Below are 57,671 nucleotides of genomic sequence, written 5' to 3'. Positions count from 1 at the left end.
GCCATCAGCGTTTCTTCGCCATAGCGCCATTTATCCATTTCGGCATCAACGGCCTGCATCTGCTCAGTTGTCATATGAACGACCTTATTGTTTAAACAAAAGTGTTCAAACGCCCCTTGAGGCATTACTAACTCAACAAACAGACTTGGGTCACCGATGGCAAAATCAAACTCCACAAATCGAGCACCTTCAGCGCTGCGAACACGAACATACTTCACCAACTGTTCAAACGAAGCGTTGCTCTGTTGACTGTTCACATCTAGCTCTGCTTTTTTCATTTTGTTTCAATCACCTTTTGGGCCATAGTCGAACAGCTATCAGCAAAGGCTGTGCCACAATCGGAAACAAAAAACAGAAAAAGAAAAAGAAAACCAATATAACCACTTGATATATAAATATTTTTTAGGATTAAAACGCCACAAAATCAAGCAGGCAAAGACTTATTTTGCGACGAATTATTTATACGATCCCCTCTATCTAAAGGGTGACGAAATGGTTAGGCTAGTATGAAATAGTGATGAAATGATGAGACATATAAACAACCCTTGGGGGCTAAAAGAGGTAAACACTGCTTTGCAGATTGTGCATGCTTCTTGCTTAACAACCGCCCAGTAAGATGCTTTATAAATAAAAGCTCTTATTATTTTTTACCACTTAGCGATGCCATCTAGGTGTCTAATGTATTAGGGGACAAACTACAAGAATTAGTATTCATTATTTAAAGTCACCCTAAATATAGCTAGCAGCATATAAAAAAAATAAATATAGCGAGTCCTTGAATGAGCGAACAACCGGCATTGCAGTTTCCTACGCCTGAAGATCTTATTTCTCAAATACAGTTTGACCACGAAAACGGGAAAATCTGGTTAGATGAGCAGAGAATGCTCCTTATTCATTCTGCTGTTATGGGCTCTTTACGCACAGAATTAGTCGCCTCCCTAGGCATAGAACGCGCCAGAGGTTTTTTGATGCGTTTTGGCTATAACAGCGGAATGAAAGATGCTGAACTAGCACATAAGGTTCGCCCAGAAATCACTAAATCCGAAGCGTTCCTTGTCGGCCCTCAGCTTCATGGCATAAAAGGTATGGTACGCGTCGAACCTGTCGCACTCGAATTTGACCTTCCCGACAAACAGTTCTACGCCGAATTTAATTGGTATGACTCCTACGAAGCAGATGTGCATATCAATGAGTTTGGTATATCTGAAGATCCAATCTGCTGGACCTTACTGGGCTATGCCAGTGGTTTCTCTACATACTATATGGGCCACAAGATTATCTTTAAAGAAACCCAGTGTGCAGGTACAGGCGCGGATCACTGCAAAATTGTCGGCAAGCCCGCCACTGAATGGGAAGATCAAGAGGAGCTAGAACGTTGCCTACTACCCGACCCTATCGCCGATGAGCTTTTTGCCCTACGTTATGAGGTCAGCACATTAAAAGAAAACTTCGAGGCCCACCGCTGTCCTTCAGATGAAATATTATTCAACTCAGTAGGACAGTCAGAGGCATTTAAACATGTCTGCCACCTGATTCAACGCGCCTCAGATAGTACTGTCACAGTTCTCCTCCAAGGTGAAACCGGCGTAGGCAAGGAGGTAGTCGCCCGAGCACTACATCAAAGTAGTCAACGCTCTAACAACCCCTTTATTGCAATCAATTGTGCGTGCATTCCGCCAGATCTTATTGAAGCTGAACTTTTTGGTGTTAGGAAAGGCGCTTATACCGGTGCAACCGAGTCTCGAGAAGGTAAATTTGAAAGAGCAAATACTGGCACAATTTTTCTTGATGAAGTGGCTGAATTAAGCCCTAGAGCACAAGCCACCCTATTGCGCGTACTCCAAGAAGGAGAGCTGGAACGTGTAGGCGATAATCAATTACGTAAAATTGATGTTCGTATTGTTGCTGCGACAAATGAGAATCTAACTGATGCTGTGAAAGCAGGTAAGTTTCGTGAAGATTTATACTACCGTCTGAATGTTTACCCTGTCTTAATCCCCCCACTAAGAGAGCGATCCGAGGATATCTCCCTTTTAGTCGATCACTTTCTTGAAAAGTATCACGCTAAATACAACAAACAGACACTCGGTGTATCAGAGAAAGCATTACAAGCACTGATGCACTACAAATGGCCTGGCAATATTCGTGAACTAGAAAACATGATTGAGCGCGGTATTATTCTTACCGATAATAATCGTAGTATCGATATGAGTTCATTTTTCCCCTCTCTTTCAGAGCCAACTCACCCTCTGAATATTATTAGCAAAACAGGGGAATTGAGCTGCTTAGAAAGTGACGATGCATCTAAAGATACAGTGATCGATCAACTCCTTAATCATAATTTTGATCTAGCTCACTTTGAACAACAGGTACTTGAGCGTGCTATGGAAAAAGCCGATGGAAATATCACCCAAGCTGCTCGCATTCTAGGTATAACCCGCCCGCAAATGGCCTATCGACTCAAAAAATAATAGCAAAATCAGCTTTAGACAAACGTCTCTCCGTCCAGAACCCATCATCCCTAATATAGGCCTATATAACGGGTTCGACGGAGCCCCTATCCGACGCTTGTGTGATTATGAACTATAGCGTTAGCGCTAACCTCTAAAAAGTAATAAACCGGCATATCTGCAGTAATTTCCGCGGTCATTAAATCTACAGTTCCATTTAATCAACTCGTCACACACCGAGTCATCATTTAATCATTTGATAATCTTAGCCCTTACCCAAGTATACCTTTTTGATCAGAGCCTTTATAAAAAATTAACAAATTTTTCCTTATTTTTCATAATTTTAAAATAAAAGAATCAAAAAAATATCCACAATGGCATATCGATTGCTTGGTAGTGTCTGCACGTATGAAACTGTAATGCAGTAGTAGTTAGAGACTGATACATGAGTCAAACAATAACTAAACATAAGATTCAGGTAATTAACCAAGGGCAAGAGTTTCTATGCCCTAGCGAGATCAGCTTATTGATTGGTATGGAAACAATTAATTCACACTGTATCAATGTGGGCTGCCGTGGCGGAGGCTGCGGGGTCTGCAAAATAAGAGTTGTGAATGGCTCTTTCTCAAGTAAAAAAATGAGCAAAGCGCATATAACGGATAAAGAGTTACAGGATGGATTTGTCCTTGCCTGTCGTATTTTTCCAACCAGCGATCTTGAGATAGAGGTTATTCACTCACCCGATCCGAAACAAATAATCGTTTAAAAATAATAATTGAGGATAGTTTCATGAAAAAAGGTGTTATGCGTCCAGGGCATGTTCAAATACGCGTACTCGATATGGAAGAGGCACTTACCCATTACCGAGATCTGGTAGGTCTTATAGAGATGGATCGCGATGATCAGGGGCGCGTCTATTTAAAAGCCTGGTCTGAAATAGATAAATTTTCAGTTGTCCTACGTGAAGCAGATGAGCCCGGTTTAGACTTCTTTGCCTTTAAATGTATCGACGAAGCCACCGTCGATAGCCTACGATCAGAGCTTATTAAGTATGGCTGTAATGTTGAAGATATTCCGGCAGGAGACCTAAAAGACTGTGGTCGTCGCGTGCAGTTTGATACCCCGACAGGTCACACATTTGAGCTGTACGCAAGCAAAGAGCAAACCGGTAAATGGGGTATTAATCCTGTAAACCCAGAAGCCTGGCCTGAAGGTCTAAAAGGCATGAAGGCGGTACGTTTTGATCATGCCCTCCTTTATGGACCCAATATAGACGGAAGCACAGAGATCTTCACTGATATTCTGGGCTTTGATCTTGCTGAACAAGTACTAACCGCCGATGGAACAAGAATAGCCAGCTTCTTAACCTGCAGCTCTAAAGCCCATGACGTCGCATTTATTGAATGCCCAGAACTGGGTAAATTCCACCATGCCTCCTTCCTGCTAGAAACTTGGGATGATGTTTTACGTGCAGCGGATCTCATCTCAATGCGAGATGTATCTATCGATATTGGACCGACACGGCATGGCCTAACGCACGGCAAAACCATCTATTTCTTTGATCCTAGCGGAAATCGCACTGAAGTTTTTTGTGGTGGTGATTACCACTACCCAGATCACCCCACGATTACATGGCAAGAGGAACAATTAGGTAAAGCGATTTTCTACCATGATCGTGTCCTCAATGAGCGATTCCTAACTGTTTTAACGTAAGCATAAGGTGCAGCTTTTAATGTCTCAATTAGAAGCTGCCATTACTCAATCAGTATCAACCACTGAATCCTTTTACTTAGCTTGAGAAAAAGAATGAAAGAATTTAAGAATTTTATAAATGGTCAATTTGTTACTTCAAGCAGCGGTAAAACGTTCGAGAACCGCTGTCCTGTAGACAACAGTGTTATTGGTACTGTCCATGAGGCAGGCCTACAAGAAGTTGACATGGCCGTTAGCGCAGCCAAATCTGCGATGAAAGGACCTTGGGGGGAAATGACCCAAGCTCAACGTACCGCCTTACTTAACAAAGTTGCCGACCGTATTAACGAACGCTTTGATGAGTTCCTCGAAGCTGAATGTTTAGATACAGGTAAGCCTCATAAAATTGCTTCCCACATTGATATTCCCCGGGGTGCTGCGAATTTCAAAGCCTTTTCTGAAACCGTTGCAAATCATCCGACTGAAGCTTTCCACATGGATACACCGGATGGCTTAGGTGCACTGAACTACGGACATCGCACGCCTAAAGGTGTTATTGCCGTTGTCAGCCCTTGGAACCTTCCGTTGTTATTAATGACATGGAAAGTAGGCCCGGCCTTAGCTTGTGGCAATACCGTAGTGGTCAAACCTTCTGAAGAAACACCAGCAACCGCCACACTGCTTGGTGAAGTGATGAATGAATGCGGTGTACCTGAAGGGGTTTACAACGTGGTTCATGGTTTTGGTCCAGACTCTGCTGGTGCTTTTTTAACCGAACATAAAGATGTAGATGCGATTACATTTACTGGAGAAACCCGCACCGGTGAAATAATCATGCGTGCTGCCTCTGTCGGTTTACGTAATATTTCTATGGAGTGTGGTGGTAAAAACCCTGGGATTGTTTTCGCAGATTGTGATCTTGATAAAGCAGTTGAAGGTACCCTACGTTCAGCTTTTGTGAACTGCGGTCAAGTTTGCCTAGGTACCGAACGAGTTTATGTTGAACGTCCTCTGTTTGATGAATTTGTTCAACGCTTAAAAGATGGCGTAGAGAAATTAAAAATGGGCCGTCCTGAAGATCCAAGTGTAGATTTTGGCCCACTGGTTAGCCAAGAACACAAAGATAAAGTTCTCTCCTACTACAAATTAGCCGTAGAAGAAGGTGCAACCGTCGTTACGGGTGGTGGTGTCCCAGAGATGGGCGATGCGCTAAATGCTGGAGCTTGGGTAGAACCTACTATTTGGACAGACCTTCCTGATGACGCTCGCCTCATTAAAGAAGAGGTATTTGGGCCCTGCTGTCATATTCGCCCTTTTGATTCAGAAGATGAAGTTGTCCATTTAGCAAACAATACCAACTACGGTTTATCCGCAGCGGTATGGACTGAAAACTCAGCCAAAGCATCCCGTATAGCTGAACAGCTAGAAGTAGGACTGGTATGGATTAATAGCTGGTTCCTACGCGACCTTCGCACCGCATTTGGTGGCGCAAAAGAATCAGGGATTGGTCGTGAAGGCGGTGTTCATGGCCTTGAGTTCTACACCGAAACTAAAAACATCTGCATTAAATTCTAAGATACGAGCTGAACCATGAATACAGCCGCTACAAACAATAACCCTGAGATCGGTTTACTCATCGATATAAAAGGCGTTATGACAAATGTACATGATCAGGGAAAAGGGTCCCCTGTTGTACTTCTTCATGGCTCAGGTCCAGGGGTAACAGCATGGGCTAATTGGCGTCTTAGCATTCCGGCATTATCGAAAGAGCGTCGTGTTATCGCCCCCGACCTAATGGGCTTTGGTTACACACAAGGGTCGCCCAACAACCACTACACCATGGATCTATGGGTTCAGCACCTAATCGATACTCTAGATTACTTAGAGATTGATCAAACCGATTTAATAGGTAACTCCTTTGGAGGAGCGCTTGCACTGGCGATAGCCATTAAATATCCCCATCGCATACGACGCCTAGTCTTGATGGGAAGTGTCGGTGTCCCCTTCACATTAACTCCGGGACTGGATCGAGTTTGGGGCTATCAGCCCTCACTCGAATCAATGAAGACAATGTTAGATATTTTTGCCTTTGACCGAAGCCTTGTGACCGATGAACTCGCAGAGCTTCGTTATCAAGCAAGCATACGTGAAGGTGTACAGGCCTCATATTCTGCAATGTTTCCAGCCCCTAGGCAGCGTTGGATTGAAGCCATGACAAGTGACGAACAACAGATTCGTGCACTCAGGCATGAAACTCTCATTATCCATGGCCGAGATGATCAAGTTATTCCGCTTGAGAATAGTTTCACATTAAACCGCTGGATCAGTCGATCTCAACTTCATGTTTTTGGTGAATGCGGTCATTGGACTCAAATTGAACACAAAGAGCGGTTTAATCAGTTAATTGCCACCTTTTTAAAAGAAGGTGATCAACTTGCATACGAGAAATAAAATGAACCTAAAACAGATAGAGAAATGCGGTGATGAACTCTATGAGGCGCTCACCGAACACAAAACATTAAAGCCATTTACTGAACGCTTTGACGATATAACCATTGAAGATGCTTATCATATTTCGTTACGTATGGTGGACCGTCGAGTAGAAGCCGGCGCTAAAATTATCGGCAAAAAAATTGGTGTGACCTCAAAAGCTGTTCAAAACATGCTGAATGTACACCAACCAGACTTTGGCTATTTAACTGATGATATGGCGTTTAGCCAAGGTGAGGAGATGCCTATCTCCGAACGCTTGATTCAACCCAAAGCAGAAGGTGAAATTGCTTTTATTCTTAAAAAAGATCTTGTTGGCCCAGGCATCACAAATGCAGATGTATTAGCGGCAACCGATTATGTAATGCCCTGCTTTGAGATTGTCGATTCACGCATTGAAGATTGGAAAATAAAAATCGAAGACACTGTCGCTGACAATGCATCTTGCGGCCTTTTTGTGTTGGGCGACCGTGCAGTAAAACCAAGTGAAGTAGATCTAGCAACTTGCGGCATGGTAGTTGAAAAAAACGGCAAGATTATCTCCACCGGAGCGGGCGCTGCCGCACTAGGAAGCCCCGTTAATTGCGTGACTTGGCTGGCCAATACCTTAGGTGAATTCGGTATATCACTCAAAGCAGGAGAAGTCATACTCTCCGGCTCATTAGTACCACTTGAACCCGTTCAAGCAGGCGATTTCATGACAGTCAGTATTGGTGGTATTGGATCTGCATCTGTTCGTTTCACCTAACTCGACCACTCTGACTTTGAGGATATAAATATGAGCAAGAAACTAAAAGCAGTCATTATCGGTCCGGGTAACATTGGTACCGATTTACTGATGAAAATGCAGCGTTCTGAGTGGGTTGAACCTGTATGGATGGTGGGTATAGACCCTGAATCAGAAGGTCTTAAGCGTGCAAAAGAGATGGGCATGAAAATCTCTAGCACAGGTATCGACGGTATGTTGGATCAAGTAATAAAAGACGATATTCGTGTCGCCTTTGATGCAACGTCTGCTTACGTACACGCAGAAAACAGCCGGAAATTAAATGAGCTTGGCGTGATTATGGTGGATCTAACGCCAGCAGCTATCGGCCCATTCTGCGTCCCGCCGGTAAATTTAAAGAAGCACGCTTCTCAATTAGAGATGAACGTCAATATGGTGACTTGTGGTGGGCAAGCAACCATCCCTATGGTCGCCGCAGTTTCGCAAGTGCAAGACGTTGAATACGGTGAAATTGTTGCGACTGTTTCCTCTCGCTCTATTGGCCCAGGCACCCGTCAGAATATTGATGAATTTACCCGCACTACTGCCGGTGCAGTTGAAGCTGTAGGGGGTGCAGATAAAGGCAAAGCAATCATCATAGTCAATCCAGCTGAGCCCCCTTTGATGATGCGCGATACAGTGCACTGTCTAACTAAAGAGAAACCCGACCAAGCGGCAATCACTACATCTGTCCATAACATGGTCAAAGAGGTTCAAAAGTATGTGCCGGGTTATAAATTAGTAAACGGCCCTATCTTTGATGGTAATAAAGTATCCGTTTTTATGGAAGTTGAAGGGCTAGGTGATTTCCTACCCAAATATGCAGGTAACTTGGACATTATGACTGCCGCAGGGCTTCGCACAGCAGAGATGTTTGCTGAAGAAGCCTATAACGGAACAATCACGCTACCAGAACGAGGCTAAAACAATGGACTTAACAGGTAAAAAAGTAACACTTCACGATATGAGTCTACGTGATGGGATGCATGCTAAACGTCATCAACTTTCATTAGAACAGATGGTTGCTATTTCAACCGGCTTAGATGATGCCGGTATTCCCCTAATCGAGGTGACACATGGTGATGGTTTAGGGGGCTCATCCTTGAATTATGGGTTTCCGGCACATACTGACGAAGAGTACCTAAACGCTGTCATTCCAAAAATGAAAAACGCAAAAGTGTCTGCATTATTACTGCCAGGCATTGGTACCGTCGATCATCTTAAAATGGCCCGTGACTGTGGCGTCAACACAATACGTGTAGCGACTCACTGCACAGAAGCAGATGTATCTGAGCAGCATATAGGCATGGCCGCTAAGATGGATATGGATACAGTGGGCTTTCTTATGATGGCGCATATGGTGTCTGCAGAGAAAATACTAGAACAAGCAAAATTGATGGAAAGCTACGGTGCTAACTGTATCTATTGCACCGATTCAGCGGGTTACATGCTTCCTGATGAAGTATCCGAAAAAATCGGCCTACTACGCTCTGAATTAAACCCAAATACAGAACTCGGTTTCCACGGTCATCACAATATGGGGATGGCCATTGCTAACTCATTAGCTGCAGTTGATGCAGGTGCAAACCGCATAGATGGATCTGTAGCCGGTTTAGGCGCCGGCGCTGGCAATACACCACTCGAAGTGTTTGTCGCTGTGCTTGATCGTATGCACGCTAATCATGGTGTAGATCTCTATAAGATTATGGATGTTGCGGAAGATTTAGTCGTCCCTCTAATGGATCAACCTATACGTGTTGACCGTGATGCATTAACCCTAGGGTATGCGGGCGTTTATAGCTCATTCCTTCTCTTTGCTCAACGTGCAGAAGCCAAATATGGCATCCAAGCACGGGACATTTTAGTTGAACTAGGCCGCCGCGGCACAGTGGGTGGACAAGAAGATATGATTGAAGATTTAGCCCTAACAATGGCTAAAGAAAAAGGATTAATCTAATGGGAAATCTAACAAAAGCACAAATTGAACAACTAGCCGAGCATTGTGAAAACGCCGAGTTAAAAGCATACGAAATCACTAAAATCACAGATGATTTTCCTGATATGACCTACGAAGATGCCTTCGATATTCAATGGGAAATGCGTCGCCGTAAAGAGGCCCGCGGCACTAAAATTGTTGGTATGAAAATGGGGTTAACCTCATGGGCTAAAATGGCTCAAATGGGCGTTGAACACCCTTGCTATGGTTTCCTTGCCGATTATTTCTCTGTTCCTGATGGCGGTGAAATCAAAATTGATGAACTGATCCATCCCAAAATAGAAGCTGAGCTAGCCTTTGTTACTAAAGCCCCCCTAAAGGGCCCAGGTGTACATATTGCGGATGTTCTACGCGCAACTGATTTTGTTATGCCGGCAGTGGAAGTCATTGATTCACGCTACAAAGATTTTAAATTTGATCTTAAAAGCGTTATTGCTGATAACTCCTCGTCAAGCCGCTTTGTGGCGGGTGGCACTATGGCAAAAGCGGAAGACTTAGATCTGAAAAATATTGGCGTGGTGATGGAGATCAACGGTGAAGTCGTTCAAGTAGGTGCCGGTGCAGCCGTACTAGGACACCCAGCATCCTCCGTTGCAATGCTAGCCAATATGTTGGGTGAGCGAGGGGAAGAAATCCCTGCCGGAACCTTTATTATGATCGGTGCAATTACCGCGGCCGTCCAAGTTAATAAAGGCGATAGCTTTACAGTGCGCTATCAAGACTTAGGTACTGTCAGTGGTAAGTTCGTATAATTAATACTTAACAGGAGTAACTAGATGAGTTCAGCAAAAAACACTAAACCGACGGTTTGCCAACCGGGAGATGAAGGCCCCATTACGGTCAGCATCTCACGTAAAGTAAAGTTAGGTTCTGAGGCCGAGTATGAAAACTGGGTTTCAGGTGTGATCAATGCTGCATCTAGTTACCCCGGTCATCTGGGAACAAATGTTTTACGACCGAGCCAAGCAACTAACCATGAATACGTCATTATCTATCGCTTTGATAATTATGCTAATTGTCAGCATTGGGAACAATCTGAAACAAGAAGCGAATGGTTAGCTAAACTTGAAAGTTTAGTTGAAGGGGAAGCGGTAACAAAACGAGGAACAGGGCTTGAGTTTTGGTTTGATCTACCTGAACTCCCCACCCAAAAGCACCCTTCCCCTCACAAAATGGCGCTGATATTAATCATTGTCGTTTATGTTCTTGTTGTCGCAATCAACTTAGCGTTTGCTCCCATTTTAGAGCCAATGTCTTTTTGGTTTAAAACATTAACAATCGTTGTCGCCCAAGTTTTATTGATGACCTATGTCGTTATGCCCAGAGTAACGCGTTTATTAAAATCATGGCTTTATAGCTGAGGGAATATATGCCAATTATACAGATCAACATTATTGAAGGACGTTCTAATGAACAGAAAGAGCGCCTTATCGCCGAAGTAACTGACGCTTGTGTTAGAGCCTTAGATGCATCTAAACCTAGCGTCCGTATTATGATTAATGAGATGCCTAAACAGCATTTCGGTATCGCGGGAGAGTCCGCTAAAAAATTAGGCAAGTAGAGCTAGGCTAAGATTAACATTCACTACTTCATCGTCCTTGTAAACGAGCATTGATCTACACTTTTGCCCTGCGCCTGCAGGGCTTTTTTTGTCAAAAGGTCGGAGACTAAGTCGCGGCCATAACCTTTCGCTCCTCTTCCGTTTTCGCCAAAATAAAGTCAATAAACAATCTAACTTTGGTTGGCAGATATTGGCGATGGGGATAAACCATTTTCACCTCTCGCCCAGCCGGCTCATATTCAGGTAGAAGGGTAATCAAGCGCCCCGTTGTTAATGCCTCGCCAACAATATAATCGGGTAAGCAAGCCACACCAATACCCGCTTCAACAGCCTCAGCGGCACCTTGTAACTCATCAAAGATCAACCGAGCCTCGCCGGTAAACTCAGAAGTATTTCCATATCTATCGGTAAAATTCCAAATAGGAGAGCGACGCGACAAAATTAACGGATAATCTTTTAACTCGGTGATCGAGGTCGGATGACCTAAACGCTCAATTAGACTAGGGCTTGCACATAATGAAAAACGGGAGGTAAACAAAAAACGGGATATCCAATCTGCGATATGTATCTCTCCAATACGGAAAGCTATATCAACCCCCTCCTCTTTTAGCGCTATATTACTGTTCGAAAGTAACAGATCGATATTGATCTTGGGGTAACACTCCATAAACTCAAAAAACCATGCATTTAACAACTCATTAGCTAAACTCACCGGTGCAGTGATTTTTAGGTTTCCTTGGGGGGATGTTAGCTCCCCCTCTAACCCCTGAGTTGCATCACTTAACTCCTCATATAATGGCTGACAGCGTCGGTAAAATAATGCGCCGGCTTCTGTCATAGAGAGTTTACGTGAGCTCCTATACAAAAGCTGATAGCCCAGCTGCTCTTCGAGCTGCTGTATACGGCGACTCAATGTAGAGCTCGGCATATTCAGCTCTTTAGCCGCAGCTATATAGCTACCACGATCAACCACTTTGACGAAAAGATAAAGATTATGAAAATCCATCCACATTGTCCCATTTATAGGATTTAAGTTCTCAATTATACCAGTAAATTTTATATACGAGATATTATAGAATCAAACGAAAAGCCAATTGGGGATCGTATGGATCATTTAAAATTGCCAGTAAATCCACAGCTTTGCCAACAAGTTCGTTTTGATGAACGAGATGGACAGATCTGGTTGGACGAACAACGAGTTCTACTCATGCAATTGATCGCGCTTGCAGAGTTTCGTAAAGAGCAGATAGAAACCCTAGGGCTGGAGCGCGCTAAAGGCTTTTTTATGCGCTTGGGCTATAGTATTGGCAAAAAAGACGCACAGCTTGCCCTTAGACTCAGCCAATCCAAAGAACCTTTAGATCTTATTAGGACTGGTTTTAGCCTTCACTCCCTTAAAGGCTTTGTTCGTGTTGATGAACAACAACTTGAAGTCGATCAAGCCAATGGACATTTTTATGCTGAATACATCATGCATGATTCTTATGAAGCTGAAATGTTCTGCACAGAGTTAGGACAACTTGAAGAACCGGTTTGCTGGAGCCTTATTGGACAGGCCAGTGCCTTCACATCCGCTCTACTTGGTCGAGAGATACTTTTTAAAGAGATCACTTGCCGAGGCTGTGGTGACAACACCTGCTTACTCGTAGGTAAACCCGCTGAAGAATGGGACGATGTAGCCACCTATCGTAAATACTTTAGTCGTTCGCCTATTATCGAAGAGCTGTATGAACTTCAATCTCAGATCTCCGTTTTACGCCATAAAGTTGATAAAAAATCGACCTTAGGTAATTTCCGAGGACAATCCCCCGGCTTTCAGCATGTCTGTAAATTAGCTAACAGAGCAGCCGACGCCAATGTTACTGTACTTCTACTCGGTGAAACCGGTGTAGGTAAAGAGTTAGTTGCACGGGCAATACATGATGCAAGTAACCGAGAAAATAAAAAATTTGTTGCGGTAAACTGCGCAGCCATCCCCCCTGACCTTATAGAATCAGAACTCTTTGGTGTCGAAAAAGGAGCATTCACAGGGGCAAGCAATTCTAGAGAAGGAAAATTTGAACGGGCCCATCAAGGGACTATTTTCTTAGATGAAGTGATTGAGTTATCCCCTCGTGCACAAGCGGCACTCTTAAGAGTTTTACAAGAAGGTGAACTAGAGCGCGTTGGCGACAGTCAAACCCGAAAAGTTGATGTCCGTGTAGTCGCCGCAACCAACGAATCATTAGAGGAAGCGGTTAAAACTGGGCGCTTTAGAGCCGATCTATACTACCGTTTAAATGTTTACCCGATTCATATACCGCCATTAAGAGAGCGTAGCGAAGATCTTATTTTATTGATCGAGCACTTTCTTGAGAAATATCACGCCTACTACAGCAAAAGAACCGCGGGACTTTCAGGACTAGCCATGCAGGCAATGATGAATTATGACTGGCCGGGTAATGTTCGAGAATTAGAAAACCTGATTGAGCGGGCACTTATTCTTACCGACAGCGGTGAAGAGATAAGTGCAACGGCTTTATTCCCAACCCTTAGTTTTAAAGCAAGCCAAACATTATCAGAGGATGGACATTTAATAGATTCATCCGAAAATGATGCAAAACAACACTCCACACTATGGATTCAAGAAGCACTTAATGATTGCGGTTCACTAGAAGATATTGAACAGAAATTTTTAGATTATGCCTTAGACAACGCCCAAGGCAATGTATCAGAAGCCGCACGTATTTTAGGTATTTCTAGACCGACTCTCGCTTACCGCATGAAGAAAATGGAAGAAAAAGGAAGAAAAAGGATAAGAACATGAACCAATTATTAGCCACTACATTAATCACAAAAGCAGAACAAAAAGCAGAGGAACTTGGTGTTAAAGTTTGTATCGCTATTACCGATCAAGGTGGACACCTTAATGCTTTTCGCCGTATGGATAATGCGTTTTTAGGATCAATTGATGTAGCGGCTGGCAAAGCAAAAACCTCAAGCCTCTTCCCTATCCCCTCAGGTGTTTTTGGCAAACTGATTAGAGAGGAAAATCTCTTAGGTATGGAAAATTCTAACGATGGCCTTATCGGTTTTGGCGGAGGGCATCCCATTTTTGTTGATGACGCTCAGATCGGTGCGATCGGTATCTCAGGTGCCACTGAAGCGCAAGATACAGCCATTGCAGAATTTGCAGTAAAGGAAACAGATCTGAATGGCTAATATCAAATTAAGCATTGTCGATCAGTCCCCTGTTCATGATGGGAAAAACCAAGCTGATGCATTAAATGACAGTATAAAATTAGCCAAGTTAGCGGATGAACTAAATTATCACCGCTATTGGATTGCTGAGCACCACTCAACCCCTGCTTATGCCAGCTCAGCCCCAGAAATTGTTATTGGCCAAATTGCCGCCAGCACAGAAAAAATCAAAGTGGGTAGTGGTGGCGTTATGCTTTCTCACTACAGCCCTTACAAAGTAGCAGAAGTCTTTAAAACACTTGCAGCGTTTCATCCGGGACGAATCGATTTGGGTGTTGGGCGAGCACCGGGCGGCTCAGAATCATCGAGTATCGCTTTAGCCTACCCTCACAAACCATCACCGTCTGATCATTATCCACACCAACTAGAAGCGTTAACCGCCTTTATTGACGACTATCAATTTGAAAAGCAACATCCCTTTTCAGACCTAACAACCACCCCTATGGGCGGAAGTTCACCTGAACTTTGGACCTTAGGTTCTAGCGATGGCAGTATAGATTTAGCGGCATCCATGGGATTAGGCTTTGTATTAGCCCTCTTTATTGGCACCCACGAGCGTTCCGCCGACATTATTAAACGGTATCGAAAACTGTATCGACCACGTACAGGAAGCGCCCCCCAATCGGGCTCCGCAATGATCGCAAGTGCCGTCATTGCAGCCGATACAAAAGAGGAAGCCGAGTTTTTAGCAGCCTCTCATACCTACTGGAAAGTCCTCGCTTTTCGTCACGGTGCACGTGAAGAGGTCAAACCTCCTGAAACCTGCCTCGACCTAATGAAAAAACTCTCACCTTCCGATCAAGCTTACTTCCATGAAACAAGAAACAGCATAATTACAGGCACGCCTAGCGAATGTAGGGCTAGATTAGAAGAGCAAGCGAACTACTATGATGTCGATGAAGTGATGGTTGTAGCCGTCACCCACAGCTTTGAAAAACGCTGTGATAGCTACCGCAAATTAGCACGGGTATTCAGCGAATAACCCGCACTGAATTAATGGACTAAAAACATTCAATAAAAAAGCCAACTTAGACATTCACTAAGTCGGCTTTACACTCACTTCACTTACTTATCAGGTAGGCTGAAAACTAAAAGACTGTCACCGGTTGGATAACCTGCAATTTTATTCCCCCCAGCCGCAACGGCAATATATTGCTTCCCTTTGATTGAATAACTAATCGGAGGCGCATTGACTCCGTACGGTTGTTTAAATGACCACAGCTTTTTACCGCTATTTTCATCTAAGGCAAAAAATTCACCATCTCCTTCACCACTAAAAATCAAACCACCCGCTGTCGAGAGAACACCACCTAACATAGGTAACCGCGTTTTATGTTGCCATTGGATTTTACCGTCTGTCAGCGCAATCGCTGTTAACGTACCAAATGCTGGTTCATCACTAAACTCAAAATAGGTATAGGTTTGCCAAGGTAGCTCTTTATTTACATTTAGCGGTTTCCGATAATAAGTCGCCGGCTTATGAATACCGGCAATATACACTTGCTGCTTGGCCTGATTAACAGATACCGGTGACCAATTACTCCCCCCCGCAATACTTGGAGCAATAGTCACCCCTACTGCTGAGGGATCAGCAAATAAGTTTATTTGCGGTACAAAGGCTTCCGATTTATACAGTAGCTCCCCGGTTTCTCGGTTTAACGCATAAAACCAGCCCGTTTTCCCTGCTTGCCCCACGGCTTTAACTCGCTCACCATTAATGACTGTCTCAAAAAGCACAGGAGGACTTGAAACATCATAGCCCCAACGATCATGCGGCACTTGTTGAAAAGCCCATTTAAGCTCTCCACTTGTGCTGTCAATTGCAACAATACTAGATGTATGTAAATTATCCCCGGGGCGAGCAGAATCATCCATATTCGGAGCAGGGTTACCCGTTCCGATAAACAGCCACCCACTCTCTTTATCAACTGCGGGAGTCGTCCAGATGGAGCCACCACCAAATTTCCAGCTTTGACGAAGATGTTCCTGCTTTTCCTTCTCTTGCTCTATATCTCGATTAAGCGAGATACCGTCAACCGTTTTATCACGCCATTGCCCCACCCAATTTTCACCACTGACACTGTACCAACGCCACAACTCCTTGCCTGTTTGGCTATCAAATGCAGCTAAAAACCCTCGTAATCCGGTACGCCCATCACCCAGCCCAACAACTCTCAACCCTGAATCTGTGTCTAGATGAAGACCATACCCTGCTCCGGTGCTACCTATAATGACTTTATCTTCAAAAACTTGGGGAGCCATATTAAAACTATGGCTAGTACCACCAACTATTTTTGCATTTTTGCCTAGATCCACCCCCTGCAACAAACCACCCATGCTCTCCTGTACGGATAAACTAATATCCTTAACTTTTATATCCCAAAGCAGGTCGCCACTCTTCTGATCCAATGCAATTAAATGCCCATCAATCGTCGCCTGAAAAACTTTTCCACGACTCACAGCAACACCGCGGTTAGCAGGACCGCAACAGCTTTTTTTACTCTCAAGGGAATGTTCATAGCGCCATATTTGCTCGCCACTAGCGGCATCAAGCGCCACGACATGATTGAAAGGTGTACTAAAAATAAGCTGATTATTTATTTTAATGGGACTGGTTTGAAAACTCGCTTTAATACCGGTGCTATACGACCAGGCCAATTCAAGCTGGTTAACATTGTCAGCATTAATTTGAGACAGTGGGCTAAAACGCTGATTTGATAGTCCGTTACCATATGTCGACCAATTAGAACCATCTCCATACGCATAACCTCCTGCGCCTAACATACAGACTAAGTAAAGCATGAGCTTCTTCATGTTTAACCTCTTAAAAATTTTTAATATCGACACTCCTTAACTAACCTGTCTCCTTTAAATAGGTTAAAGAGTAGCTCTTACACTTATCATTCAATAAGGTGAAATAAGCTCCCTAGCGCACACATCAAGCTAATTAAGGGAATATGCTTTGCTAGACAGTCTATATCAAAAAACACATAGCACAGCGGGCATTTAGCCCGTTAAACATCGCTTAAGTTGCCTATTAGGCCGAATGAATCCGGTAAATACCCGGTTACAAAAATTACATGACCCATCAGGTAATAAGATAAAACTATATTGGGCTGGTGCCAATCGTCTAAATCTACTCTGGAGTGGTAGAGCGAGGCGAATAATTAAGCGGAATCAAAAATTGTTTTTTTATTTGTGTAGTTACACGAATTTTCGTTACTACTTGTCGGTTACTCAGTCCGCAGGCTCTAGATCTCTGCGCAAATCTTACGTAAAAAATCGGAAGCCGCATTAATGGCTTATAATCGCGAATAAACACGCAACCACTTACATCGCTACACCTTAGTTTTTACACATGCATAGCTAATAGCCGAAATCGAACAAATTGCTGGCCATCGATTAAATAGTTTCCATCTTCGACAAAACCAAATCGAGTGATGGCTTTCGAGTTTGGTCTATCAATAGGCAAGAGCGCTGTTATTGACTCCAGCTTCCAATCAACAAACGCAATATTTTTGACCTTATCAAATACCTTTCTTCCATAGCCCCAAAAGTCAGGGTGGAGTACTAAGGCAAAATCCATTTCCCCGTTTTCGGGTTGCAACCCTCCCCATCCAGCAAAATCGTTATTAACTAATACAACCCAAGGGCCAATACCATGCTCTTCCCAGAGTTGCTTTTTCGATCTTAAAAATTCTCGGCAATTCTCCTCCGAAAAAGCGCCCTCCAGTAATGGCAGGTGCTTGCCTACTAAAGGGTTATTCATTAAATCAATGAGCTGTTTTTCGTACATTTCACTGAGATGAACAAATGTAATTTCTCCCACAAATTAGCTCCTTTCGTAACTTCTTCTCTCACTCACTTTTACATTTCGAAAGACTGCTGACAGGAGGTGACAGTAGTGCTCTGTTAATCTTTCGGCACGTTTATTTATCATCCAAACCCTAACTTAAGGATATCTTTATGTATACACTTTATGGCTTTCCATTCTCACAGCACAGTCGACGTGTGGTTTCTCTATTAGAAGAGACTGGCTTAGAATACGAATTTAAAAACGTCGACATGATGAGTGGTGAGCATATGTCTCCAACATATCTGGAGACCAATCCAAATCATCAGGTTCCCACGTTAATTGCCGATAATGTTAAGATTCACGAGTCAAATGCTATTTTACGCTATCTTTGTAACAAGCATAACTTGGAAGCTTGGTACCCTCAGGATGCTGATACGCGAGCGGCTGTAGATCAGTGGCTGGACTGGATTCAATGCCGTTTATCTCCCGCTGTTCTCGGTATTGTGCTTAACAAAGTATTTATGGGAGAGGACGCTGATCAAGATGCCATCAAGCAAGGGCAAGAAAAAATGGTAGAGTTGTCGCCTTTGTTAGAGAATACCTTTGCCGATTCGCAGTTTCTTTGCGGTGAAAAACCGACTATCGCCGACCTTGCGCTTGTCTCTAATATATTCCACCTGAGTTTAGCAGACGAACTTCCCACAGGGGAGAGTACTAGAAGTTGGTACAAGGCCATGCTAGAAATGGATGGCGTTAAAAAGTCATTACCAGAAATGTGATCAGGGCCCTATGTCAGCGACAAGACGACTTTTTAGTATTATTCAGACCTTGCGATCGGCCAAGCGGCCGATCACTGCGCAACAACTATGTGAGCAGCTGGAAGTATCGTTACGCACTATCTATCGAGATATTGCAGAGCTTCAGGCACAGCGTATTCCAATTGATGGTGAGGCAGGCATTGGCTACATTTTGAGAGATGGTTACGACATGCCTCCTTTGATGCTTACGTCAGATGAGCTGGAGGCTGCGCTTTTAGGGGCTCAATGGGTTGCCGAGCGTGGTGATGAGAAACTTTCAATCGGCGCAAGAAGCTTGGTTGAAAAGCTAAATGATGTCGTGCCTCAGCACCTAAAACAAATCGCTGACTCTTTGGTTGTTGTTGCGCCCTGCCTTACCCCGATCATCTCCGATACGATAGACCCTGAGGTGTTGCGAGAAGCAATGCGCTCGCGAAAGAAAGTCAAAATAGAATATACAGATGAAGCTGGCAAAGTTAGCCTGCGAACTATTTGGCCTTTTATGCTTGCCTATTTCGAGACGGTTAAACTCGCTGTCGCATGGTGCGAAAAACGAGAGGGATTCAGGCACTTTCGCACAGACAGAATAGTTCATATGGAGGTTTTAGAGGAGGTATTTCCAGCTACAACCCAACAGCTTAAGCAGGATTGGTGGAAACAAGAAAAAGAAAAGCCACGGTTTTACACAAAAGACAGCCCAAGTTAATGGCAACGTTAAAACTCTAATCTCGATCAGCCAGCGCATCACATAAGCGCCAACTTCCTTGTTAAAAACTCATTTAATATCTATTGACCTATCTATTGACCTATCTATTGACCTATCTATTGACCTACCTATTGACCTACCTATTGACCTATCTATTGACCTATCTATTGCTTGACAGTTTAAGGTGCTTACAGTCACTTCCTAGAAGTGTTTAACGCTCTGTACAAAATATAAGAACTTGCAAGCAAAGTTGGATTATCAGGAACCACTCTTCTTTACTATGAAAAGATTAGGTTGATCCCTGGCGACAGACAGCCAAATGGCTATCGAGTATATACAGAGAAAGATTTACAGCGAATCTTGTTGATCCAAAAATTGCAATCTGGTGGTTTGACACTGAAGGAATGTAAAGCATGCCTTGAGGAAAAAGTTGATAAAGCGCTATTGCTGGAGCGTTTAACAGCACTTGATAAAGAGATTGAGGAAAAACAACAGTCTAAAGAGTTACTTGTGGCCTTAATCGGTGAAGGTGACACCAAAGCGTGGCACGAAGACTTAAATAAGCGGGCACCCGATGCTCATTTAGAATGGTTATTAACTCAGGGTTTTAGCGATAAAGAAGCTCTACAACTGAAGTGGTTATCAAAGAATATGAACGAACATGATTTATATATGAATGATTTCATGAAGATTTTTGAAACACTAGAGCGATGGGGGCCAGGTAGTGAGGAAGATACCAAAAAAGCATTACTCGCTGTACCAAAATTGCCAGAATCCATTCTGGAGATAGGTTGCGGTAAAGGGCTTTCTACTGAAGTATTGGCAAAATGTAGTAACGCAGAGATTACAGCCTTGGACAATGAGCAATCAGCTCTTGATAGGCTGGAGCAGCGCTTTGCGCAACAATGTCTGGTTGACCAACTCAACACGGTTTGTGCAAGCATGACGAAGCTACCTTTTCCAAAAAACAGTTTTGACCTTCTATGGGCGGAAGGAAGTGCCTATGTAATCGGAATAGAAAATGCATTGGCGCAATGGCGTTCTGTACTTAAAAAGCACGGGTATTTAATGCTCAGCGATATGGTCTGGCGAACATCGACTCCGAGCTGTGAGTCAATTGAGTTTTGGGATCAAGAATATCCGGATATCCAACTGGTTCAGACCAGAATTAATCACATGAAAAAAGCAGGCTATCAGGTCATTGACCACTTCCCGCAAAGCGAAAACGCATGGTTAAACTACTATACGCCGTTGGGGAAGCGATTAAGCGAGCTAGAAAGGGATTTGGCAGATAGCTCCGCATTCAAAGATGTACAAAATGAGGTGAAGATTTGCACTCAATTTGGTCATGAGTTTGGCTATCACATGTTCATTCTAGAAAAATTCAATTCTTAATCCCGTATTTGTGTTTTCGACGCTTAGACATCTAAGCGTCGTAACGCCTCAAAATCCTACCTTTTTGACTGAGTAAGCTAGCGTTGCGTTTCATTTAACGGCACATTGTCTTGACATTAATAGTAGATCGGTCTAATAATAAATAACAAAAGTCGAACTACTCATCTGTCTTATCGACTTTTTCGACCACAACGTAATGACCGTGAGGCTAAGGAAATGAAAAAATTAGAGGGCAAGGTAGCCGTAGTAACAGGCGGGAATAGCGGTATTGGTTTTTCGGTAGCAAAGATGTTTTCTGATCATGGCGCTAAGGTCGTTATCTTTGGTCGCAATGCAGAGTCCCTGAAGGACGCAGACATAGCTCTTGCTGGGGAAAGCATGTTTATAAAAGGCGATGTCTGTTCTCAGGAAGACCTAGAGACATTGTTTCGGAAAACACGGAACCACTTCGGCACCATCGACATTGTTGTCGCTAACGCGGGAGGAGCCATAATGCAGCCATTTCTGGAGGTTACAGAAGAAGATTTTAATTATCAGAGTGATGTTAATTTCAAAGGCGTATTTTTTACGCTTCAAAAGGCGGTTCCATGTATGAACGATAGTGGAGCGGCCATTATCGTATCATCAAGTGCTAACTGCCGAGCTGTACCGGGCATGAGTGTCTACGGCTCAGCCAAAGCTGCTGTAAGAGCACTTGCCCGAACTTTAACCCAGGAGCTCGCACCTCGATACGTGTAAATGTTCTTACTCCTGGCCCAGTCATGACAGCGGCGTACAGTCGAACGGGTCTGTCAGAGGAAGAGATCGCCGATTTTCAGGCACTGCAAGCGTCCCAGATCCCGCTTAAGCGAATTGGACAGCCAGACGAAATAGCAGCAGCTGCACTATTTCTCGCTTCATCGGACTCTTCTTTTGTGGCTGGGGCTGAACTGGTTGCTGACGGTGGCATGACACAGATCTGACATTAGGATTATCGATACTTTCCCAATTTAACCTGACAAATGATGATCAAAACAGATGGCTAGAACACGAGATATAAAAAACTACGACGACGCAAAAACGCGCTTACTGGACACAGGAATGTCACTAATACGCTCTGAGAGTTTCTCAGGTATTGGCATTAATGACGTCCTTAAAAAAAGCGGCGTACCGCGAGGTTCTTTTTACCACTATTTCAAAAGTAAGGAGGCGTTCGGCCTAGAGGTAGCCCAGTACTATCATGGCTTGCAAATAGACGGTGCAAACCAGGTGTTGAATAATGAAAACCTCTTGCCTATTGATCGCCTTGAAGCATTCTTTCGAGGCGCAAGCGAAGAATTTAAAACTCGCAATTACGCGGATGGTTGCTTGATGTGTAATCTATCAACTGAGTTAGCAGACACGAATAATGAGTTTCAGAAAATACTTAAAAAACATTGGGCTGAGCTTTCATCGGAAGTGGCTGAATGCTTGGCGCTTATTCAGCTCAGTGACATTGGCTTAAGCCACCTGACAAATATGGAAGCTGCGGATTGGCTTATGAACGCTTGGAGTGGCGCATTGGTGCGCATGAAAGCGGAGCGCAGCGAAGCCCCACTGCAACTCTTTGAAAAAACCATATTTAACATTAAGAAAGGAACACGCACATGAGTAAGAACATATTAATCACCGGAGCGAGCCGAGGAATTGGTTACTTGACAGCCAAAACACTTGCCAAAGGAGGCCACCATGTCATTGCATCTATGCGAGATATTGCAGGACATAATGCTGCTATTGCGGCCGAGCTTGCTGGCTGGGCGTTAGAGCATGGTCATTCTCTGGAGGTAGTAGAACTGGATGTTACGTCCGAAGATTCCGTAGATTCCGCGATACAAGCTTTGGAAGAACGTTTAGATATTGATGTGCTTATTAATAACGCAGGCATTATGCCTTGTGGCATAACAGAGGCTTATACACCTGAGCAGGTTTCAGCATGCTTAGATGTAAACGTTGTCGGTGTTGCTCGCACCTGTAGAGCCGTTCTCCCGCACATGCGTGAACGAAAATCAGGGCTTCTAATCCATATAAGTTCAAGTTCCGGTCGGCTTGCGATGCCCTTCTTTGGGTTGTATTGCGCGAGCAAATGGGCACTCGAAGCTATGGCAGAATCTATGCATTATGAACTCGCCAGCTTTGGCGCGGAGTCCATAATCGTTGAGCCTGGTGGTCATGGTACTGATCTGATCCAAAGCCCTCCCGCCCCATCCGATACACGCTGCATAGAGTCATATGGTGATATCGCTAAGGCGCCAGCGAATATTGTGGACATGTTCCAAGGCGTATTTGCCCAAGGGGGTAAAAGTACCGACGCACAAAATGTCGCAGACCAACTTGCAGAACTTGTCGACATGGAAGGCGATCGGCCAATACGCACGACAGTTGGCCATAATATGGGGGTTGACCAGATCAACACGCGAGTCGCGCCAGTGCAAGCTGAGTTTATTCGTTCATTTTTACCGATGGCAGGCATAGAAGCACAGGATAACAGATTGTTTGTTTCGGCAACGATCACCTTAAAACCTGAATACTACGACGAAGGCTTAGCCGCCCTTGAATCTATTATTCCTCAAACACTCAATGAGCCGGGCTGTCATGTCTTTACTCTCATGAAAAATAAGGAAGGTAATGGGACGCTTCACCTTTTCGAATGCTTTGAAGATGAACAAGCTTTGATGCTCCATTATGAGCAAGACTATACCAAAGCTGTTTTTGCTCAATATGAAGAGTGGTTAGAAAAACCCGTTGAAGTAACAAAGATGCTCGCATCCTCTTCGGTAACTTCGGCACAGTTTTAGTTCGCAAATAACTGCGCTATCTCCCCTGCTTACCTATGTAGGCTGTTAATAAAATCACTGATCGAAAAAACCGTTTGGCATTTGCATTTATTGCTAGTTGCCTTGTAACAGGAATGGCAGCAGGTACAGAGATGAGCCTCGCCAAGGAGAGTGTTGATATGGATTTGTACAAGAAAGATTTGAAAAATCTAAAAGCAGCACCCCTAAACGCGGAAGGTACGTCCTTAATAAATGGCATGCCCTCCGCTCTGGCTGAACACTTTATAAGTTGTCTTTATGGGAAAGTTCATGAATCCATAAACCTCTCGCCTAAGCATAAAGAATTGGTATTGATAGCTGGGTTGATCTCAATGAGTGCAACCAACCAATTAACGTTTCATATACCGGGTGCGTAAAACCTTGGAATCAACTCAAGAGCGATTATCTACATTATTATTTTAGTGGGAGCCTACTAAGGCTACCCATCTGTGGCAAACGCAACAAATGCGTTAAAGGAAGTACTCAATGAATGCAAATAACACGACGAAAAGCAATGCCAAGTAATTCAGAGAATGCGTATGAGAAACTGAGTAAGTCAACAACTGCCAAATAAATATTTTCAGGAGTTTAGCTATGCCAAATGTACTCATTATTGGAGCCGGAACAGGTTTAAGTGCTTCGTTAGCCAGATGCTTTAGAAAGGCGGGACACTCGGTTTCTCTTGCCGCGCGCAATACTATAAAACTCCAAGAGCTTGCCCATGAAACAGACGCATCATTATTCACCTGTGATGTGAGTGATAAAAGTGATGTACACGCTCTTTTTGAAGAATTAGATAACCACAATTTTACGCCCGATACCGTAATCTATAATGCGGGAGCATATACCAGAGGCCCTATTACCGAAATTGATACAGATATTACAAAAGAAACGTTAATGATTAATAGTTTTGGGGCCTTATTGGTAGCACAGCAAGCTGCCAAACGAATGCTTAAAAATAGACGAGGTGCGATGCTATTTACCGGTGCATCAGCAGGTGTTAAAGGTTTCTCTCAATCAGCCCCATTTGCGATGGGTAAATTTGCGCTTCGAGGGCTGTGTCAGAGTTTAGCAAGAGAACTCGCACCTCAAAACATACATGTAGCGCACTTTATCATTGACGGCCTTATTTACTCTGCTGACAGGGGGGCCCCTTATGATGACCCAACAATGACGTTAAACCCTGATGAAATTGCGAAAACTTATCTTTACGTGTCAGAGCAAGAGCGTAGCGCTTGGACTTGGGAGTTAGAGCTCCGTACTAATACCGAAAATTTCTAAGCTTTAGGCCACACGATGACGACCCACAAATTGCTTTTATTCAGCGTAATTACCACTTGTCTATTAATATCAAGCTGCTCATGAATTACACAGGATCATTATTTTTCAAATAATAACCTTTCATCTCCATGGAAAAATCCATTTAGGCATGGTGCCCCATCCAACAAAACAGCGGGTTACCCAGATGCATCATTAGCCATTTTAGATAAAGATGACGTTAAACTAGTTGTGGATGTTAGCTATCAAGAAGTGACATTTTCGGGACCCATGTTTCTGCCTATTTTCCCTCACCTTTTCTCTTCTGACTCAGACAACGAATTGATCGTTAGGGTTACGATTGATAGTGGCAATGAGCACGTCGTGTTGACCCCAACTAATTGGCAGCTAACTGATCTAAACAATGACTCTACCTACACCGTAATTGATAGCTATATCCCACCGCGCACCGTGGCTAAACAATTACTATGGGCAAGGTTTCCCGCATCAGGATCATCGCTACAGAGCATAAAGTTAGACTTCGGAAAAGCCACGAAGAATGAGCAATTTATAGATATTCCAAACTTAAGTTTAACTCGTGAGAAGGGTGATTGGCGCATCAATCATTTCTCATTTTAGATCCTCATGTAACGAACCATTAAACTGACTTAGTCGATGGCATTTCAAACGGAGCTTCAGCCAATTAATTTAGGTGTCCTTACACTCAAAATAGCCAGACTGAATCAAGTCATCTGTTTCACTGATTCCCGGAACGATTGTTGCCCAACCTTCAGTTACAGCGTTTCTGAAAATCGATACTTCTTGATGTTCCTCAGAATAAAACCATTGACTAGCCGCCGCGAAGTTCTTGAACTTGTAAATCACCATATTTGGCAAAGTACTTCCTTCAATGGTTTTTACTGGGCTGCCGACAATAACTTCTGCTTCTATTTCTCGTCAATAGGTTTAACAAGCTCAGTGAGCTGATCAATTTTGCGGCGATCAAGTATTTTATAATTAAAGATTACATATGCTGACAAAACTAGCTCCTATATCTTCTGCAAATTTTGATCGCAAGTGCGACACATTGAAGCAGGGAGGCCCTTATAGTCGCCTAAAACCAGCGTGAGACCACTACGCTGACATTTAAGCCTGTATGTCAATGCTGGGTTGCCTTGCCTTACCTTGCAATTCTATCAAAGAGCTTAATCCTCTTTCGTAATGTTCTAGCGCCTACACGTAGCGGAAAGCTTCTAACCGCTAGTATGCCGCGATGCTTGGAGCATCGTGGTTCGCTGGTTGCGCTTGATGTGAAAGATGGTGAGCTGTCTTTAATTGCTGCGCGATATCGGCGGGATGTGCTTGGCCATAAAGTCATCATTATCGATCCATGGGATTTAGCTTGCTCAAAGCTCGGCATGCCTCAATCAAGGTTTAACATTATGGATTGGCTTGATCCTGACAATGATGACTTTGTTGAGGATGCAATGACCATTGCAGATAGTCTTGTTACTGATCGAGGCGGCAAAGACCCGTTTTGGACGGATGAAGCTCGCGCGCTCGTTATGGGACTGATTCTCTATGTTACCGCCACGCCTCTGGTACTAATGCCGACCGCCAAGCGCTCACGCGACATTCCGCAAGTGAGAAGATTGTTAAGCCTGTCCTCTAACGATTTCATAAACCTTGTGAGCGGCGAATACGAAAAGGATGAAGAAGGCAATGCCGTGTTAATAAAGCTCGGCATGATGCAAAGCTCCAACGAATATGTTCGCTCTGCCGCAGCACGTATTCTGAATAAGGCATCCAAAGAATTTTCTGGAATTTTATCAACAGCGCAACAAAATACGCATTTCTTAGAAAGCCCGAAAATACAGCGCACCTTATCGGAATCAGACTTTACCTTTGAAGAGCTGGAAAATGGCAAAACAGATATCTTTGTCGTTTTACCTGCGGGGAGATTGTTCACCTACAACCGCTTTTTGCGCATGCTGCTAAGTTCTGCCATCACTTCAGTAACACGCTTTAAGACCAAGCCAAACCCTCCTGTGTACTTTCTTATGGAAGAAGCCGCTGCATTGGGGCGAATGGAAGTTATTGAAACCGCTTTTGGGTTAATGGCTGGATATGGCATGCAGCTTCATATGATCGTGCAGGACTTAAATCAGCTCGTCTCGCTTTATGGCGAGAGGTGGCAAACATTCATTGCCAATAGCGGCGTTATACAAATCTTCGGCACCCGTGATTTGATGACTTCAGAATACACATCTAGGCTGTGCGGCATAACAACGATTGAATCGTTAAGTGAATACAGCGCTGAGATGCGGGCGCGCCTTTTTAGTGATCCCAATTTTTTAAGCCGTGAGGATGCGCTCACATCGCGTTCGCTTATTACTCCTGACGAAGTAATGACGATGAGCCCAGTTGCCCAGATTCTTATCTTGTCTCATGCCAATCCAATCGCCTGTTTCAAAACCGCTTATTTTTTGGATCAGAGATATAGAAATAAAAATGGTTCGCCCATTTACGATATTCATCCAAACTTTGCTGACGACCCAATAAGCAGACCTGTTAATTTTACCAAACAGGGGCTCAACATTGCTGCGCCTCTCTCTTCGATATTTGATGGAGGGTGAGCACATGATATTCAGAGCATGGATTTCAATTATCGTAATGGCTGTATGCGTATGGAGCGTGTGGGTTGGGCTTGATGGAAAAATCCCTCCTTATGAATACGCGCCAGTTAGTTTTGTTTTCCATTGGGTAACACCATGGCTGTTATTAATTTTGGCTGCAAAGTCGTGGTATCGCATTTTCATCTGGGAACGCATGCTGCAAGCGAGGCAGTCGCCTCCAATTCTTAGTCGCGGCCTCTCAACACAGGCGCATAAGCAAACAAATACAGATTTATTGAAACTGACTTCACAGGCGCTATTTCTTTTCGCCTCAGCCGGTGTGTTAAATCACTTCTCAATTGATCATATCGAATGGTGGATCACATTGATCATTACCTGCTTTTACCTTCTTAAAAAATCATCAAGGGCGGGGTAATAAACATGATTAATTTATTGCCCATAAAAACAAAAAGTGAAAAAACGGCGGAAACATGTGGTTTACAGGGCGCCTGTTTACGATTTATTAACGATTTCAGGCGTATCATTGTAAGTATGAGAGATTGTCGGGACGCCAGAGCGTTCCATGCAACTCTCTTTTTTTGTGGTCAGGTGGGTGTATGTGCATGTTCCGCACCCAGAACGTGCCATCTCTCAGATATACGCGGCTGGCGCAAAGAATACGGCAGTGAGAGCAGTAATTCGCTTTCACTGCTTTTTTATGGGGGGATATATGAATAACCCCCTCATAAAACAGAATAAAAATGAGTCAAATGAGTCAAATGAGGCTCAGATTTGTTTGAAGACTCCGCTGAAAGCGAGTCATAATCGGGGTTCTGACGATGAAGCGATAATCGCTCTCGTGAAGTTTCTCGCAAGACGCGCCGCCGAAGAAGATTATGAATTTTACCGTAGCGCGCTTAGCAATCCCGATATAGAAGATGGTGGATAGGAATATGACGCAACGTGCTTGCATATATGCCCGATATAGCTCTGACCTTCAAAGTGACGCATCTATTGAAGATCAAATTCGCCTTTGCAGTGACAAAGCAAGCGCTGAAGGCTGGAAGCTTGGCAATTGTTATACGGATGCAGGAATTTCAGGGGCATCCCTCATGCGCCCTGGCATTCAATCTCTGCTCAGTGCCGCAATGAATGGTGAGTTTGACATACTCATTGCAGAAGCCTTGGATCGCCTCTCTCGCGATCAGGAGGATATCGCAGGCATTTTTAAACGCATGGAGTTTGCTGGCGTTAAAATCATCACCCTCTCAGAAGGCGAAATATCCACGCTTCACATAGGCCTGAAAGGCACTATGAACGCGATGTTCCTGAAGGACTTGGCCGATAAGACCCGCCGAGGGCTCCGTGGCCGTGTAGAAAAAGGCAAATCAGGTGGCGGTCTTGCCTATGGCTATCAGGTGGTAAAACAGTTCGACGTCAATGGTGAAGCCATCAAAGGGGATCGTGAGATTGATGAAGTGCAGGCCGATATCATCCGCCGCATCTTCCGAGAATATGGGCTTGAGAACAAATCGCCCAAAGCTATCGCCGCTCAGCTCAACGAGGAAGGCATACCTTGCCCATCTGGCAAAAGCTGGGGGCAATCCACTATTAACGGCAACCGCAAGCGCGGTACGGGCATTCTGAATAACGAACTGTATATCGGTCGCCTGATCTGGAACAGGCAGCGTTTTATCAAAGACCCTGCCACAGGAAAGCGTGTAACGCGCCTGAATGATCCGTCTGAATGGATTATCCAGGATGTGCCAGAGCAACGCATCGTTGATTCTGAGCTATGGGAAGCGGTTAAAGCGCGCCAGAAAACACTGGATCGTAAATCTTCCGCGCTTTGGCAAACGAACCGCCCCCAATATCTGCTATCAGGACTGACAAAATGTGGCGTTTGCGGTGGCGGGTATTCCAAGATCAACTCTACCCAATATGGCTGTTCTGCTGCCAAGAACAAAGGGGATAGCGTCTGCAACAATCGCCGCACCATCAAACGAGAAACGCTTGAGAGCTATGTTTTGGATGGGTTACAAGGCCACCTCATGCGTGAAGAGCTGGTCAATGTGTTCTGTAAAGAATACACCAACCATTTGAGCACCTTGCATGCGCAGGCCAATGCACAGCGCAAATCACTGGAATCTCAGCGTGACAGCCTTCTTAAAGAACGTGAGTGCCTGATACAGACCATCAAAGATGGCATTCCCGCCAGTATGATCAAAGACGATCTGGAGAGCGTTTCAGAGCGCATTGAGAAAGCGGAACAAGCTCTGACGGTGCAACCTGCACTCAAGCCTCTGATCCATCCGGCCATGGCCTCACGTTACCACCAAGCCATTAAAGACTTAAAGGCATCGTTGAATGCGGATGGTGCGCGCGCAGAAGCATCACAGCATTTAAGGGGGCTTATCGAGAAAGTGGTGCTAACGCCAGAAGAAGGCGATAAAGGCCTGCGTATTAATCTATACGGAGATTTAGCTGGAATCTTGAATATGTCTTTGGAGACTAAAGATATGAAAATCTTGGACAAGCTATGCTTGAGCGCATCGAATGATAATAAGGCTATCAATGGGGCTTTCGCCCACATAGATAGTATTGGTAGCGGGGGCTGGATTTGAACCAACGACCTTCGGGTTATGAGCCCGACGAGCTACCAAGCTGCTCCACCCCGCATCAATGTGGGGCGAATAATATAGACCAGATTAGACTTTAGCAAGCCCTATTTCACGCAAATGCAAAATAAATAAAATAGAGGGATATGATTGATTACTATCTGATCAGAACCCAACAAAATCGGTATTTTTTATATATTCCAGCCAATATCGACGGGTTCTACTGGCACCTGTTCAAAATATCGCTATTATTTAGCCCAATCTGTTTTGATGCAGTTTTGCATTGCAATAAATGCAACAGAGCAACCCATATATATCATTTTACGCGACACTTTAATTCTATTAGAGTAGCGCCATAATAAACCACTTGTCAGGTTAAGCCTGACGTAATTAATACGGAACTTGGAAATGTCTAACAACTATTTCAATACACTACCTTTACGTGAGCAGCTTGCACAGCTAGCTAAATGTCGTTTTATGTCTATGGACGAGTTCAGCGATGGTGTTGAAGCGCTTAAAGGCAAAAAAATAGTAGTGATCGGCTGTGGTGCACAGGGTCTTAACCAAGGTCTTAACTTACGTGACAGCGGCCTAGATGTTTCTTACACGCTTCGTGCAGCCGCAATTGCTGAAAAACGTCAGTCTTGGAAAAATGCAACTGAAAACGGTTTCGTTGTTGGTACTTACCAAGAACTTATCCCAACAGCTGATGTTGTGTTGAACCTTACACCTGATAAGCAGCACACGCCTGTTGTTAACGAAATCATGCCACTTATGAAAAAAGGCGCTTGCCTATCTTACTCTCACGGTTTCAATATCGTGGAAGAAGGCATGAAAATCCGCGAAGACCTAACAGTAATCATGGTTGCACCTAAGTGCCCAGGTTCTGAAGTTCGCGCTGAATACGTGCGTGGCTTTGGTGTTCCAACGCTTATCGCTGTTCACGAAGACAACGATCCTAAAGGCGAAGGTCTTGCACTTGCAAAAGCATACGCTGTAGGTACGGGCGGCCACAAAGCAGGCGTTCTAATGTCTTCTTTCATCGCTGAAGTTAAGTCTGACCTTATGGGTGAACAGACGATTCTTTGCGGTATGCTTCAGACAGGTTCCCTACTTTGCTTCGACAAAATGGTTGAAGAAGGTATTGATCCTGGTTACGCATCTAAGCTTATTCAGTATGGTTGGGAAACAATCACTGAAGCGCTTAAATACGGCGGCGTTACTAACATGCTAGACCGTCTTTCTAACCCAGCTAAAATCAAAGCATTTGATCTTGCTGAAGAGCTGAAAGAGATCATGCGCCCTCTTTACAACAAGCACCAAGATGACATCATCGACGGTACGTTCTCACGCGTTATGATGGAAGACTGGGCTAACGATGATAAAAACCTTCTAGGCTGGCGTGCAGAGACTGCCGAGACTGCTTTCGAGAAGACACCAGCAGGCGATGTTGAAATTTCTGAACAGGAATTCTTCGATAACGGCATCTTGATGGTTGCTATGGTTAAAGCCGGCGTTGAGCTTGCATTCGAAACAATGACAGCGGCTGGTATCATTGCTGAATCTGCTTACTACGAATCACTACACGAAACACCGCTTATCGCTAACACGATTGCACGTAAGAAGCTTTATGAGATGAACGCAACAATCTCTGATACAGCAGAATACGGTTGCTACCTATACAACCACGCATGCCTACCGCTATTGGCTGATTTCATGAAAGGCATTAAAACTGACGTTATCGGTAAAGGTCTAGATACAACAGACACCGGTGTAGATAACGCTCGCCTGATTGAAGTAAATGCTGCCCTACGCAGCCACCCAGTAGAAGCGATTGGTGCGGTTCTACGTGGCCATATGGCTGACATGAAGAAGATCGTATAATTATTTGATAATTATGCATTTTTCTTTATAGAAAAAATAAAAGTCAGGGCCTTTGGTCTTGGCTTTTTTTTCGCAAAAAAGTAAGTTATTCCGCATTTTTTTGACAAGGGAGCGGTAGAGTATTGACCCAAATACTCCCGTCACATACTGAAATGAATAGCATCAAAATAGAAAACTATACGGCAGTCTTTGGTGAGTCCTTCACCTTAAACAATATCAACTGGACACTTGAGCCAAACCAACACTGGGTTATCACAGGCGCTAATGGTTCTGGTAAATCTGCCCTATCCGCTATTTTGGCCGGCGCTGGCGAGCGTATCAGCGGCTCCATTTCAGGTCTTCCTAAACATATCGAAATTATCTCCTTCGAAGCCCAAGCCGAGCTGATTGAGCGTGAGTTAAAAAAAGACGATGCTGACATCATGGATGTGATCTCTGAAGGTACGCCCGTCAGAGAGATTCTTGAAGAAGGCAAAGCGATCTACCCTGAATTTGATAGCGCCTTACTTGATCAACTTGTGGCTATGTTCAAACTTGAACCTATGCTTGATCGCAGCTTTAGAAAGCTATCAACAGGCGAGACGCGCAAGATCATGCTGATTCGGGCATTAGCCAATAATCCTGACCTTATTATTCTTGATGAACCTTTTGACGGGCTCGATGCGGCGTCCATGCAACTCCTGCAAGACTTACTAAAAAGCAAAATAGACGCCATGGCAATGGTGCTCGTGCTCAATCGCTTTGACGAGATTCCCGACTTTATTACCCATATCGCCTACACCGACCAAGGCAAGCTTCAACACAGCGTTGATATCAATAACAAACAGGCCTATGACGACCTCTATCAACTGCTTCATCTAAAAACAACAGAACTCTCGGTGCCTGCGACAGATCTTTCTGACCGCCCGCCTGCGCTCAACCCCAACGATCCACTTGTGCGCCTAACAAACATTAAAGTCGCTTACGGCGATGCCACCATTATCGACGGTCTCGATTGGACGATTGAACCGGGTCAGCATTGGCAATTGAGCGGGCCAAATGGCAGCGGCAAAACCTGTTTACTTAACCTAATTACCGGTGATCACCCCCAGTGCTATACCAACAATATTTTTGTGTTTGGTATGCAGCGAGGAAACGGTGAAACGATTTGGCAGATCAAACAATATATTGGCTATGTATCCACCGCTTTACAGTGGGAATACCGGGTCAGTATCAGCCTGCGTAACGTGATCTTATCCGGCTTCCATGACAGCATTGGAGTCTACACAAAAAGCACAGACAAGCAGAAAGCGGTTGCAGACCAGTGGTTAGCGCTACTCGGCATGAAAGACCGGGCTAATGAGCCTTACAACCAGCTTTCGTTTGGTGATCAACGCTTACTGCTAATTGCCCGGGCCATGGTCAAACACCCGACGCTGTTAATTTTAGATGAGCCATGTTTAGGCTTAGATGATATCAACCGCCAGCTTGTTTTAGCGTTGATTGAAAAAATATGTACCAGTGGCGATACCACCGTACTTTATGTCAATCACCATGCAGAAGATCAAATCAGCGGCATCAGCCAGTTTAAACAACTCGAAAAGCTCGATGCACAATCATCATAACGCGCTAGGAGCACGGACGGTTCTTAACAAACAACACCGATGAACAAATATTGAACTTTTTGTCCCTTACCACATCATAGTCATTAACAGATTGTGGAGATTAAGTGATGTGCAGTTCACCTAAAACAAATCATAGAACCGTGAGTCGGTCAGGTAATTCAAGCTTACACCTTAGCAGTGAACAGTATGCCTCGTATGCAAAAGTGGCGAATGCTGCACTTGAACGCAGAGAGCAATTAAAGGCGGAAAAAAACGCCCGTGCTCAGAAACAACCCTAATCAACACCGGTTAAAAAACCGCAAACGAGTTGGTTGCTTCAAGTACTAACGTTCGACTTAAAAATGCTCTTTAGGTCACCGAGATCCGACAATTAAACCCCATGAAATAAGACTGATCAGGTGCTAAAGTCTGTAAATTATCAAGCAGATGCGCACTCTCTAAGCACAACATCTTATGGAAGTCTTGATCAGCAAAGTGACTTAACCGTATAGACTTATCAACCCAAGGGTTCCACGCGACAAGATCCGGTGCATGGCTATGAGTGACTTTAATTTGCCGTGCAAAACCGGGGTCATTTATCTGTATTGGGCCCGTGACATTTCGATAAATTCGATCCACTTCAGCAGCAACACGTAAAGGATCACTTGAACAGCTACGGCTCCACCCCTCCAGCGTATCTATATATTCCACACCCTCGAGCCCTAAAACCTCAACCGCTTCAACCTCCGCAACATTAAAATAACTGTGTAGCGCAGAAGTAAATGAGAAAGGCTGATCCCCCACATTATGCACCTCAAACTGAAGCGACAGCGATGATCCCACAGTAACCACCAACCTAAGTGCTGCAGAAAACGGCCACAGTTCAGAGGGCGTTACATCAAGCTCAAGTGTAATTTGAGTTGTTTCACTATCAATTAACTCAACATTAGCTAACCGCCACATCTGCTCACGGACAAATCCATGGGCTGGCGGGTTATCTGCTGATACTTGGCACTTAACCGAATCTGGGTTTTTATCAATATCACCAAACCACGGCCAACAAACAGGAATACCGCCACGCAGCGCCTTTCCTCGCTGGTAATCACACTGCTCGCTTAACCACAGTAAAGAAGGCTCCCCCACACGCTTGTACTCTGCAACCTGCGCGCCCTGAAGAAAAACAGTGGCTGACGCGGCATCATTCTTCACCGAAACAGCAATCAGCTGTTTGTAAATCTCAATAGTGACCCCTTTCAGAGCACCATACTCGGCATATAATGCCTGAACGCTTTCAGCCAAATTCATATTACTACCCACATTACTCTAAGCCCGCAATTTTACTCTTGAGGTCGATGAAGATTAACCCCCTATCCGGTTAATTAACATGATTGTTATAGATCCCCCAGCACCCTGCGGCAAAAACAAAACTGGCGAGCCTTGAAAATTGAATCTATGCTTAGTGGCACGCTTAAACTGATAGTGAACATATGCGACCAAATCCCTTTGTACTGCCCATTGCTAAAATCCTTAGACGTCGCACTCAACCGCTCAGTGAATACGACCTATTCCAGCTATTAGACTTTGATGATAACGAACTAAAACTCCCCACCGATCCATCTAACGATTTAGTTTTATTTCGTAAGCATTTCCTCGTTATGAACGCCCTTTACCAACTCCAGCCTATTTTTTGGGATGAAGGTTATTATCTATCGATCTCTGCTTTATCTATCGAACGTACCGCACTGAAAAGCGGAACCGATACGTCGATTATGCACTCAGCAGGTGATGATGAAATTCGCGCCTACTACCTTAATTGGGACGAGTTTATAAAAAGCGACCAAGACAGCGTAGAAACCCTATTAGACAGTTTTTGGCAGCGCTACTACACCCTTGATGAAGCAGAAAACGCGCTCGCAGTATTAGGCATGGAGTTAGAAGCCGACTGGGACAGCATTAAGCTCAAATATAAAACACTGATATCAACCCACCACCCAGACAAAGGTGGCGACCCTGACCAGTTCATTAAAATCAGAGAGGCCTACGAAGTGCTTTCCGGTATAAGACATTAGTCGCTTTATAGCCGTTTTAAGCCTCACAAGCACAACTGTACAGTTACCCTTAAGTTTCACGCTCTAGAATACCCTACATCACACTTGTAAACCCTATCCAGGAGGAACCATGGTTATCACAAGTAAAGGTATAATCAAGCTCAGCGTCATCTCTAGTGCTATTTTGTTAGCTGCATGTAGCGGAACCACCCCACAAGTTCAATCTTCTCCATTCTCAGCAGCAGAATTAGAACAGAGAAACAAAGAACTTGTTGAACGCGAAAAAGCCGTAGCGAAACGTGAAGCTGAAAACCAGCAAGCGCCAGACGGTTCCGAACTACTTCCCCCTAATGCTAAACCCGGTGAATGTTATGCCCGCGTTTGGGTAGAACCAACATACCAAAACTATACTGAAACACTGCTTGTTAAAGACGCAAGCGAACAGGTTTACATCACACCGGCATCGTATAAAAAGGTGACAGAGCAAGTTCTTGTTCAACCGGCAAGCTATAAGATGGTTGCTGTGCCTGCACAATACGAAACCGTTACCGAGCAAAAGCTGGTTAAAGAAGCCAGCACTCAATGGTTGATCGACCTACAGAAAGGCAGCGCGCCCGCCAGTAAAGATCTTCTTAATGCAGCAAGCGAACATGGTATTGACCTAGCAGCAGCACAGCCGGGCATGTGTTTCCATGAGCATTTCCTTCCTGCAAAATTTGAGCAAGTTAATGAACCGGTTCTTATCCAAGAAGAGTATGAAGTGGTCACCACTCAACCTGCCGAGTTCCGCTGGGTTGAAAAAACCGTACTGGTGAAAGAAGCCAGCACACGTATTGAAGAGATCCCTGCTCAATACTCAACAGTGACAGAACAAGTAGTTGATGTACCTGCCCACACGATTTGGAAAAAAGGCACAGGCCCAATCCAAAAAATCGATGCGGCCACAGGCGAGATCATGTGTCTAGTTGAAGTACCTGACACGTTCAAAACGGTCACTAAACGCGTTCTATCTTCACCGGCGGCAACTCGCACGGTTGAGATCCCTGCTGTTTATGAAACCGTTCGGGTACAAGAACTTGTCTCTGAAGCAAAAGAGATGCGTAAAACAGTCCCAGCTAAATACAAAGATGTGCCTGTCACTAAAAAAGTCAGCGATGTTGCATTTGTATGGCATGAAGTACACAACCATGAACACCCTAAAGCAACACGTACAGGCAATAAGATCTGTTTAACTGAGCAACCTGCCCAGTATAAAACGATCAAACGTACTTTAGTGGCAACGCCAGCAACGACTCAGAAAGTTGAGATCCCTGCGAAATACGAAACGGTTACCGTGACAAAACTGGCTTCGGCAGCAAGTGAAAGCCGTACCGAAATCCCAGCAGAGTACGAAACCGTTTCATTAAGCAAAATAGATCAAGATGGCTATATGGAATGGCGCTCGATTCTTTGTGAAACAAACATGACGCGTACAACCATCATGGATATTCAGCGTGCATTGGCTGCCAAAGGCTATAACCCAGGTAAGATCGATGGGGTTGTCGGACGTGAAACGATGAATGCGGTTAATGATTTCCAGCGTGACAATCAGTTACCAACGGATAAATACATTAATATCAAAACAGTAAAAGCGCTTAACGTTTCGATCTAAGAAACCTAAGCCCTCCTTAGCTGGAACCAAAGCGTCTACAAGCGATTAGCTGTCATCTTGTAGGCGCTTTTTCTGTAATAGCCAAACCCACTTAACGCTTACCTAACGCCCTTTTTTTAGCTCTACGCTTCTGCGCCGTTTTTGAGTTTTTACGTCCCGCTTCTATCACTCGGGTAAGGTCAGGCTCAAACCCCTCTAACCATTGCTGCGGCAAACGCGTATCCAGCAGCACCTCAATCTCTTCTAGCAGGTAGTTTTCTTCCTCTATGAGCAACGTAACGGCTTTACCTTGATGCCCTGCTCGCCCCGTTCGACCAATACGGTGTACATAATCCTCGGGCTTATAAGGCACCTCAAAATTAATCACCGCTTCTAACTGCTGTATATCGATGCCCCGAGCAGCCACATCGGTTGCAACCAATACATTGACCGCTCCCTGTTTAAACTCTTCCAACGCTTGCTCACGACTGGTTTGGGGGCGGTCCGCATGTATCGCCTCAGCTCGCAGCCCGGTAAGCGATAACGCCGCGGCAATTTGATCAGCGCCCAGCTTCGTTCGACTGAAGATCAAAACCTGCTGCCAGCCCTCTTTGCCAATAAGGTGAGACACCAACGCCACTTTACGTTCAGGATCACAGTTATAAACAACCTGCGCCACATCCAGCGACGTACTATTACGCTGATCAACCTCAATCAACTCAGGCTTACTTAATAAGTGTTTACTAAATTTATAGATATTGTCATTCAAGGTTGCGGAGAACAGTAAGGTTTGTCGGGTTTTAACCTCAGGCGTAGATTTAGGCAGCTTGCTCATCACAGCCCTAATCTCATCTTTAAACCCCATATCCAGCATCCGATCCGCTTCATCAAACACTAATACGTCAATACTGGACAGATTAACTGCACGCTTTTTACTAAGGTCAAGTAAGCGCCCAGGTGTCGCAACAAGCAGGTCAATTCCCTTATTAATCTGATCGATTTGCGGTTTTATACCCACACCGCCGTATACCACAGCGGACCTGAAATCACTGCCTTTCGCATAGGTTTTAAAGCTATCATTCACCTGTTGCGCCAGTTCCCGCGTCGGCACCAACACCAGTGTCGTTAACCGTTTCTTCGTTTCACCGGCCGCCACCCCATGATGACTCATGATTTTATGTAACAACGGCAAAGCAAACGCAGCGGTTTTACCGGTCCCCGTTCTTGCTCCAGCCAACAGGTCGCAGCCTGACATAATGACAGGAATCGCTGCTGATTGAATCGGCGTTGGCGCGCTATAGCCAGCCCTCTCAACCCCTTCGACAATTAATGGATTAAGATTAAATCCTGTAAAATTCACTCAATTACCATCCACCGGTTAGGTTTATTAACTACCCAAGATCTTCATAGGTAGTGCAAGGGCTTGATTATCGCCCTGCGCCAACACCCATATCACTGCGCATAAGCTGCCGACCGTACCAAAATACCAGAGAGCCGACACCAGCTGACCATAACGATCAAGCGGCAGCAGATCACTCACATGACGCCCTCGCCACTCAAAGACAATCTCAAGACTTCCGATCGCCAGCAAAAAGCCCAGCAAGGTCAAATTAAAATAGTAGCTCAGCACCACACCAGTAACAGCACCGAGCACACAACACACTAGGCCAATGACTGAATTCACAGAAAAGGCGATGCTCTTTAAAATGTGCCCGCCATCAAGGGGTAAAACAGGCAAAAGATTAAATAAGTTTAATAGCGCATTAAAGGCGGCCAACCCCGCAAAAAGCTCTATATCAGTCAGCCAATAAACGACGAGACAAGCACAGGAGAGTAACAGCCCGAAAAAAGGCCCCATAATTGAGATATAGACATCCTGCCAACGGGTATTAATACGGTCATCTGACAGGGCTAAGCCCCCTACAAACGGAATCAAATAGATCCCTTTTGTTTTCAAACCAAAACGCTTCATCGCACGAATATGCCCATACTCGTGGAACACTAAACAAAGTATCAGGGCGATCGCAAACTGTATCGAAAACAACCAGGTATATGCCGCCAAACTCCCTGCGGCAAAAAGCACCTTTAACACTTTAGCGCTTTTAAATAACTTTAATGCTAACGAGCCAAGGCCCAATAAACTCAACTTATTCGGCCGTTTAGGACGATGCTCAATCACCTGAGTTTCTATATCTTTCTCGCCCAACTGACCCTGACCAATCAGCTCTTCGCTTTCACCATCATTCACCAACAATGAATAGCCCAATGAAAACGGCTGCCACACCAATTCAAGTGTTAGCTCGCAATTAAGCACCCGCTCCCCAGCGGTTAGCTGAAAACAATGAACAGCGCTAGTAGAGGGATCCGCCTTAGCATCATGTTGAGACACCAACTGATTATCCCAGTACAATGCTTGCCAACCGGCCATCGATCCTTCTAAACGAAGCTCACGGCCCAAACAATCGATCTTGAGTAACTGCAAAGAAATGCTCGCTGTAACCTAATAAATAAGCGGGCATTATGTAGTATCTAGAACAAGCAAGAAAGCGCTTCAGCCTAAGTCGCCATCTAAAAAAGCCTAAGTGAATACCGTGACAAGCGAAAAACAAAAAATGCTCTCTGGTTTACCGTTTAATGCGCTGGACCCTGAACTCATCAACGAACGTAAACGCGCTAAAGCGCTATGCTTTGAATACAATCAACTGCACCCAGATCAAAAAGGTTTACGCCAACAGAAGCTAAGCAAGCTATTAGGCCGCGCAATCAAACCAACCCTTGAGCCTAATTTTCAGTGTGATTACGGTTACAACATAAGCTTAGGCCGCAACGTCTACATGAACCACAACTGCACTATATTAGATGCCGCCCCAGTTACCTTGGGTGATAACGTCATGATTGGCCCTAACGTCACTCTCAGCACAACCACACACCCACTACAGGCCTCACAACGAAAAGATGGCATCACTCAAGCAAAGGCAATTACGATTGCCGATGATGTATGGATCGGTATGGGGGTTAGCATCTTACCGGGGGTTAGCGTTGGTACAGGCGCCGTGATTGCTGCCGGTTCCGTTGTAACTAAAGATATACCTGAACACGTTGTCGTCGCTGGTGTCCCCGCCTCTTTGGTTAAGCAAATAACCGAACTAAATTAGTCTAAAAATCTTAACCACCCTCTATTTATTCATCTCACAGAGGCGTACTATCAAGCGTGCACCAATAGTGCTCATTAACGTAAAACTACTAGGAAATATCATGAAAAAACAAAAGCATACTGACCCCTATGCGTCAGGCTCAAAGGTACGCTCTTTAGATACCGGGCGAGGTACGATTCGAGATAATCACTTAGCCGCCTTAGTCACCTCACCGATCTTTAAACTACAGGTCGTTAACGCTAAAAAAGGCAAAGGCGCTTACCTTAGAAAAGGCAAACATAAAGGGCAGGAGCCCTATTTAATAGCGGTCTAGCGCGAGATCATCTCTCCGTAGGCGTTATTGAAATAGGGCTTTTGCTCCCGAACAAACCAATAAACATCAGCACATATAACACACCCATCCATTGTTACTCATGAACAGGAATAACCAGACAAAATGCAGCAGCACCCATAAAGCACCATGATGGTGCGCATTTGCTACAATCCAAAAATCATTCGCACTATTATCGTGCATCGTATTTTTAAATAATAATGTATAAGTTCTGACTAACTTCTTATTTTTGATATAAAACAATGGGTTATTAGACAAAATTAACAGTTTAAAACTATTGGTCTTAAATTTGCTTTATTAAAGATCATTAAGCACCGCTACGTCCGCTTATCTCTTAGCAGCCTGTTGCGGTCATAAAACGTATTGAATAACTTTTTGGGGTAAAACAATGAGTGGTAACGCATCAAGATTATCATCTATTCGTGCAATTAGTAGCGGCAAACCTATCGATGTAGCGATGCCAAAGCCACTAAGCAAAATTTGGGCTAGCGATGTATTCAACCTAGCTAAAATGGAAGAGGCACTATCAAAAAACGCATTTAAAGCGATGAAGAAAACCGTTCAAACGGGCTCTCCGCTAGATGCTGCTACCGCTGATGTTGTTGCCGCTGCGATGAAAGATTGGGCTATGTCTAAAGGCGCTAAGTTCTTCTCTCATATTTTTTACCCCATGACCAACGCAACCGCAGAAAAGCACGACGGCTTTATCGTGACTAATGCCGAAGGCAATGCGATTACCGAGTTTACCGGCAGCCTGCTCATTAAAGGTGAGCCTGATGGTTCTTCCTTCCCTAACGGTAGCTTACGTATCACCAATGCTGCCCGCGGGTATACCGCATGGGATCCAACCAGCCCTGCTTACATCATGAACACGCCTAACGGCGCGACATTAATGATACCTAGTGTCTTTATGTCATGGACCGGTGAAGCTTTAGATAAGAAAATCCCTCTGTTACGCTCAAATGCGGCAATGGATAAAGCGGCTAAAAAAGTGCTTTCACTTATGGGTGAAAAAAATGTCGCAACATTAAATTCTAGTTGTGGCGCCGAGCAAGAGTACTTCTTAGTTGATGAGAACTTTGCCAACAGCCGCCCTGACCTATTACTTGCGGGACGCACACTGTTCGGTGCATCGCCCGCTAAAGGTCAGCAGTTTGATGACCATTACTTCGGTGCGATCCCTGAACGTGTTCAAGTATTCATGCAAGACTTTGAAGACCAGCTCTTTAGACTCGGCATTCCAGCAAAAACACACCATAACGAAGTTGCACCCGGTCAGTTTGAAATAGCGCCTTATTTTGAAGCCGCCAACGTAGCCGCTGACCACCAGCAACTACTGATGACCATCATCAAAAATACCGCGAAAAAGCATGGCTTCCTTGCACTACTGCACGAAAAACCTTTTGCTGGTATTAATGGCTCGGGGAAACACGTCAACTGGTCTGTAGGTAACTCAACACAAGGTAATCTACTTGACCCAGGCCACACCCCTGAAGAAAATCTAAACTTCCTTCTTTTCTGTGGCGCGGTTATTCGTGGTGTGCATCTATTTGGTCCGCTACTACGTGCTGTTATTGCAACAGCGTCTAACGATCACCGTCTTGGCGCAAATGAAGCACCGCCTGCCATTCTATCGGTCTACTTAGGCGATCAGCTGGAAAAAGTCTTTAAAGACATTCAAGCTGGCGACCTTCAACCCTCCGTTTGCGGTGGTGAGATGGACCTAGGCTTGTCACAGATTCTTTCGTTTACCCGTGATCCTGGCGACCGAAACCGTACCTCACCGTTTGCCTTCACAGGCAACCGCTTTGAGTTTAGGGCGGTTGGTTCGTCACAGTCAGTTTCAGGCCCACTTGTTGCTATGAACACAATGCTTGCGGATTCCCTCGATTGGGTTGCTGGTAAGCTTGAAGCGGCACTGGATTCAGGTTTGGATCAAGCATCCGCTGTACTGTCTGTACTAAAAGACCTGATGGATGAGCACAGCAATGTTATCTTTGGTGGTGACGGCTACTCTGACGAATGGCACAAAATAGCCGTTGAAGAACGAGGGCTAAAAAACATCCCAACAACCGCTGATGCCCTACCCGCTTTCCAAGACCCAGCGATTATCGCTCTTTTTGAGAAAACAGGCGTTCTCTCACCGGTTGAGTTAGCAAGCCGCTACGAAGTCTATTCAGAGCAATATATTTTATCGATCGAAGTTGAAGCGAAGCTTGTCATCGATATGGCAACGACCTCCATCTACCCAGCAGCAGCGACGTACCTTTCAGAGCTAACGTCTGCTATTGCATCCGCGTCTAGCGTGGGTGTATCCCTCGATAACAGCCTTGCTCAAAAAGTGGCAACGACTGCCGATGCGATGATGGCCGATGTTACAGCACTCTCCGCTGCGATTGCTCAGCACGACTTCCCAACAGTAGAAGACCATATGAAGTTCTGTGCTAACGAAATACGCACGCTTATGGACAGTGTAAGAACCCATGCGGACCTACTAGAAACAATGGTTGCAGATAACGTTTGGCCTTTACCGAAATATTCGGAAATGCTATTTATTAAATAATCTGTTTGCTAAAGCAGTTATAACAAGGCCGCATTGATGCGGCCTTTTTTATTGCTCTAACAAAAAGCTCTCACGCCGTGCCTATGACCATAAGGCAACACATACACGCCTTAATGCCATTGCCCTAGCGTAGACTCTGCGTACAGGTTTACTCCGCTTTTGCGTTGGCGATGCCAAACGGGATATGGACCATAGGGATATCCCCCGCTTCCGACGCTAAATGGCTACGCTGATCATCAAAAAACATATGGGGTTTTAAGCGCGATAGAATCCGCTCCTTCGACATTCCCCCTAAGAAAAAAACCTCATTTGCACTCACGCCCCAATCTTCCAAGGTTGTTATCACCCGTTCATGGGCTGGAGCGCTGCGCGCCGTAACAATGGCGGTCGTTAGGATGCGTTGATACTCTCGATCTCGCTCCATCTCTTTATCTTCCAACGCCTGCAAAAAAGATAACTTTTTAAACAGATCAGCCAAAGGCCCCGGCTGGTGTGGAATATCGGACTTTTCAACTTCGTAGCTGTAAAACCCGGGTAAGTCACCGCCTTTAAAGACCGCTTCCGCTTCATCATCGGCAATCACCCCATCAAAGTCGAATGCGATGCGAAGCTCTGCATGGTCATCATCCTTAATCCGTTTACTAGGCAAAACCACCCCACCGGGATAGCCCGAATCGATCGCGTTTTGCACATCTTCCGCATTGGCCGATAAGAAGAGCGATGCATTAAAAGCAGGGATATATTCGTAAGGGGATTTACCCTCCATAAACGCCGCGCGGGATATATCGAGTCCGTAATGCTGAATAGAGCGGAAAACCCGTTTTCCGGTGGCGGCAGAGTTTCTCGATAACAAAACCACTTCAACGGGCTCTTTATCGGGAAAACGCTGATTAATCTGTAAAAACCGTTTAATAAATGGAAACGCTACACCCTTTTCGAGCACTTTATCGAGGTTTCTTTTTTGGAACTCTTTATAGGCCTTAGGCCCTTGCTCAACAAAGACCGCATGGGATTCGGACAGATCAAATAAGGCGCTGGAAGAGACCGCAACCACCAGCTTCTTTTCTATAGGGTATGACATATCACTCCTTTTATAATAAATCCTAGCGCCACATCACCGTCTTCAACCCGCCACAAAAGCACAGATTAAGGCGTCAGTATGCGAAAGCGTGTCCCCCAGATATCGCAGATCTCTTGTAGCTCATTCATAGCCGACACTGAAGCCACGTTACCCTGAACACTGCTCGCCACAACAGGCTCCAAAAGCGTCACCTGCAAACATGACTCATGGATCGCAACATGCTTATAGTTCGGCAGCCCCTGTATACGCAAGAAAAAGATGTTTTCATCCTCTTCGCATTTAAAAACCGGCGCGCTTATCTCAATCAGCATCAAAACAACCTAGGTTTCATTCGTAACAACAAAGCACAAGGAGACTAAAAGATTATCACCTTTAAGACTCACCACATATCTATCATCTAGCCCATTATTTCGCGAGCACCTCTGCGACCCTCGCTTTAAGCTTAGGTAACAGGTCTACCTCAAACCACGGGTTATTCAACAACCAACGATTATTACGCGGGCTGGGATGCGGCAGGGGTACGACTGTGGGCCAGCAATCCTCCCATGCTTGCACATGCGCAGTGACAGAACGGCGCTCTGACGGAAAGTGGTACGCCATCGCATACTGACCAATCACAATCGTTAGCTCCACCTTCTTTAAGCAACCCAGTAATCGCTCTCGCCACGCTAATGCACATTCAGGGCGTGGCGGTAAATCGCCCGAGAGGCCTTTCCCAGGGTAACAAAACCCCATGGGCAAAATAGCAAATTTCTTTGGATCATAAAACGCGTCACGCGAACCCCCTAACCAAGCCCGTAAGCGGTTACCGCTCGCATCATCAAATGGTATCCCTGATGCGTGTGCTCGCTTTCCCGGCGCCTGCCCTACAATCAATATACGCGACTCAGGATCTAGCTGAAGCACTGGGCGCGGCTCTAAAGGAAGGCTCTCACGACAACGTTCACACGCGCGCACCTCCGCCAATAATGATTCAAATCCTTTCACGACACCCTCTTTTACAGTCAATACCGCCGATAAATAAAGGCAGATACACTATAATACCCCACCTCAAGACCGCCCCATTCCCCCCCCTTACTAATAGGGGTATTAGGTCATCATTGAAGCCGACAATACTCATATTAAAACAAATAAAGATTACTGCTTGTTAATCAACCAACCTAAATAGGCATAATCATCATTTATCGCGTACGAGCAGAGCTATGATCAATCAGCTACAGGAAAAATACCAACTATCGTTATTGTTGCTACTCGGCTCCGTAGCCATGTTCGGTATTTTACCCTTTGTCGCTATACGTTACGCCGAAGGCAACACCTCAGCAGTAATCATAGATATAATGCTGATACTAGGCATCGTCGCCTTAGTCGGGTACGCCTATTACTCCAAAAGAATACGCCTGATCAGCGCAGTTACCGCGTTATTTATTAACGTTGGGGTCGTTATCGTTGTCATTGCGAACGGGTTCGAGAGCTTTTTCTGGGTCTATCCCGTTTTTGCCAGCACCTTTATTCTCATCAAGCCGATTGAGGCCCTCTGTCTGAACATCATTGCGGGCGTTTCGCTAATCGTTTTATCCGACATTTTTAACACCGTCTCGCTCGCCTCCTATGTGATAACAATCACAATGCTATCAATGAGTACCTTTGTTTATGCCAGCCACAGCGCAAAACAGTTCCGCTTACTAGAAACCCTCAATACCGTTGACCCCTTAACCGGTGCATTTAACCGCCGCGCCATGAATACCGATATTCAAGCAGCCCTCGCCAACGCCAAGCGGAACGGCACTCAACCGCTTTTAGCCATTTTAGATTTAGACTACTTTAAAAAAGTAAACGACCAATATGGCCACGGTGTGGGTGACCAAGTCCTCAAAGACTTCGTTGCGATTACCACCTCACATATCCGTAACTATGATCGACTGTACCGGTTTGGTGGAGAAGAATTTGTCCTGTTAATCCCTTGGATTAGTGATGACCAACATACGAGCTTTATTGAAAATCTAAGAACCGCCATCAAAAAGGAGTTAACAACACCGGATGGCAAAGGCATCACCGTATCCTTTGGTGTTACGCCTTGGCAACCAAAGGCCACTATAGACACATGGCTCCAGCGTGCAGATGAAGCACTCTATCAAGCTAAAGAGCAAGGCCGAGACTGTGCGGTGTTCAGCAACAAAGAGCGCTAAGGAGGCCTTAGGTAGCCCATATATAGCCCATATATAGCCCCTATGTAGTCCTTATGTCTATAAACACTCTAATCTACTGTGATTATTCAGCACGCTAAAAAAAAGGCCTCGCGAACGAGACCCTCTACCTATCTTACTCTGTGTAATGTAATGAAGCGCCGATCAAAACAGCCTCTTCAGTACACTCAATACCTAAAAACCCTAACCCTATTTAATTAACCGAATCGCAAAAGGCACACGAAAACGATTACCTTTTGAGGTTGAAACCGCGCCCATAATACAAAAAACAAGATGGCATAGACCAATAACAGGAAACAGCACGACACCGATAGCAATAAAGCTCAAAATAAACGCCGCGGCATAGGCAATCATGACCGTTATCGACCAGTTTAATGACTCTTTAGACTGATCCTGAACATAGGCATCATCCGTTTTTATCACATACAGAATCAAACCGGGGATAAACCCCAAAAAGAATGTTCCAATCCATGACAGTAACGCCATATTTTTTGAATCTTGCGTTACTTCGTTTAGGTCGGGCATAAGCTCATTACTCATTACAACGCCTCAGTTATTAAGATTTTACGCTGATCAATAGGCCGTCATCACACTACCCCTGAGACGACCCTGCTACCAACGATAATACTATAATCTATTTAACCCTTACACGCCCAGAATAACACCCTGCCATTTTAGCTTGGGACAGGCACCCTTCATTCCCTTCATTTTCTTAATTCACCCCAAAACAAAACGGTGCCTGTCCCTCTTTTTACCTAACTAACCTTAGCCCCTTGGCTAAAGGGTCGACTCAGCCCCTTTTGCAGGGCCTACCAGCTTACATAAGCTATAAACCACAAAGCCTGTCAGTATGCCCGGCGCAACACTATACATCGCGCCTCCCCACCCCATCTGCTGCCATAAAAGAAAGACTCCAACGCCCGCAATAACCATGCTAATGGATACCGGCTGTGGGATACGCTTGCCAAAGGCCTGTAACACGACCAGCGGCGCAAAAGCTGAGCCGAGCAAACCCCACGCATCAAGCACGAGAGAAAAGACCGACTCTGCACCGGTTAACGCAATAATCACAGCGACCGTAATGACACCTGCTGTAGTCAGCTTAGCGGCCCAGAGTGAATGTATCTTCCCCGGTAGCCGTACAAAGTCACGGGTAACCGCAGCGGAACATGAAAGCACAAGAGAATCAGCCGTAGACAAGGTCGCAGCAAACAGCGCAGCAAGCACCATACCCGCCAATACATCAGGTAGAACCAACTGCGCCATCGTCGGCAAAGCAAGCTCAGAATCAAAGTTAGCACTCTCAGGAAAGGTAATACGGCTTAACAAACCAACCATAATAGTGGCCCCGTAAAATAGCGTGAACCAGCCATAGTAGTAAAAGCGCATGCGCTTAATCTCCGACTCACCCTTTAAGCTGATAAAACGAACCACAACATGGGGCTGACCAATCACCGCAAATCCACCAAAAACCCAGCCGGCAATAAACAGTACGATGCCAATCCAGTCTTTATCGGGAAACCATCCCAGAAAATCCACATTAACCCGGTCCATTTTATCCAAGGCCAATGTCCACCCTCCTGCCAACTCAATGCCCCCAGCAATCAACATAGTCATGCCCACTAACATAACAATGGACTGAGCAGCGTCCGTCCAGATCGAGGCGCGCAAACCTCCTGCGGCGCTATATAACAAGACAATACCCGCGCTGATTAAGATACCCCACGTCGGGTCCCACTCCAGCAATACCGATGTCGCTTTACTGCCGGCCTTAAACTGGGCAGCCGCATAGAGCGTAAGAAAGAAAAGCGTCAGCACACCCACCAAACGGCGTAACCCATGATTCTCACCCCCATGCCAATGTGCCAACAGCTCACCATAGGAATGTACATTGTTTGCGCGTGAAGCCGCGTGCAGGGGTTTCAACGTTAACAGTGAGGCCATCAAGTCACCGGCGATCCAGCCCAGCATCAACCAGATAGAAGACAACCCTGTCGCATAAGTCAGCCCAATCATGCCGATAAACATAAAACCGCTGTTGTTTGTTGCCACCGCAGAAAGCCCCGCAAGCCAAGCGGGTATAGATTTACCGGCAACAAGATAATCTTCCGTTGTTTTTCGGCTTTTGAGCATAGAAGAGAGCCCAATCGCTAGAAATAAAAGTAATGAACAGAGGAAGCTGATTTCAATCATGAATCCCCTCCTCTATGGGCCGATGCTTTATATTTTTTACGCACAGGAGGGTTATGAAAAGCGAAATTATCAGTCAGGCGGGTTAAAGTCATTTTCATATAGGTATCCTCCGTAGATGCGTTTTCAGACATCAACGGTACAGCACCCTAGAATAAATGCCCAATGTCTAAGTGATATGTTGCAACTTCGGCGCTATTAGAAAGGGCTTTTTAGGAGGAGCTTAGAACATATCTCGCAATAGAATGGTTCCGTTTATTACCCCAAACAAGGAACGGACATCTACCTTCTTTATTCGCTCACGGGGTGAGCGCCTACAGGCGATTTTTGCTGTGCGTACTGCTGAGTTAAAAGCGCATCGCCCCCGCTGATTTAACCTCACATAGCTTATGTAAAAAGAAAAACCTGGCCGCGCGGATGGTTGATCCTTATGCGTGTTTTTATGGACTTATAACCATAAGCCGCCTAAAATTAGCACCATAATAGCCCGTTAAATGGCACACAAACATAAAGAAAACCCCACGCTTAATCCCTATTAAAAACAAGGGTTTCTCCTTGGCCAATCATTGAGACTAGGTAGTAATTAAATACAGGCAAATAATGAAAAAGAGATTATTTATTTATTACTTTATTTTTACTATCAGTACAGCCTCTTTTTTTGGTATTTTTCTATACCATTCATACTCTCAAGAAAAAAACCTAGCTAAAAAAAACATTACCCTAACAAGCCTTCTAATGAGTGAGTGGATAAAAGGTGCTTTTAATGCGTCTGATTACATCTTACGAGATATTATCGATAACGTTCCAACAACCGCATTAACCTACCCCACAAACGATCCCATTGAACATGCTCGTATTTCACAGTTAATAGAAAAAAAACGTCAAACCTTACCTTACTCAAATGGTGTCGGGCTAAACGATAATAAATGCATTATGACTCACACCCCAGCAGAAGTAGGGTTTGATGCTAGCCAACGTGAATGGTGCTATGTGCCGATGAAAAACCCTAAATTAGACACCTATGTTTCAAATATGTTTATGAGTAACATTGGTGAAATGATGGTTATTCAAACCCGTAAATTTCCTGATAATAAAGGGCTTGCAGGTTTAGGTCTTAATCTCAGCTTTTTCTCTCAATGGGTAAAAAAAGTGCATATTGGTCGGGGCGGTGTTGTTGCAATTTTAGATAGACATTTCAATTTACTTGCACGACAACCGGAGTCGCCACAAGCATTAGGCAAAAAAGCGGGCTCCCCTATTTTAGAACAGTTCATGACGTCACAGCTGAAAAACCAATCCTTCTCCCATACTTCGCCGCTAGATGGTACAGGCCGATTGTATAATATACGCAAAGTAGACAATCTACCCTTTGTCGTGATCGTCGGATTAGCTAATACAGACTGGTTAGCAAGTTGGTATGAACAAGTCGCTATTTCTATTTTTATCACTGCCCTATTATGGCTCATGGGCTGGTTCATCCTACGCCATTACCAAGACATCCTTGAACAGAAAACAGAGCTAGAAGAAATATCTAATAAAGACCAGTTAACTGGGCTGTATAACCGTCATATGCTCAGTAAAACATTAGAAAAAGAGTACCATCGCGCTAAACGCATGCAAGGCACATTTGAAGTCATTATCTTGGATATAGATAATTTCAAACAAGTTAATGACACGTATGGTCACAATGTGGGTGATGTTGTGCTTCAGGAGTTAGCATTACTCATGAAAAAATCGATCCGGCTTTCAGATACGTTAGGCCGCTGGGGCGGTGAAGAGTTCTTAATTATTGCCCCAATCAAAGACCATCAAAACCGGTCATCAATGGCTGAAAACCTGCGTACAAAAATAGAAGCGTATAATTTCACTACCGTCCATACGATTACAGCAAGTTTCGGTGTTACCCGTTACCAAGAGGGGGATTGCATAAATAGCTTAATAAAACGTGCTGATGATGCCCTGTACGACGTTAAAAAACAGGGTCGAAACCAAGTAGAGTTTAGGCTCTCTTAGCTATTAAATAATATTATTAATCACCTACCATATATTAAGAAACAACCTAGCTCCATTGTTACGTTTAAATTGTTGACAGCGATTCGGATCTAGCCGTTTCAGCCAGTAAGCATCGATTCCTGCCACTGCCTTTAGCCTTATATAATGCTTGGTCAGCCGCGTTAATCCACTCTTCAGCGCTTTGACCCTCGGCATAAAGCGCAACACCGATGCTAATAGTCACATGTATACCATCACCCGGTATCGTGATTTGACGTTCAACCCGCTCGCGTAGTTTCTCAGCCATTTGCAGACCAGTTACTGCATCAACACCCGGTAACAAAAGACAAAACTCCTCTCCCCCATAGCGACCAATCACATCGTAGCCTCGACAATTTTTCATCATTAGCTTGCCTAGTTCTGTCAACACGTGATCCCCGGTTTGGTGCCCCCACGTGTCATTGACACGCTTAAAGTGATCTACATCTACCATCAATAGCGTGATGGGGTGTTTAGAGCGCTGACTACGATTAAGCTCTTGCCGGAGTCGCTGCATAAAGTAACGACGACTGTAAACACCGGTAAGCATGTCTTGATGTGCAATTTCTTCTAATTGTCTATTAAGCACTCGGATCTCTTGTGTCCGCTCACCTACGGTCTCCTCAAGTTGACTCAATGCCAGGCGAATACCAAAAAAAAGAGCCAGTTCAATAATAAGAAAACCGATGATCGCGAAGACAATATTAATCCAAGTATTATGGTTCAACTCCTCTACAACGTCAGCGGCCGATTTCCAGATCATAATGCGGCCCACAGGCGTCTCGCTGCCGTCTCGCTCCCCTATATAATCTGACAGCGCAAATTCAGTTAAAGCAACAGGGCCATTTGGCAGATTAAGCAAAACCGTACGTGCTTTTTTAGACGGAGGAACCCAAGTAGTATTTGCTCGCGCTGCTAATAACGTACTCAGCTCGGGTGATGACGTCGCTTCAATAAAACAGCCACAAGGCGCTCTGCTTTCAGGCTCATCTGGACGAGACCACGTCGCATTTTCAACATTAGCCTCGTTAAGCAACACCGCAATATTGCCCCCAATAGAAGAGCCCAACGAATCAATCAAGGTTTTAAAAGAGTTCCCTACCTCCAAAGCGCCAATTTGATGTGTGGGGTGATTATCAGAAAAAACCGGCACGATGCCACGAAGGCCTGAATATACACGCCCTAGTTCAAAGCCCTGTCGAGGATCACCATCACGATTCACATCAACCACCATATGGCGAAGGTTATCCATATTGTCGCCAAACCTCTGCGGCTTATGAACACGGAGAAAACTGGTAGAGCCCGGCCCAAGATGAAAGTGCAGCTGACGAACCTGATACTTTTCCGTCATTTTAGCCCACCCTGGCGACACACTATCGTATAGCATGTCTCGTAAGCGTGCTGATTCAGCGCCTCCCGCACCTCCTCCTTCTTTCTTAACCGCTTGCACCCCTTGGGAAAATAAGTGCTGCACCTCTGTTGAGCGAGCAATAAACGTCGCAAGTTGAGACATGTTATTGAGCGTCATGGTGAATGCGACGTTAAATGATCGCTCCAGCTGCAGGCCGTCCTGACTCAAGCTCTGCTGCATGGTGCGTTTATCACTAACGTAGTTAATAGTGACAAACAGTGTATCTGCTATAAACAGCATTATAGAGAGTAGTATGAATAACCGCTTATGCGTTTTATTGATCATCATGCGCTTATATCAAACGCTATGGCACAGGGTGGTACTGATGTTTGGCTTTTTTGTTTTTTCATACAAATTAATCCGAAATTTTCAACTATCACTGTTTGCATCAACAACAGTTAACTACAAGTTGCTCGGGAAGATATCACAGGGATAGAGGCTTTGAAATTTTTTGCCGTTTGTTTTTATAGGATAGCGGCCACTCAACGGGCCAAAATATGAAAGGTCATATTATAGAGACAGGTATGTTAACCCCTTTTCCAACAATGCCTGTCCTAGGTTATTCCGCTAGGTTATTCTATTTCGCTCACAGGGTGAGCTCCTACCTCAGGCCACCCCTTTGGCCAAAATCCATCAACAACAAGACTCCGGCAATAAAAAAAGTAAAGAGCGACGCGTTAGATTGTTGAAAAATTAAGACCTGACCCCGTTTATGCATTGATATAAAATGTTCATCTACTCCTCTCCCGATCTACTCCTTTCCCATAAATAGCTTATTTCTTTATTCCAAAAAGATATTTAAATAAACTTTAATATTCTTTTGGAGCATATATAATCCATGCTCAACCTTTAATTCTCTGGAGTACTCTAATGTCCCGATTCGTGGCACTGATGACCTTGTTCTTATGTGGCTGGAGTAGTTTAGTGACTGCGGCCGACAAAAATCTTGAAATTGGCTATATGCCCATTATCCCTATTTCCCAAGCCTTTATTGTTTTGGAAGGCGACACTTTGGAAAACGCCGGCGTTAGCGATCCTAAGTTGTTCCAATTTCAAAATGGCCCCGCTATTGTGCAAGCGCTGCTAGCCGGTCAATTAGATGTTGCCTACCTTGGTATTGGACCTGCCATGGTTGCCCGTGCCAAAGGCGCAGACATTAAAGTAGTTGCCTCTAACATTGTTGAACAAATCAGCATGATCGCATTGGGCGAACTGTCTCCTTACTTTGAAAGTGGTGATGCGAAAACAGCGTTTGCCCGCTTTAAAGCAGATAAAGGCCGTAAAGCCGTTATCGCCACCTTTCCTCGAGGTTCAGTGCCAGAAACGGTATTACAATATTGGTTGCAGAACCAGTTAGGGATGAGCCGTGATGAGATTAAGCAAAATATCGATATCATTTACCAAGGCGCAGCACAGGTACAACAAGCACTAATGACCGAAGCGGTTGATGGCGCAGCTATTTTAGAGCCAGTCGTCAGCATTATTCGTGATAAAAAATCCGATGCAAAAGTCGTAGCCTCGGGCTCGGGTATGTTCCCTCATCAGCCAGGCGCTGTATTAGCCGTGCGTGAATCATTGATCAATGAGCACCCTGAAGTGGTGAAAGCGCTCGTGAAAGCACACATCGCCGCCACCGATCAACTGCGTAATGCCCCAGAGCAAGCAGCCAAAGCGGTTGGTAAATACGTGGGTGGCGGTCGTTTACCGAAACAAATTATCTTAAATGCACTGAAAAACTCACACGACCAGTTCCAAGCGGATCCGAACGCCATTATAGATGGCACGCGTACCATGCATGATTTCCAAGCCAGCCAAGGCACACTTAAAGCTAGCGTTGACCTAAACGCCCTGTTTGATGTTCGTTTTTATAACGAACTGATTAAGGAGTAATTCCACATTATGGCTTTGCAAGCTCATCCGTTAACACGCTCACGATGGGGGCGTGCTTTACTGGGAATCTTAGGGCTAGCAGCCTTTGTCCTGTTGTGGAAATACGCGCAAGCGGCAGGCTGGGCAGCGGCGGGCACCATTCCAGACCCCTTTAAACTGCCACAAGCACTGGTTGATGAATGGACATCCGAGCGTTTAATGCCCGCCGTCCTCTCAAGTTTAGTTCATTACGCCTGGGGCTTGGCGATTGGTACGTTTCTTGGTTTCTTAGTGGGTACATTAGCGGCATCTTCATCGCTGCTAGACGCATTACATGCCTTGCTCGCGCGGATTCTACGCCCCATTCCACCATTGGCGTGGGTGGTCTTTGCCATCGCTTGGTTTAAAGTAAGCCATGCTGGCGCCGCCTTCGTTATTGCCATAGGCGTATTCTGGGTAAACTACTTTGCAACCTATTCTGCCGTACGTAATGTGGACTCTCGTTTTTATGAACTGGCGCGTGCTTTTGGCCAAAATGGTCACTTACGCCAAACCTTTCAAGTAACCTTACCGGGTGCTGCCACCGGTATTTTTTCCGGTATTCGTACCGGTATCGGTCAAGCGTGGATGACCTTAATCGCCGCCGAATTGTTGGGCGTCCCCGGCATGGGGCAAGAGATGAATTCAGCGGCAGGCGTCGGTGCTTACGAAGTCGTTGTGGTTTACATGCTGATTATTTCTCTGGTTTACACCTTGAGCGATACCCTATTTGGTTTCATTGAAAAGCGAGTGTTAACATGGCGCCCATCCTAAAGATTGAAGACCTGAGTTATCACTACGGTAACAATCCTGACCCCGTGTTTGCTCATTTGAATCTTCAAATAGAAGACGGCGAGTTTATAGCCGTCGTTGGTGGTTCAGGCGTTGGTAAATCGACACTGTTACGTTGTGTCGCTGGCCTGACGTCAGCCAGTCATGGCACTATTTCACTCAACGTCGAGGAAGACGAAACTCGGCGCTCTCGTAGCGTGGTGTTTCAAGATGGTCGCCTTATGCCTTGGCGTCGATTGCGCAGCAATATAGCTTATGGGCTGACAGGGCTCAAACTGACCGCCGAAGAAAAACGCAACCGAGTCGACGACGTACTTAAACTAACTCGCCTTGACCCGTTGGCTGATCGTTGGCCACACCAGTTGTCAGGCGGCCAAGTACAACGGGGCGGCATTGCCAGAGCATTAGCCGTCAAGCCTCACTTATTGTTAATGGATGAGCCTTTCAGTGCGGTGGATGCCATTACCCGTCAGCATTTACAAGATCAGTTACTGGCGATCTGGGAACAGACGCGCAAAGCGGTGATGTTTATCACCCACGATATTGAAGAAGCGGTGTATTTAGCCGATCGAATCATTGTACTATCGGGTTCACCGGCGAACGTCGTGTTAGATAAACCCATTGATCTACCCCGTCCAAGAGATCGTGGCACAGATAGATTACAAAAAATGGCTCAAGAGATCGCGAATGCCCTTTAATTTTTAGAAGAATGCTTAGAAGGACAGCCCTATGCCCGTTACTCAATTGTTGATCCATGCACCCACAGTCGATGCATTAAAGCGCGCGCAAAACAATGCGCGCAATTTGCTTAAATTAGAACCGGATGCCCAAGTAGAAATCGTCGTCAATGGCCCCGCGATGGCCGTGGCGGTCACCTTGACAGATGAGGATATTTTAAGTCGATTGGTCATGTGTCGTAATAGCTTACAAGCACAATCCCTGACCGCTCAGGCAGACGTTAAGCTGGTGGACGCCGCTGTGCAGTATCTTGCTCATCAACAAGCCGCGGGGTGGTCTTATCTTCGCGCTTAAGACTTTCCTACCTATCTAAGGCGAGTGCAGGGCCATAGTAAAGTCTCAGCAATCAACATGCACAATGCAAGACCTGACCCTTAAGGTTCCTGAGCCAAATAATCAAGGTTGTTGGATCTGTTTCCTGAAGCCTTTTAATTTCCATAAGGCCATAAGGGATTTCAATTGAAGCTCCACCATGCGTGAATTCATGCCTATAGGCTGATGCCCTTACACCCTCGATGAAAACCTCCCATAGCGCGGGATCAATCTCTTCAACGTAGATGTCTCTCAGTGAGCCATCCGCCTCAAATTCTTCTTTGACTTCACTCCATACTTTCATATTGGTATCGTATAACGCCGCTATAAGAGGCGCGCGTTAGCGCGTCCAGTGGAGGCCGTTTTTTGGCCGGAACAATTTTTGATAGCCTTGTTAGGTGTATTTAGCTTGCAAGCCATAAACTCACCATTAACGATAACCAAGTAAGGCCATACAATATAAAACTTGGATTTTTCGATTTTATGTTTAGGTGAATAAAGAAGAGTGTGAACGCCACCCCTATTACACCTGATAAGACCCCATTTATCTGTTCACTACTAGAGCTTCCAAATATCTTTGCTGGCACAAGTGCGACCACACAGAAAACAGCCATATATATTGACCACTTAACAATCTGCTCTTGAAGAAGAGCATCAGGGTCAATGAGTTCTCCCTTTTTACTACGAAACAACTCTTTAACGATTTCTATAACTTCTCTATCTGCTTCTGTCATATTCTGACTGACACCTAACGCCAGCCAGAGGGGCAGCCAAAACGCGTAGCGGTTTGGCTGCCCCTCTGGCTGGCCTTGTTAACTTGGGAATTTCGAAAACGCATAATCGAAATCTAGCCAATACTCTTTTGATTCTGGCAGATGGGTTGGTCCTTCTTTTAGATGCGCCCGACCATTTTGGATATCGATTATGAACATCCGTAGGCCATTCACATGAATTTCGAACCACTTGTAGTCTGGGCGAGAGTCATTGTGCACGACATAGCAGCTTGGAGCTCTGATAGATATCTCGTCACCATTATTCAAGAACGTGATGTATGGAGGATGTTCGAAGTCCGCCATCTGACGGTACTCCCAATAATTCCCACGAACACTACAATGAACGGAGTAGTACTGTTCACACCCATATCTGTACGTCAATGGATGAGACTCGCCTGCTGTCATAGTCAAGGTGTACTGATCTTCCAATGGTCTGGAGTCGCGTTCGATCTTTGCATCCAAACAGTTCACACCCATTACAGCAGACGTACACCCATTCAAGCAGAACAAGCCTAGAAGAATAATTTTTTTGATTACTGGCACCATATGAAAGTTAACGCTGCGCTCTGCGGAAATTTAGGAGCGCCAGCGAGTAAGTTTTCCGTAGCAGCGCCTTGTGTACGCCCAGCATGGGCATGAACTAATGAGGTGAAAGTCCTCTGTAGGAAGGTCACCATCCATAGCGATTTATATCGTTTATTAGATGATAACTACTAGCGAATGGCAAGGGCCAACCTGCGAGGGACGGTCTAAAGGAAGCCTGACGCAAAACTGCGAGCTGATGAACAAGAACATCATATGAGGCGTAGGCTGGAGGCGAGTTGGCA

General features: G+C 44.9%; 56 protein-coding genes, 1 tRNA gene and 2 pseudogenes (1 of these 59 running past the window's edge). 42 read left to right on the top strand and 17 right to left on the bottom strand.

Annotation, left to right across the window (positions count from 1 at the left end; genetic code table 11):
• On the bottom strand, window positions 1-278 hold the 5' portion of the coding sequence (locus A3773_RS13920) for a phenol hydroxylase subunit (RefSeq protein ID WP_067987051.1). Its footprint begins 28 nt before the window's first position; 278 of the gene's 306 nt are visible here — the first part of the coding sequence; its start codon is at window positions 276-278; its stop codon lies beyond the left edge, outside the window.
• 501 nt (window positions 279-779) lie between these two features.
• Between A3773_RS13920 and A3773_RS13915 the strand changes: the two genes are divergently transcribed.
• The 11 genes from A3773_RS13915 (at window position 780) to thmT (ending at window position 10,955) form a co-directional block, all read left to right on the top strand.
• Window positions 780-2,471: a sigma-54-dependent Fis family transcriptional regulator gene (locus A3773_RS13915; protein ID WP_067987049.1), complete on the top strand. Its 1,692-nt coding sequence runs from the start codon at window positions 780-782 to the stop codon at window positions 2,469-2,471.
• Window positions 2,472-2,895: 424 nt separating this feature from the next.
• Window positions 2,896-3,216: a 2Fe-2S iron-sulfur cluster-binding protein gene (locus A3773_RS13910; RefSeq protein ID WP_067867344.1), complete on the top strand. Its 321-nt coding sequence runs from the start codon at window positions 2,896-2,898 to the stop codon at window positions 3,214-3,216.
• A gap of 23 nt (window positions 3,217-3,239) precedes the next feature.
• Window positions 3,240-4,163, top strand: coding sequence for a catechol 2,3-dioxygenase (locus A3773_RS13905; RefSeq protein WP_067867340.1), 924 nt, complete (start codon window positions 3,240-3,242; stop codon window positions 4,161-4,163).
• 93 nt (window positions 4,164-4,256) lie between these two features.
• On the top strand, window positions 4,257-5,717 hold the full coding sequence (locus tag A3773_RS13900) for a 2-hydroxymuconic semialdehyde dehydrogenase (RefSeq protein WP_067987047.1): 1,461 nt from the start codon (window positions 4,257-4,259) through the stop codon (window positions 5,715-5,717).
• 15 nt (window positions 5,718-5,732) lie between these two features.
• Window positions 5,733-6,593, top strand: coding sequence for an alpha/beta fold hydrolase (locus A3773_RS13895; RefSeq protein ID WP_067987046.1), 861 nt, complete (start codon window positions 5,733-5,735; stop codon window positions 6,591-6,593).
• A gap of 1 nt (window position 6,594) precedes the next feature.
• Window positions 6,595-7,380: a 2-oxopent-4-enoate hydratase gene (dmpE, locus tag A3773_RS13890; protein ID WP_067987044.1), complete on the top strand. Its 786-nt coding sequence runs from the start codon at window positions 6,595-6,597 to the stop codon at window positions 7,378-7,380.
• Window positions 7,381-7,410: 30 nt separating this feature from the next.
• Window positions 7,411-8,322, top strand: coding sequence for an acetaldehyde dehydrogenase (acetylating) (locus A3773_RS13885; RefSeq protein ID WP_067987042.1), 912 nt, complete (start codon window positions 7,411-7,413; stop codon window positions 8,320-8,322).
• 4 nt (window positions 8,323-8,326) lie between these two features.
• Entirely contained in the window at window positions 8,327-9,355 is a 1,029-nt protein-coding gene (dmpG, locus tag A3773_RS13880) for a 4-hydroxy-2-oxovalerate aldolase (protein WP_067987040.1), read from the top strand.
• Window positions 9,355-10,146 (top strand): 2-oxo-3-hexenedioate decarboxylase, encoded by a 792-nt coding sequence (gene dmpH, locus A3773_RS13875; protein ID WP_067867321.1) that lies wholly within the window; start codon window positions 9,355-9,357, stop codon window positions 10,144-10,146. Before dmpG ends, dmpH begins: the two co-directional genes overlap by 1 nt.
• Before the next feature lie 24 nt (window positions 10,147-10,170).
• Entirely contained in the window at window positions 10,171-10,755 is a 585-nt protein-coding gene (locus tag A3773_RS13870) for an antibiotic biosynthesis monooxygenase (protein ID WP_067987038.1), read from the top strand.
• An 8-nt stretch (window positions 10,756-10,763) separates the two neighbouring features.
• Window positions 10,764-10,955: a 2-hydroxymuconate tautomerase gene (thmT, locus tag A3773_RS13865; RefSeq protein ID WP_067987037.1), complete on the top strand. Its 192-nt coding sequence runs from the start codon at window positions 10,764-10,766 to the stop codon at window positions 10,953-10,955.
• A gap of 106 nt (window positions 10,956-11,061) precedes the next feature.
• Here the strand turns inward: thmT and A3773_RS13860 are convergent, their stop codons facing one another.
• The gene (locus A3773_RS13860) at window positions 11,062-11,961 is read right to left on the bottom strand and encodes a LysR family transcriptional regulator (RefSeq protein WP_067987034.1); all 900 of its coding nucleotides are present in this window, start codon (window positions 11,959-11,961) and stop codon (window positions 11,062-11,064) included.
• A gap of 99 nt (window positions 11,962-12,060) precedes the next feature.
• Between A3773_RS13860 and A3773_RS13855 the strand changes: the two genes are divergently transcribed.
• Genes A3773_RS13855 through A3773_RS13845 form a run of 3 tightly spaced genes read left to right on the top strand, consistent with a single transcriptional unit; the run spans window position 12,061 to window position 15,177 of the window.
• Window positions 12,061-13,761, top strand: coding sequence for a sigma-54-dependent Fis family transcriptional regulator (locus tag A3773_RS13855; protein WP_067987031.1), 1,701 nt, complete (start codon window positions 12,061-12,063; stop codon window positions 13,759-13,761).
• Window positions 13,758-14,156 carry a GlcG/HbpS family heme-binding protein gene (locus A3773_RS13850; protein WP_067987029.1) on the top strand — a complete coding sequence of 133 codons (399 nt, stop codon included), beginning with the start codon at window positions 13,758-13,760 and terminating at the stop codon, window positions 14,154-14,156. Before A3773_RS13855 ends, A3773_RS13850 begins: the two co-directional genes overlap by 4 nt.
• Window positions 14,149-15,177, top strand: a complete 1,029-nt coding sequence (locus A3773_RS13845; RefSeq protein ID WP_067987027.1) for an LLM class flavin-dependent oxidoreductase — start codon at window positions 14,149-14,151, stop codon at window positions 15,175-15,177. The genes A3773_RS13850 and A3773_RS13845 overlap by 8 nt, the downstream gene beginning before the upstream one ends.
• 83 nt (window positions 15,178-15,260) lie before the next feature.
• Here A3773_RS13845 and A3773_RS13840 read toward each other — a convergent pair whose 3' ends face one another.
• Window positions 15,261-17,009, bottom strand: a complete 1,749-nt coding sequence (locus tag A3773_RS13840) for a pyrroloquinoline quinone-dependent dehydrogenase (RefSeq protein WP_067987026.1) — start codon at window positions 17,007-17,009, stop codon at window positions 15,261-15,263.
• Window positions 17,010-17,547: 538 nt separating this feature from the next.
• Window positions 17,548-18,024: a GNAT family N-acetyltransferase gene (locus A3773_RS13835; protein ID WP_156473538.1), complete on the bottom strand. Its 477-nt coding sequence runs from the start codon at window positions 18,022-18,024 to the stop codon at window positions 17,548-17,550.
• A 137-nt stretch (window positions 18,025-18,161) separates the two neighbouring features.
• On the opposite strand from A3773_RS13835, the gene A3773_RS13830 reads away from it, so the two are divergent.
• The 9 genes and pseudogenes from A3773_RS13830 (at window position 18,162) to A3773_RS13790 (ending at window position 25,001) form a co-directional block, all read left to right on the top strand.
• Complete coding sequence (locus A3773_RS13830; protein WP_067987024.1) at window positions 18,162-18,770, top strand: glutathione S-transferase family protein; 609 nt, start codon at window positions 18,162-18,164, stop codon at window positions 18,768-18,770.
• A 10-nt stretch (window positions 18,771-18,780) separates the two neighbouring features.
• Window positions 18,781-19,494 carry a helix-turn-helix transcriptional regulator gene (locus tag A3773_RS13825; protein WP_067987022.1) on the top strand — a complete coding sequence of 238 codons (714 nt, stop codon included), beginning with the start codon at window positions 18,781-18,783 and terminating at the stop codon, window positions 19,492-19,494.
• Between the two features lie 246 nt (window positions 19,495-19,740).
• Window positions 19,741-19,908, top strand: a pseudogene (locus tag A3773_RS18595) (MerR family transcriptional regulator); the annotation flags it as partial.
• A gap of 237 nt (window positions 19,909-20,145) precedes the next feature.
• Complete coding sequence (locus A3773_RS18590; RefSeq protein WP_197462798.1) at window positions 20,146-20,889, top strand: class I SAM-dependent methyltransferase; 744 nt, start codon at window positions 20,146-20,148, stop codon at window positions 20,887-20,889.
• A 216-nt stretch (window positions 20,890-21,105) separates the two neighbouring features.
• Window positions 21,106-21,851 (top strand): annotated as a pseudogene (locus A3773_RS13815) (SDR family NAD(P)-dependent oxidoreductase).
• 55 nt (window positions 21,852-21,906) lie between these two features.
• A complete protein-coding gene (locus A3773_RS13805; protein ID WP_067987016.1) occupies window positions 21,907-22,518 on the top strand; it encodes a TetR/AcrR family transcriptional regulator in 612 nt (203 codons plus the stop codon).
• Entirely contained in the window at window positions 22,515-23,702 is a 1,188-nt protein-coding gene (locus A3773_RS13800; protein WP_075109578.1) for an SDR family NAD(P)-dependent oxidoreductase, read from the top strand. The genes A3773_RS13805 and A3773_RS13800 overlap by 4 nt, the downstream gene beginning before the upstream one ends.
• Window positions 23,703-23,776: 74 nt before the next feature.
• Window positions 23,777-24,097: a carboxymuconolactone decarboxylase family protein gene (locus A3773_RS13795; protein ID WP_156473537.1), complete on the top strand. Its 321-nt coding sequence runs from the start codon at window positions 23,777-23,779 to the stop codon at window positions 24,095-24,097.
• A 217-nt stretch (window positions 24,098-24,314) separates the two neighbouring features.
• Window positions 24,315-25,001: an SDR family NAD(P)-dependent oxidoreductase gene (locus A3773_RS13790; protein ID WP_067987012.1), complete on the top strand. Its 687-nt coding sequence runs from the start codon at window positions 24,315-24,317 to the stop codon at window positions 24,999-25,001.
• A 684-nt stretch (window positions 25,002-25,685) separates the two neighbouring features.
• Here the strand turns inward: A3773_RS13790 and A3773_RS19155 are convergent.
• Window positions 25,686-25,913 (bottom strand): DUF1330 domain-containing protein, encoded by a 228-nt coding sequence (locus A3773_RS19155; RefSeq protein ID WP_369094801.1) that lies wholly within the window; start codon window positions 25,911-25,913, stop codon window positions 25,686-25,688.
• Between the two features lie 239 nt (window positions 25,914-26,152).
• Between A3773_RS19155 and A3773_RS13775 the strand changes: the two genes are divergently transcribed.
• From A3773_RS13775 to A3773_RS13760, 4 genes are all read left to right on the top strand, one after another.
• Complete coding sequence (locus A3773_RS13775) at window positions 26,153-27,613, top strand: type IV secretory system conjugative DNA transfer family protein (RefSeq protein WP_075109577.1); 1,461 nt, start codon at window positions 26,153-26,155, stop codon at window positions 27,611-27,613.
• Window positions 27,614-27,617: 4 nt separating this feature from the next.
• Window positions 27,618-28,028 (top strand): hypothetical protein, encoded by a 411-nt coding sequence (locus A3773_RS13770; protein ID WP_067987006.1) that lies wholly within the window; start codon window positions 27,618-27,620, stop codon window positions 28,026-28,028.
• 147 nt (window positions 28,029-28,175) lie between these two features.
• Window positions 28,176-28,541 (top strand): hypothetical protein, encoded by a 366-nt coding sequence (locus tag A3773_RS13765; RefSeq protein WP_067987004.1) that lies wholly within the window; start codon window positions 28,176-28,178, stop codon window positions 28,539-28,541.
• A 4-nt stretch (window positions 28,542-28,545) separates the two neighbouring features.
• Window positions 28,546-30,216, top strand: coding sequence for a recombinase family protein (locus A3773_RS13760; protein WP_197462794.1), 1,671 nt, complete (start codon window positions 28,546-28,548; stop codon window positions 30,214-30,216).
• On the opposite strand, the gene A3773_RS13755 is transcribed toward A3773_RS13760, so the two are convergent.
• Window positions 30,195-30,271, bottom strand: a tRNA-Met gene (locus tag A3773_RS13755). The genes A3773_RS13760 and A3773_RS13755 overlap by 22 nt on opposite strands.
• Before the next feature lie 347 nt (window positions 30,272-30,618).
• Between A3773_RS13755 and ilvC the strand changes: the two genes are divergently transcribed.
• From ilvC to A3773_RS17855, 3 genes are all read left to right on the top strand, one after another.
• Window positions 30,619-32,094, top strand: a complete 1,476-nt coding sequence (gene ilvC, locus A3773_RS13750; protein ID WP_067987002.1) for a ketol-acid reductoisomerase — start codon at window positions 30,619-30,621, stop codon at window positions 32,092-32,094.
• Between the two features lie 152 nt (window positions 32,095-32,246).
• Window positions 32,247-33,698: a molybdate ABC transporter ATP-binding protein ModF gene (gene modF, locus A3773_RS13745; RefSeq protein WP_067987000.1), complete on the top strand. Its 1,452-nt coding sequence runs from the start codon at window positions 32,247-32,249 to the stop codon at window positions 33,696-33,698.
• Window positions 33,699-33,805: 107 nt separating this feature from the next.
• Entirely contained in the window at window positions 33,806-33,976 is a 171-nt protein-coding gene (locus tag A3773_RS17855) for a hypothetical protein (RefSeq protein ID WP_156473536.1), read from the top strand.
• A gap of 70 nt (window positions 33,977-34,046) precedes the next feature.
• Here the strand turns inward: A3773_RS17855 and A3773_RS13740 are convergent, their stop codons facing one another.
• Window positions 34,047-34,982 carry a D-hexose-6-phosphate mutarotase gene (locus tag A3773_RS13740; RefSeq protein ID WP_067986999.1) on the bottom strand — a complete coding sequence of 312 codons (936 nt, stop codon included), beginning with the start codon at window positions 34,980-34,982 and terminating at the stop codon, window positions 34,047-34,049.
• 182 nt (window positions 34,983-35,164) lie between these two features.
• On the opposite strand from A3773_RS13740, the gene A3773_RS13735 reads away from it, so the two are divergent.
• Together A3773_RS13735 and A3773_RS13730 are read left to right on the top strand one after the other, a co-directional pair.
• Window positions 35,165-35,746, top strand: coding sequence for a DNA-J related domain-containing protein (locus tag A3773_RS13735; RefSeq protein WP_067986997.1), 582 nt, complete (start codon window positions 35,165-35,167; stop codon window positions 35,744-35,746).
• A gap of 109 nt (window positions 35,747-35,855) precedes the next feature.
• A complete protein-coding gene (locus tag A3773_RS13730) occupies window positions 35,856-37,376 on the top strand; it encodes a peptidoglycan-binding domain-containing protein (protein WP_082800631.1) in 1,521 nt (506 codons plus the stop codon).
• Between the two features lie 91 nt (window positions 37,377-37,467).
• On the opposite strand, the gene A3773_RS13725 is transcribed toward A3773_RS13730, so the two are convergent.
• Together A3773_RS13725 and A3773_RS13720 are read right to left on the bottom strand one after the other, a co-directional pair.
• Window positions 37,468-38,715 (bottom strand): DEAD/DEAH box helicase, encoded by a 1,248-nt coding sequence (locus A3773_RS13725; RefSeq protein ID WP_067986996.1) that lies wholly within the window; start codon window positions 38,713-38,715, stop codon window positions 37,468-37,470.
• A 27-nt stretch (window positions 38,716-38,742) separates the two neighbouring features.
• The gene (locus A3773_RS13720) at window positions 38,743-39,837 is read right to left on the bottom strand and encodes a site-2 protease family protein (RefSeq protein ID WP_067986994.1); all 1,095 of its coding nucleotides are present in this window, start codon (window positions 39,835-39,837) and stop codon (window positions 38,743-38,745) included.
• A gap of 109 nt (window positions 39,838-39,946) precedes the next feature.
• Here A3773_RS13720 and A3773_RS13715 point away from each other — a divergent pair, with 109 nt between their 5' ends.
• From A3773_RS13715 to A3773_RS13705, 3 genes are all read left to right on the top strand, one after another.
• Entirely contained in the window at window positions 39,947-40,510 is a 564-nt protein-coding gene (locus A3773_RS13715) for a sugar O-acetyltransferase (RefSeq protein WP_197462793.1), read from the top strand.
• A gap of 100 nt (window positions 40,511-40,610) precedes the next feature.
• The gene (arfA, locus tag A3773_RS13710) at window positions 40,611-40,823 is read left to right on the top strand and encodes an alternative ribosome rescue factor ArfA (protein WP_067986990.1); all 213 of its coding nucleotides are present in this window, start codon (window positions 40,611-40,613) and stop codon (window positions 40,821-40,823) included.
• Between the two features lie 406 nt (window positions 40,824-41,229).
• Complete coding sequence (locus tag A3773_RS13705; RefSeq protein ID WP_067986988.1) at window positions 41,230-43,404, top strand: glutamine synthetase III family protein; 2,175 nt, start codon at window positions 41,230-41,232, stop codon at window positions 43,402-43,404.
• Between the two features lie 148 nt (window positions 43,405-43,552).
• Here the strand turns inward: A3773_RS13705 and A3773_RS13700 are convergent, their stop codons facing one another.
• The 3 genes from A3773_RS13700 to A3773_RS13690 all read right to left on the bottom strand — a co-directional run bounded on the left by A3773_RS13700 (window position 43,553) and on the right by A3773_RS13690 (window position 45,472).
• Window positions 43,553-44,485, bottom strand: a complete 933-nt coding sequence (locus tag A3773_RS13700; protein WP_067986986.1) for a 5'-nucleotidase — start codon at window positions 44,483-44,485, stop codon at window positions 43,553-43,555.
• A gap of 65 nt (window positions 44,486-44,550) precedes the next feature.
• Complete coding sequence (locus tag A3773_RS13695; protein WP_067986984.1) at window positions 44,551-44,796, bottom strand: hypothetical protein; 246 nt, start codon at window positions 44,794-44,796, stop codon at window positions 44,551-44,553.
• Window positions 44,797-44,890: 94 nt separating this feature from the next.
• Window positions 44,891-45,472 (bottom strand): uracil-DNA glycosylase family protein, encoded by a 582-nt coding sequence (locus A3773_RS13690; protein ID WP_156473535.1) that lies wholly within the window; start codon window positions 45,470-45,472, stop codon window positions 44,891-44,893.
• A gap of 215 nt (window positions 45,473-45,687) precedes the next feature.
• On the opposite strand from A3773_RS13690, the gene A3773_RS13685 reads away from it, so the two are divergent.
• Complete coding sequence (locus tag A3773_RS13685; RefSeq protein WP_067986980.1) at window positions 45,688-46,671, top strand: GGDEF domain-containing protein; 984 nt, start codon at window positions 45,688-45,690, stop codon at window positions 46,669-46,671.
• Between the two features lie 207 nt (window positions 46,672-46,878).
• On the opposite strand, the gene A3773_RS13680 is transcribed toward A3773_RS13685, so the two are convergent.
• Window positions 46,879-47,229: a DUF4870 domain-containing protein gene (locus A3773_RS13680; protein ID WP_197462792.1), complete on the bottom strand. Its 351-nt coding sequence runs from the start codon at window positions 47,227-47,229 to the stop codon at window positions 46,879-46,881.
• A 237-nt stretch (window positions 47,230-47,466) separates the two neighbouring features.
• Window positions 47,467-48,882 carry a sodium/proline symporter gene (locus A3773_RS13675; RefSeq protein WP_067986978.1) on the bottom strand — a complete coding sequence of 472 codons (1,416 nt, stop codon included), beginning with the start codon at window positions 48,880-48,882 and terminating at the stop codon, window positions 47,467-47,469.
• Between the two features lie 732 nt (window positions 48,883-49,614).
• Between A3773_RS13675 and A3773_RS13670 the strand changes: the two genes are divergently transcribed.
• Window positions 49,615-50,892 (top strand): sensor domain-containing diguanylate cyclase, encoded by a 1,278-nt coding sequence (locus A3773_RS13670; protein ID WP_197462791.1) that lies wholly within the window; start codon window positions 49,615-49,617, stop codon window positions 50,890-50,892.
• Between the two features lie 64 nt (window positions 50,893-50,956).
• Here the strand turns inward: A3773_RS13670 and A3773_RS13665 are convergent, their stop codons facing one another.
• Entirely contained in the window at window positions 50,957-52,609 is a 1,653-nt protein-coding gene (locus A3773_RS13665) for a sensor domain-containing diguanylate cyclase (protein ID WP_067986974.1), read from the bottom strand.
• A gap of 582 nt (window positions 52,610-53,191) precedes the next feature.
• Here A3773_RS13665 and A3773_RS13660 point away from each other — a divergent pair.
• From A3773_RS13660 to A3773_RS13645, 4 genes are read left to right on the top strand one after another with little or no spacing between them, the layout of a single operon-like run.
• Window positions 53,192-54,211 (top strand): ABC transporter substrate-binding protein, encoded by a 1,020-nt coding sequence (locus tag A3773_RS13660; RefSeq protein ID WP_067986973.1) that lies wholly within the window; start codon window positions 53,192-53,194, stop codon window positions 54,209-54,211.
• A gap of 9 nt (window positions 54,212-54,220) precedes the next feature.
• The gene (locus A3773_RS13655) at window positions 54,221-55,003 is read left to right on the top strand and encodes an ABC transporter permease (RefSeq protein WP_082800630.1); all 783 of its coding nucleotides are present in this window, start codon (window positions 54,221-54,223) and stop codon (window positions 55,001-55,003) included.
• Window positions 54,988-55,719: an ABC transporter ATP-binding protein gene (locus tag A3773_RS13650; RefSeq protein ID WP_067986970.1), complete on the top strand. Its 732-nt coding sequence runs from the start codon at window positions 54,988-54,990 to the stop codon at window positions 55,717-55,719. Before A3773_RS13655 ends, A3773_RS13650 begins: the two co-directional genes overlap by 16 nt.
• Window positions 55,720-55,750: 31 nt before the next feature.
• Window positions 55,751-56,053: a DsrE family protein gene (locus tag A3773_RS13645; protein WP_067986968.1), complete on the top strand. Its 303-nt coding sequence runs from the start codon at window positions 55,751-55,753 to the stop codon at window positions 56,051-56,053.
• Between the two features lie 52 nt (window positions 56,054-56,105).
• Here A3773_RS13645 and A3773_RS13640 read toward each other — a convergent pair whose 3' ends face one another.
• A complete protein-coding gene (locus tag A3773_RS13640; protein ID WP_067986966.1) occupies window positions 56,106-56,375 on the bottom strand; it encodes a hypothetical protein in 270 nt (89 codons plus the stop codon).
• Window positions 56,376-56,475: 100 nt separating this feature from the next.
• Window positions 56,476-56,805: a hypothetical protein gene (locus A3773_RS13635; RefSeq protein ID WP_067986964.1), complete on the bottom strand. Its 330-nt coding sequence runs from the start codon at window positions 56,803-56,805 to the stop codon at window positions 56,476-56,478.
• 378 nt (window positions 56,806-57,183) lie between these two features.
• On the opposite strand from A3773_RS13635, the gene A3773_RS18380 reads away from it, so the two are divergent.
• Window positions 57,184-57,360 (top strand): hypothetical protein, encoded by a 177-nt coding sequence (locus A3773_RS18380; protein ID WP_156473534.1) that lies wholly within the window; start codon window positions 57,184-57,186, stop codon window positions 57,358-57,360.
• The last annotated feature ends 311 nt before the right edge of the window (window positions 57,361-57,671 follow it).

Origin of the sequence: Neptuniibacter pectenicola (assembly GCF_001597735.1) — a bacterium.
Classification (GTDB): domain Bacteria; phylum Pseudomonadota; class Gammaproteobacteria; order Pseudomonadales; family Balneatricaceae; genus Neptuniibacter; species Neptuniibacter pectenicola.
This window is presented reverse-complemented; position numbering and strand designations above follow the sequence as displayed.

Bases quoted from the DNA above. Each gene is read 5' to 3' on its own strand.
- A3773_RS13915 (WP_067987049.1), top strand. From the start codon at position 780: ATGAGCGAACAACCGGCATTGCAGTTTCCTACGCCTGAAGATCTTATT.
- A3773_RS13910 (WP_067867344.1), top strand. From the start codon at position 2,896: ATGAGTCAAACAATAACTAAACATAAGATTCAGGTAATTAACCAAGGG.
- A3773_RS13905 (WP_067867340.1), top strand. From the start codon at position 3,240: ATGAAAAAAGGTGTTATGCGTCCAGGGCATGTTCAAATACGCGTACTC.
- A3773_RS13900 (WP_067987047.1), top strand. From the start codon at position 4,257: ATGAAAGAATTTAAGAATTTTATAAATGGTCAATTTGTTACTTCAAGC.
- A3773_RS13895 (WP_067987046.1), top strand. From the start codon at position 5,733: ATGAATACAGCCGCTACAAACAATAACCCTGAGATCGGTTTACTCATC.
- dmpE (WP_067987044.1), top strand. From the start codon at position 6,595: ATGAACCTAAAACAGATAGAGAAATGCGGTGATGAACTCTATGAGGCG.
- A3773_RS13885 (WP_067987042.1), top strand. From the start codon at position 7,411: ATGAGCAAGAAACTAAAAGCAGTCATTATCGGTCCGGGTAACATTGGT.
- dmpG (WP_067987040.1), top strand. From the start codon at position 8,327: ATGGACTTAACAGGTAAAAAAGTAACACTTCACGATATGAGTCTACGT.
- dmpH (WP_067867321.1), top strand. From the start codon at position 9,355: ATGGGAAATCTAACAAAAGCACAAATTGAACAACTAGCCGAGCATTGT.
- A3773_RS13870 (WP_067987038.1), top strand. From the start codon at position 10,171: ATGAGTTCAGCAAAAAACACTAAACCGACGGTTTGCCAACCGGGAGAT.
- thmT (WP_067987037.1), top strand. From the start codon at position 10,764: ATGCCAATTATACAGATCAACATTATTGAAGGACGTTCTAATGAACAG.
- A3773_RS13860 (WP_067987034.1), bottom strand. From the start codon at position 11,961: ATGGATTTTCATAATCTTTATCTTTTCGTCAAAGTGGTTGATCGTGGT.
- A3773_RS13855 (WP_067987031.1), top strand. From the start codon at position 12,061: ATGGATCATTTAAAATTGCCAGTAAATCCACAGCTTTGCCAACAAGTT.
- A3773_RS13850 (WP_067987029.1), top strand. From the start codon at position 13,758: ATGAACCAATTATTAGCCACTACATTAATCACAAAAGCAGAACAAAAA.
- A3773_RS13845 (WP_067987027.1), top strand. From the start codon at position 14,149: ATGGCTAATATCAAATTAAGCATTGTCGATCAGTCCCCTGTTCATGAT.
- A3773_RS13840 (WP_067987026.1), bottom strand. From the start codon at position 17,009: ATGAAGAAGCTCATGCTTTACTTAGTCTGTATGTTAGGCGCAGGAGGT.
- A3773_RS13830 (WP_067987024.1), top strand. From the start codon at position 18,162: ATGTATACACTTTATGGCTTTCCATTCTCACAGCACAGTCGACGTGTG.
- A3773_RS13825 (WP_067987022.1), top strand. From the start codon at position 18,781: ATGTCAGCGACAAGACGACTTTTTAGTATTATTCAGACCTTGCGATCG.
- A3773_RS18590 (WP_197462798.1), top strand. From the start codon at position 20,146: ATGAACGAACATGATTTATATATGAATGATTTCATGAAGATTTTTGAA.
- A3773_RS13805 (WP_067987016.1), top strand. From the start codon at position 21,907: ATGGCTAGAACACGAGATATAAAAAACTACGACGACGCAAAAACGCGC.
- A3773_RS13800 (WP_075109578.1), top strand. From the start codon at position 22,515: ATGAGTAAGAACATATTAATCACCGGAGCGAGCCGAGGAATTGGTTAC.
- A3773_RS13790 (WP_067987012.1), top strand. From the start codon at position 24,315: ATGCCAAATGTACTCATTATTGGAGCCGGAACAGGTTTAAGTGCTTCG.
- A3773_RS13770 (WP_067987006.1), top strand. From the start codon at position 27,618: ATGATATTCAGAGCATGGATTTCAATTATCGTAATGGCTGTATGCGTA.
- A3773_RS13765 (WP_067987004.1), top strand. From the start codon at position 28,176: ATGCAACTCTCTTTTTTTGTGGTCAGGTGGGTGTATGTGCATGTTCCG.
- A3773_RS13760 (WP_197462794.1), top strand. From the start codon at position 28,546: ATGACGCAACGTGCTTGCATATATGCCCGATATAGCTCTGACCTTCAA.
- ilvC (WP_067987002.1), top strand. From the start codon at position 30,619: ATGTCTAACAACTATTTCAATACACTACCTTTACGTGAGCAGCTTGCA.
- modF (WP_067987000.1), top strand. From the start codon at position 32,247: ATGAATAGCATCAAAATAGAAAACTATACGGCAGTCTTTGGTGAGTCC.
- A3773_RS17855 (WP_156473536.1), top strand. From the start codon at position 33,806: ATGTGCAGTTCACCTAAAACAAATCATAGAACCGTGAGTCGGTCAGGT.
- A3773_RS13740 (WP_067986999.1), bottom strand. From the start codon at position 34,982: ATGAATTTGGCTGAAAGCGTTCAGGCATTATATGCCGAGTATGGTGCT.
- A3773_RS13735 (WP_067986997.1), top strand. From the start codon at position 35,165: ATGCGACCAAATCCCTTTGTACTGCCCATTGCTAAAATCCTTAGACGT.
- A3773_RS13730 (WP_082800631.1), top strand. From the start codon at position 35,856: ATGGTTATCACAAGTAAAGGTATAATCAAGCTCAGCGTCATCTCTAGT.
- arfA (WP_067986990.1), top strand. From the start codon at position 40,611: ATGAAAAAACAAAAGCATACTGACCCCTATGCGTCAGGCTCAAAGGTA.
- A3773_RS13705 (WP_067986988.1), top strand. From the start codon at position 41,230: ATGAGTGGTAACGCATCAAGATTATCATCTATTCGTGCAATTAGTAGC.
- A3773_RS13700 (WP_067986986.1), bottom strand. From the start codon at position 44,485: ATGTCATACCCTATAGAAAAGAAGCTGGTGGTTGCGGTCTCTTCCAGC.
- A3773_RS13695 (WP_067986984.1), bottom strand. From the start codon at position 44,796: ATGCTGATTGAGATAAGCGCGCCGGTTTTTAAATGCGAAGAGGATGAA.
- A3773_RS13685 (WP_067986980.1), top strand. From the start codon at position 45,688: ATGATCAATCAGCTACAGGAAAAATACCAACTATCGTTATTGTTGCTA.
- A3773_RS13680 (WP_197462792.1), bottom strand. From the start codon at position 47,229: ATGAGTAATGAGCTTATGCCCGACCTAAACGAAGTAACGCAAGATTCA.
- A3773_RS13675 (WP_067986978.1), bottom strand. From the start codon at position 48,882: ATGATTGAAATCAGCTTCCTCTGTTCATTACTTTTATTTCTAGCGATT.
- A3773_RS13670 (WP_197462791.1), top strand. From the start codon at position 49,615: ATGAGTGAGTGGATAAAAGGTGCTTTTAATGCGTCTGATTACATCTTA.
- A3773_RS13665 (WP_067986974.1), bottom strand. From the start codon at position 52,609: ATGATGATCAATAAAACGCATAAGCGGTTATTCATACTACTCTCTATA.
- A3773_RS13660 (WP_067986973.1), top strand. From the start codon at position 53,192: ATGTCCCGATTCGTGGCACTGATGACCTTGTTCTTATGTGGCTGGAGT.
- A3773_RS13655 (WP_082800630.1), top strand. From the start codon at position 54,221: ATGGCTTTGCAAGCTCATCCGTTAACACGCTCACGATGGGGGCGTGCT.
- A3773_RS13650 (WP_067986970.1), top strand. From the start codon at position 54,988: ATGGCGCCCATCCTAAAGATTGAAGACCTGAGTTATCACTACGGTAAC.
- A3773_RS13645 (WP_067986968.1), top strand. From the start codon at position 55,751: ATGCCCGTTACTCAATTGTTGATCCATGCACCCACAGTCGATGCATTA.
- A3773_RS13640 (WP_067986966.1), bottom strand. From the start codon at position 56,375: ATGAAAGTATGGAGTGAAGTCAAAGAAGAATTTGAGGCGGATGGCTCA.
- A3773_RS13635 (WP_067986964.1), bottom strand. From the start codon at position 56,805: ATGACAGAAGCAGATAGAGAAGTTATAGAAATCGTTAAAGAGTTGTTT.
- A3773_RS18380 (WP_156473534.1), top strand. From the start codon at position 57,184: ATGAACGGAGTAGTACTGTTCACACCCATATCTGTACGTCAATGGATG.